General features: G+C 58.3%; 41 protein-coding genes (1 of these 41 running past the window's edge). 10 read left to right on the top strand and 31 right to left on the bottom strand.

Annotation, left to right across the window (positions count from 1 at the left end; genetic code table 11):
* Nucleotides 1-200, top strand: the final stretch of a protein-coding gene (locus VJ464_11360; protein HKQ05723.1) for a PIN domain-containing protein. It extends 310 nt beyond the left edge of the window; only the last 200 of its 510 coding nucleotides appear in the window; the start codon falls outside the window, past its left edge; the stop codon is at nucleotides 198-200.
* A gap of 240 nt (nucleotides 201-440) precedes the next feature.
* On the opposite strand, the gene VJ464_11355 is transcribed toward VJ464_11360, so the two are convergent.
* From VJ464_11355 to VJ464_11335, 5 genes are all read right to left on the bottom strand, one after another.
* Nucleotides 441-6,035 (bottom strand): RHS repeat-associated core domain-containing protein, encoded by a 5,595-nt coding sequence (locus VJ464_11355; GenBank protein ID HKQ05722.1) that lies wholly within the window; start codon nucleotides 6,033-6,035, stop codon nucleotides 441-443.
* A 99-nt stretch (nucleotides 6,036-6,134) separates the two neighbouring features.
* Entirely contained in the window at nucleotides 6,135-7,583 is a 1,449-nt protein-coding gene (locus tag VJ464_11350) for a hypothetical protein (GenBank protein ID HKQ05721.1), read from the bottom strand.
* Nucleotides 7,584-7,598: 15 nt separating this feature from the next.
* On the bottom strand, nucleotides 7,599-9,038 hold the full coding sequence (locus VJ464_11345) for an IPT/TIG domain-containing protein (protein HKQ05720.1): 1,440 nt from the start codon (nucleotides 9,036-9,038) through the stop codon (nucleotides 7,599-7,601).
* A gap of 44 nt (nucleotides 9,039-9,082) precedes the next feature.
* Nucleotides 9,083-9,616: a tetratricopeptide repeat protein gene (locus tag VJ464_11340; GenBank protein ID HKQ05719.1), complete on the bottom strand. Its 534-nt coding sequence runs from the start codon at nucleotides 9,614-9,616 to the stop codon at nucleotides 9,083-9,085.
* The gene (locus tag VJ464_11335) at nucleotides 9,613-11,295 is read right to left on the bottom strand and encodes a multiheme c-type cytochrome (GenBank protein ID HKQ05718.1); all 1,683 of its coding nucleotides are present in this window, start codon (nucleotides 11,293-11,295) and stop codon (nucleotides 9,613-9,615) included. The genes VJ464_11340 and VJ464_11335 overlap by 4 nt, the downstream gene beginning before the upstream one ends.
* Before the next feature lie 416 nt (nucleotides 11,296-11,711).
* On the opposite strand from VJ464_11335, the gene VJ464_11330 reads away from it, so the two are divergent.
* On the top strand, nucleotides 11,712-13,460 hold the full coding sequence (locus VJ464_11330) for a winged helix-turn-helix domain-containing protein (GenBank protein HKQ05717.1): 1,749 nt from the start codon (nucleotides 11,712-11,714) through the stop codon (nucleotides 13,458-13,460).
* Between the two features lie 345 nt (nucleotides 13,461-13,805).
* Here the strand turns inward: VJ464_11330 and VJ464_11325 are convergent, their stop codons facing one another.
* The 4 genes from VJ464_11325 to VJ464_11310 all read right to left on the bottom strand — a co-directional run bounded on the left by VJ464_11325 (nucleotide 13,806) and on the right by VJ464_11310 (nucleotide 19,514).
* Nucleotides 13,806-16,232, bottom strand: a complete 2,427-nt coding sequence (locus VJ464_11325; protein ID HKQ05716.1) for an ABC transporter permease — start codon at nucleotides 16,230-16,232, stop codon at nucleotides 13,806-13,808.
* 480 nt (nucleotides 16,233-16,712) lie between these two features.
* A complete protein-coding gene (locus VJ464_11320; protein ID HKQ05715.1) occupies nucleotides 16,713-17,816 on the bottom strand; it encodes a hypothetical protein in 1,104 nt (367 codons plus the stop codon).
* A complete protein-coding gene (locus VJ464_11315; protein HKQ05714.1) occupies nucleotides 17,813-18,781 on the bottom strand; it encodes a hypothetical protein in 969 nt (322 codons plus the stop codon). The genes VJ464_11320 and VJ464_11315 overlap by 4 nt, the downstream gene beginning before the upstream one ends.
* Nucleotides 18,782-19,295: 514 nt before the next feature.
* The gene (locus VJ464_11310) at nucleotides 19,296-19,514 is read right to left on the bottom strand and encodes a hypothetical protein (GenBank protein ID HKQ05713.1); all 219 of its coding nucleotides are present in this window, start codon (nucleotides 19,512-19,514) and stop codon (nucleotides 19,296-19,298) included.
* 944 nt (nucleotides 19,515-20,458) lie between these two features.
* Here VJ464_11310 and VJ464_11305 point away from each other — a divergent pair.
* Genes VJ464_11305 through VJ464_11295 form a run of 3 tightly spaced genes read left to right on the top strand, consistent with a single transcriptional unit; the run spans nucleotide 20,459 to nucleotide 25,170 of the window.
* The gene (locus VJ464_11305) at nucleotides 20,459-21,667 is read left to right on the top strand and encodes a tyrosine-type recombinase/integrase (GenBank protein HKQ05712.1); all 1,209 of its coding nucleotides are present in this window, start codon (nucleotides 20,459-20,461) and stop codon (nucleotides 21,665-21,667) included.
* Nucleotides 21,660-24,698: a tyrosine-type recombinase/integrase gene (locus VJ464_11300; GenBank protein ID HKQ05711.1), complete on the top strand. Its 3,039-nt coding sequence runs from the start codon at nucleotides 21,660-21,662 to the stop codon at nucleotides 24,696-24,698. The genes VJ464_11305 and VJ464_11300 overlap by 8 nt, the downstream gene beginning before the upstream one ends.
* The gene (locus VJ464_11295; protein ID HKQ05710.1) at nucleotides 24,676-25,170 is read left to right on the top strand and encodes a hypothetical protein; all 495 of its coding nucleotides are present in this window, start codon (nucleotides 24,676-24,678) and stop codon (nucleotides 25,168-25,170) included. The genes VJ464_11300 and VJ464_11295 overlap by 23 nt, the downstream gene beginning before the upstream one ends.
* Nucleotides 25,171-25,520: 350 nt before the next feature.
* On the opposite strand, the gene VJ464_11290 is transcribed toward VJ464_11295, so the two are convergent.
* The 4 genes from VJ464_11290 to VJ464_11275 form a co-directional block, all read right to left on the bottom strand.
* On the bottom strand, nucleotides 25,521-26,507 hold the full coding sequence (locus VJ464_11290) for a tetratricopeptide repeat protein (GenBank protein ID HKQ05709.1): 987 nt from the start codon (nucleotides 26,505-26,507) through the stop codon (nucleotides 25,521-25,523).
* A 237-nt stretch (nucleotides 26,508-26,744) separates the two neighbouring features.
* Nucleotides 26,745-27,098, bottom strand: coding sequence for a tetratricopeptide repeat protein (locus tag VJ464_11285; GenBank protein HKQ05708.1), 354 nt, complete (start codon nucleotides 27,096-27,098; stop codon nucleotides 26,745-26,747).
* Between the two features lie 87 nt (nucleotides 27,099-27,185).
* Entirely contained in the window at nucleotides 27,186-27,527 is a 342-nt protein-coding gene (locus VJ464_11280; GenBank protein HKQ05707.1) for a tetratricopeptide repeat protein, read from the bottom strand.
* A 54-nt stretch (nucleotides 27,528-27,581) separates the two neighbouring features.
* Nucleotides 27,582-29,849, bottom strand: coding sequence for a hypothetical protein (locus tag VJ464_11275; GenBank protein HKQ05706.1), 2,268 nt, complete (start codon nucleotides 29,847-29,849; stop codon nucleotides 27,582-27,584).
* A gap of 1,016 nt (nucleotides 29,850-30,865) precedes the next feature.
* On the opposite strand from VJ464_11275, the gene VJ464_11270 reads away from it, so the two are divergent.
* The 3 genes from VJ464_11270 (at nucleotide 30,866) to VJ464_11260 (ending at nucleotide 34,699) form a co-directional block, all read left to right on the top strand.
* Nucleotides 30,866-31,264 carry a hypothetical protein gene (locus tag VJ464_11270; protein ID HKQ05705.1) on the top strand — a complete coding sequence of 133 codons (399 nt, stop codon included), beginning with the start codon at nucleotides 30,866-30,868 and terminating at the stop codon, nucleotides 31,262-31,264.
* A gap of 55 nt (nucleotides 31,265-31,319) precedes the next feature.
* Entirely contained in the window at nucleotides 31,320-31,481 is a 162-nt protein-coding gene (locus tag VJ464_11265) for a hypothetical protein (GenBank protein HKQ05704.1), read from the top strand.
* A 542-nt stretch (nucleotides 31,482-32,023) separates the two neighbouring features.
* A complete protein-coding gene (locus VJ464_11260) occupies nucleotides 32,024-34,699 on the top strand; it encodes a TIR domain-containing protein (GenBank protein HKQ05703.1) in 2,676 nt (891 codons plus the stop codon).
* A gap of 470 nt (nucleotides 34,700-35,169) precedes the next feature.
* Here the strand turns inward: VJ464_11260 and VJ464_11255 are convergent, their stop codons facing one another.
* A complete protein-coding gene (locus tag VJ464_11255; protein HKQ05702.1) occupies nucleotides 35,170-36,729 on the bottom strand; it encodes a putative porin in 1,560 nt (519 codons plus the stop codon).
* Between the two features lie 220 nt (nucleotides 36,730-36,949).
* A complete protein-coding gene (locus tag VJ464_11250) occupies nucleotides 36,950-37,420 on the bottom strand; it encodes an ArsI/CadI family heavy metal resistance metalloenzyme (protein HKQ05701.1) in 471 nt (156 codons plus the stop codon).
* Nucleotides 37,421-37,547: 127 nt separating this feature from the next.
* Between VJ464_11250 and VJ464_11245 the strand changes: the two genes are divergently transcribed.
* Entirely contained in the window at nucleotides 37,548-37,922 is a 375-nt protein-coding gene (locus VJ464_11245) for a metalloregulator ArsR/SmtB family transcription factor (GenBank protein ID HKQ05700.1), read from the top strand.
* A 50-nt stretch (nucleotides 37,923-37,972) separates the two neighbouring features.
* On the opposite strand, the gene VJ464_11240 is transcribed toward VJ464_11245, so the two are convergent.
* The 15 genes from VJ464_11240 to VJ464_11170 all read right to left on the bottom strand — a co-directional run bounded on the left by VJ464_11240 (nucleotide 37,973) and on the right by VJ464_11170 (nucleotide 55,467).
* Nucleotides 37,973-38,671: a DedA family protein gene (locus VJ464_11240; protein ID HKQ05699.1), complete on the bottom strand. Its 699-nt coding sequence runs from the start codon at nucleotides 38,669-38,671 to the stop codon at nucleotides 37,973-37,975.
* A 5-nt stretch (nucleotides 38,672-38,676) separates the two neighbouring features.
* Complete coding sequence (locus tag VJ464_11235) at nucleotides 38,677-39,849, bottom strand: permease (protein ID HKQ05698.1); 1,173 nt, start codon at nucleotides 39,847-39,849, stop codon at nucleotides 38,677-38,679.
* Between the two features lie 124 nt (nucleotides 39,850-39,973).
* Nucleotides 39,974-42,169, bottom strand: a complete 2,196-nt coding sequence (locus VJ464_11230) for a heavy metal translocating P-type ATPase (GenBank protein ID HKQ05697.1) — start codon at nucleotides 42,167-42,169, stop codon at nucleotides 39,974-39,976.
* 45 nt (nucleotides 42,170-42,214) lie between these two features.
* Complete coding sequence (locus VJ464_11225; protein HKQ05696.1) at nucleotides 42,215-44,398, bottom strand: ABC transporter ATP-binding protein; 2,184 nt, start codon at nucleotides 44,396-44,398, stop codon at nucleotides 42,215-42,217.
* A 375-nt stretch (nucleotides 44,399-44,773) separates the two neighbouring features.
* A complete protein-coding gene (locus VJ464_11220) occupies nucleotides 44,774-44,983 on the bottom strand; it encodes a DUF5132 domain-containing protein (protein HKQ05695.1) in 210 nt (69 codons plus the stop codon).
* A 205-nt stretch (nucleotides 44,984-45,188) separates the two neighbouring features.
* Nucleotides 45,189-46,658, bottom strand: coding sequence for an aldehyde dehydrogenase family protein (locus VJ464_11215; GenBank protein HKQ05694.1), 1,470 nt, complete (start codon nucleotides 46,656-46,658; stop codon nucleotides 45,189-45,191).
* Nucleotides 46,659-46,715: 57 nt separating this feature from the next.
* The gene (aepY, locus tag VJ464_11210; GenBank protein HKQ05693.1) at nucleotides 46,716-47,837 is read right to left on the bottom strand and encodes a phosphonopyruvate decarboxylase; all 1,122 of its coding nucleotides are present in this window, start codon (nucleotides 47,835-47,837) and stop codon (nucleotides 46,716-46,718) included.
* 64 nt (nucleotides 47,838-47,901) lie between these two features.
* A complete protein-coding gene (gpmI, locus tag VJ464_11205) occupies nucleotides 47,902-49,431 on the bottom strand; it encodes a 2,3-bisphosphoglycerate-independent phosphoglycerate mutase (protein ID HKQ05692.1) in 1,530 nt (509 codons plus the stop codon).
* An 11-nt stretch (nucleotides 49,432-49,442) separates the two neighbouring features.
* Nucleotides 49,443-50,732 carry a 3-phosphoshikimate 1-carboxyvinyltransferase gene (gene aroA / locus VJ464_11200; GenBank protein HKQ05691.1) on the bottom strand — a complete coding sequence of 430 codons (1,290 nt, stop codon included), beginning with the start codon at nucleotides 50,730-50,732 and terminating at the stop codon, nucleotides 49,443-49,445.
* Nucleotides 50,733-50,826: 94 nt separating this feature from the next.
* A complete protein-coding gene (locus tag VJ464_11195) occupies nucleotides 50,827-51,942 on the bottom strand; it encodes an inorganic phosphate transporter (protein HKQ05690.1) in 1,116 nt (371 codons plus the stop codon).
* A 222-nt stretch (nucleotides 51,943-52,164) separates the two neighbouring features.
* On the bottom strand, nucleotides 52,165-52,386 hold the full coding sequence (locus VJ464_11190; protein ID HKQ05689.1) for a helix-turn-helix transcriptional regulator: 222 nt from the start codon (nucleotides 52,384-52,386) through the stop codon (nucleotides 52,165-52,167).
* 821 nt (nucleotides 52,387-53,207) lie between these two features.
* Nucleotides 53,208-53,984 (bottom strand): hypothetical protein, encoded by a 777-nt coding sequence (locus VJ464_11185; GenBank protein ID HKQ05688.1) that lies wholly within the window; start codon nucleotides 53,982-53,984, stop codon nucleotides 53,208-53,210.
* A 30-nt stretch (nucleotides 53,985-54,014) separates the two neighbouring features.
* Nucleotides 54,015-54,470, bottom strand: coding sequence for a GNAT family N-acetyltransferase (locus VJ464_11180; GenBank protein ID HKQ05687.1), 456 nt, complete (start codon nucleotides 54,468-54,470; stop codon nucleotides 54,015-54,017).
* An 11-nt stretch (nucleotides 54,471-54,481) separates the two neighbouring features.
* Nucleotides 54,482-54,979, bottom strand: coding sequence for an ArsI/CadI family heavy metal resistance metalloenzyme (locus VJ464_11175; GenBank protein HKQ05686.1), 498 nt, complete (start codon nucleotides 54,977-54,979; stop codon nucleotides 54,482-54,484).
* A 23-nt stretch (nucleotides 54,980-55,002) separates the two neighbouring features.
* Nucleotides 55,003-55,467, bottom strand: coding sequence for an ArsI/CadI family heavy metal resistance metalloenzyme (locus tag VJ464_11170; protein ID HKQ05685.1), 465 nt, complete (start codon nucleotides 55,465-55,467; stop codon nucleotides 55,003-55,005).
* 103 nt (nucleotides 55,468-55,570) lie between these two features.
* Between VJ464_11170 and VJ464_11165 the strand changes: the two genes are divergently transcribed.
* On the top strand, nucleotides 55,571-55,972 hold the full coding sequence (locus tag VJ464_11165; protein HKQ05684.1) for a metalloregulator ArsR/SmtB family transcription factor: 402 nt from the start codon (nucleotides 55,571-55,573) through the stop codon (nucleotides 55,970-55,972).
* Here VJ464_11165 and VJ464_11160 read toward each other — a convergent pair whose 3' ends face one another.
* Nucleotides 55,973-56,281 carry a hypothetical protein gene (locus tag VJ464_11160; GenBank protein ID HKQ05683.1) on the bottom strand — a complete coding sequence of 103 codons (309 nt, stop codon included), beginning with the start codon at nucleotides 56,279-56,281 and terminating at the stop codon, nucleotides 55,973-55,975. It abuts the gene before it with no gap.
* Nucleotides 56,282-57,671 lie beyond the last annotated feature (1,390 nt).

The raw sequence follows: 57,671 nt of genomic DNA, 5'->3' as shown, positions 1-57,671 counted from the left end.
GGCTTGGGCAAGCAGTTAAGGCCAAAGACCGCGACCTGGACGACGCCGTCTACCTGGCTGCCGCAGTGGATGGCAATGCGTTCTTACTTGTTTCGAAGGATTCTGATTTGCGAACCTTGGGCGACGAGTACGAAGGCGTTTTGATTGCCGGCTGGCAGCGGCTTGAAGACGAGCTGCGGGCGCGAGCCATTGAACTTTGATGGTTGAGCCGGTCATAGGATGCCGCCGCTCCGGGTGAGGGCAATCATCGCTTCAGCATCCTGAACGCCTAGTCGTCCCGAACCAAATCAACACTTCTCCCGCCTGCGCCCGCCCCGTCGCCGAGGAAGCGTGTCGTGAACTGCGTCGTGTGTCAGGCAAGCAGTTTGATCCGCAAGCCGTCGAAGCATTCTGTAAGATAGCGGCTGAAGGATTCGCCACGCCGAATAGCCGTATCGAAGTTACATCCTGCCGCCGGCCCTTGCCCGACATGCCTCATATTCTTTAAGACAGATGACGCCGTCGTCAACATCACCTAAAGCATTCAAAATGCAAATATCGTATTCTGCGTCACATATCTTCTTGTCCTCCTCGAACTTATCATAATCGGCTTCGGGCCAGGGGATTTCCTGCTCTCCTGTATCGGTCAGGTCGCAGCGGCGCGAGCAAAGCAGCCCGCCAATCGCCCCGCCGGCGAGTACGCCCAGGCCAGCGCCATACGAGGCGGCGGCAGGCTCGACGATAATGATCAGCGGCCCGCCGACAATCGATACAACGCCGACGACGCCACCCAATGTCCCGCCGATCACGCCGCCAATGACTGACCCAATGATCACGCAGTTGCCGGGGTCTTCCGGGAGCATTGGGCGGGGATAGAGGTTCGCCGCCAGACCATACGGGTCGCGGTAGTAAATCGGGTTGTTCTTGACATAGGCGTAGAGATTCAGCCCCCCCTTGATCCCATACGGGTCCTCTCTCAGGAAGCGGCCTTGCTGCGGGTCATACCACCGCGACCGGAAATAAATCAGCCCGGTTGCCGAATCGTGCTCTCTCCCGACAAAGCCATAACGCGTCGTTGCCTTCGCGTTGCCGACGCCGAAAGGATCATATTGCAGACGCTCGACGACGTTGCCACTCGACGACGAAAGCGCAATCGTGCTGCCCAGGCGGTCTTGATGGTAGTAGAGGGAACCGGTCGCGGCACTCGTCTGTCGTAGCTTCTCATCAACGGTCTGGCCGTTGAGATACGCTACGCGTTTGCCATCGCTGCCCGCGTCGATCACCACATCATCACGGTCATAAAGGAACGAGGTGGTTATCCCTGCGGCGACGCGGGAGGTTCGGCGACCAAGCGCGTCGTACCCATAACTGATGGCCTGGCCATCAGGCAGGGTCACTTTCGTCAAGCGTCCACGCGCATCCCAGGTGTAGCTCGTCGCTCCCTGCGCGTCGCTCCGGCGAATCAACTTGCCTTCGGCATCAAAGCTGAAGGCGGTGCCGCCGGCCTGCGGAATGCGATTCAGCGCATCAGCCTCGGCGACCGTCTTCGCGTCGGCAAGCGGCGGCGACGGTGAGAGCGAGCTGATGGCTGTGATCTCGCTATCGAGGTTGAAACTGTAGCGCAGGTCTTCCAACGGCCCGCCCTGGGCCGGCGTGTGCGTCAGTTGCGTCAGCCGGTTCGCATCATCGTAGACATAGTTCGTGGTTACGCCATTGGGGCGTTGCAGGGTGTTCAGGCGAGAGATGGCGTCATACGTATAGGTGAAAGATTCGGCGGCCTGGCTGATCGTCTGCAAGCGCCCGGCCATATCGTAGCCATAAGAGACGGCGGGGCTGTCTGCCGCAGTCATCGTCGTGCGCTCGCCCGCCGCGTTATAGCTGTAGCTGATCGTTCCGGCGTCGGTCGTTTCGCTGAGCTTGCGATTCGCCTCGTCATATGTCCAACTAATGACCCCCGATTGCGTGTCATCCATGCGAACGACCTTGCCGGCGGCGTCATAGTTAATCGTCAAAACCGCATCAACGTATTCGACTCGCGACACGCGATTGAGTGCATCATAGACGATGTTCGTGCGGCGACCGAGCCGGTCGGTCGTGCTCGTGACATTGCCGACCGCGTCATAAGTTTTGCTCATTAGCCGGCCTGACGTGTCACGCATCCCGGTCTGGCGGTGTAACTCATCATAGGTATACGTCGTCGTGTTGCCGCGTTCGTCAACGATGGCCGTCAGCTTCCGCTGGTTGTCATACTGGTACTGCACAACCGAGCCGTTCGGGTCGCTCATGGTCTCCCGCTGCCCGCGCGCATCGTAGCTGAAGCGGGTCGTGCGTCCCGACGGCGAGACCTCTGCGACCTTTTCATTATTCGCATTGTAAAGCATGCGCCACACACGCCCGAGCGGATCAACCTTCGCTGTTAAGCGGTTCCTCGCGTTGTAGGTCATTGCCCACCTCCGCCCCAACGCGTCCGTAACACTGACCAGATTGCCATTCGCGTCGTAAGCGTAACGGGTGACCGCCCCATTCGGTGTGGTTTTCGTGAGGATGCGGCTCAGCTTATCGTAAGTCATCGCGGTGCGACGACCGAGTGGGTCTATGGTTGCCGTCCGCCTGCCGATGCCATCGTACTCCATCAAGGTCTTATTGCCGAGCGGGTCGGTTAGGGCTGTCATATTGCCCTGCGCGTCGTAATCCATTCTCCAGGTGTGTGACAAGGGATCCGTGCGGCTCGTCATCTGGCCGAACTGGTCGTAGGTGTAAGTGGTCGTCTGCCCTAAGGCATCGGTCATCGACAGGCGGTTGCCCCTGGCGTCGTACGTATAAGTCGTCGTCCGACCGAGCTTGTCCGTCATACGGGTAATCTTGTTGAAGGTCGGCTCGTACTGCATCGTCTCTGTGGCACCGAGGCGGTCGGTGACAGAGGTGACGTTCCCACGCTCGTCAAATTGATTCAGCGCCTCGGCGCATCCGCAGGGGCCTGTGACGGTAAGCGGCAAGCTGGTGGTGACATCGCGATCAATCCGTGTGCTCTGGCCGAGCGCATCCGTAATGCCATTGACATAGCCGCGGGCGTCGAAGCGCAATGTGCGGACGCGGCCCAGGGCGTCTGTGATCGTGACGGCGGCGACAATGGCACCCGCCAGCGTGTAGTCGTAACGCTCGAACCCACCCTCGGCGAACTTCTGCATGACGACTCGACCGCGGTTGTCGTAGGTGATTTGCTTAATCAGGTTGCCTCGCTTATCGGTAATTGACGACAGGCGGCTGAGCAGGTCGTATGTGTAATTCATTTTGCCGCCCGTAGGATCGTCCACCAGCGCCAGCCTGCTGCCCGAATCGTAAGCATAAATCCAGACGCGACCGATGGGGTCAGTGGCGCGCGTGATGCGATTCTGCCCATCATAATCGAGCATGATCGAACGTCCGACGGCGTCTGTGATTTTTATCAGATTTCCGGTCCCGTCGTAGGCGAGCGTAATCGCGTTGCCGTTGCGCTCGGCAACGGTCAGCAACCTGCCGCCGGAATCGAAGCGCAGCAACTGGCCGTTTGCCCGCCGGTATTCAAACGAGTTGTCCGTTAACCGCCGCACCACATCCCCGAGTTGTTCGCTGGTTTCAATCGTGGTGAAGACTAGCGCGCCGTCCACGTCTGTACGCGCGTAGCTGAAGAGGCGGCCAGTAATCTCGTCAGGCATCACCAGACGACCGGTCCCTCCTGCTTGAAAGCTGCCGGTTAGTCGGATGCTGTAATTGTGCCGGGTGCCGCGACCGAACGGGCAGTTATCACATTGTCCTGCCAGATCGCTGGTGTGGACACGGCTGAGCTGCATGACGCCACGCGACCCGGCAACGGAGATATCAATCGCCCGCTCGATCTTCACCCCTGATGACAAATCGACCTTGTTAGCGGTGGAGCTACATGCACAGCGTTCACAGCGACAGGGGTTGCCGCCGGGCGCTGCCGAAGCGCCATGCCAGGAGAAGTCGCGTAGGCCATAAGGCTTGCCCGTCCTCGGGTCGGTCTCCGGCACGATGCTGCGCCCGTCTGTGCTGACGCGCCCATAGCCGTAGACGTACCACTGCACAGTGTCATGGTTAAAGGCGTACAACTCGAGGCGCGTGCCGGGGTCTTTTCCCATCAAGTTCGGATAGACGACAGGCATGGCTACGTCGGCAATCGCGCCGCCCGGCTGGCTGGTGAACACCATTGCCATTGAAACATTCGCCGGCAGCGGCGCGGGCGTGCGATCCGGCGGCAAGGCGGTGAGCGACACTCGCGCTACGGGTGAGCTATCGCGGTTGCGCAGGTTGGCTCCCGCCGGCACGGTCATCTGCGCGCCGGGAACATTCGGGTTGGTTGCCACTGTGTCTTGATTGATCAGCAGCGGCACTTCGTACTGCACCTGAATCGGCGGCAGGTAGAATGTAAAAGGGACGACGTTCGCCTGTCCCGCGACCACATTGGCTGGCTCAGTGATGACCGGGTAGGTGCGATTCGGCGCGCTCGCCGTGCGCCCATCAATCATCAGCGGGCGCGCGCTTCCCGCGGCGATTCCAGACAATAAGAAAGCGCCTGCCGAATCCGTGACGGTTGACTGACCGTCGAGCGAAACGGTGGCTCCCATAATGGGTTCCTTTGCGGATGAAAGCACGCGACCGGCGAGCGTCGTTTGTCCGGAGGCTATGACGTTGAGGGTCGCGGCGGCGGTGCGAATCAACTGGCTCCCATCAACCTTCGCAGCGGCACGAATGGTGAAGGGATAGCTGCCCGTCGCGAGGTTGGCGCTTGTCAGATTCAGCGTCAGTGTCGAGCTTGCGCCGCCGGTGACCTGCGGCGGGTCGAAGGCCGCCGAAACGCCCGCCGGCAAGCCGGTTGCCGACAGGCTGGCCAATTGACTGAAGCCCGACTGCGGGCTGGTGACCGACACCATGTATGTTGCAGAAGTCTGCTGCACAGCGGTGCTCGACGAGGGCGAGGTCGTCAGCGTGAAGTCCTGCGAAGGCGCAATCACGAACGCGGTGGCAGTCGTCACGCGGCCCAACGCATTCGCCACTTCAATCGGCCCATTGACCGTCCCGTTCGGAACGATGGCGCGGACTTCGGTGGCGCTGGAGCTAACAACGAGCGCCGCCAGGCGGGCGTTGTTATTCCCTTGGAAGGTGACGGTGGTGGCCATCAGGCCGGTGCCTGTAAGCACGACGAGCGTGCCCGCCGGTCCTGACTTCGGATTGTAGTCCGTGATGACCGGCGCGGGGGCCGGCACGGCAATCACCGTAAAGGCATTGTTCAGTGTGACCGTTTCAGCGGCACTGCCGTTTGAAGCCGAGGTGACGACGCTGACCGTGTGCGGGCCAGTGGCCGCACTGGCCGAAATCGTAAGCTGCGCCGTGGCGGTCTGCGCATCTGTGACCATCACGGGGCCGAAGGTGTCGACAGCGGCTCCGCCGACTGAAAGGCCGCTGCCGAACGAGGCGCGGGTCAATCCCGCCGCCCAGTGCGTGTTGGTGCCGCGCAGCGTGACGTTGAGCGTTTGGCCCTGGCCGCCCTGCGTCGGCGACAGGCTCGCGAGTGCAGGGAGCCGCCTGGCGCGCGTCGCGGTGATCGCCACGACCAGGCTGGTGCCGGGCTTTCCCATGATCGTCACATCTAGCGTGTTATTTGCGGTCAAGGTGATCGCTTGATCGACCGGCGGCAATTTGTCATCGAGCTGCACGACGACTTTGCCATTGAGACTGACGGTCGCACTCAGGGTGCGATTGGTCTGGTTAGCCGAGCCGCTCTGCACGCGCAGGTTAAAAGGCGCAACGGCGTCGGCGGGCAGCGCGAACTGAAAGCGAGCCGGCTTCGGGTTGCCGTTATCGCGGGTGATGGGTGGTGTTGAAAAGATGGTGATGACCTCCACGGCCTGGGCAAACGGCGTGGTCGCGCTTGACTTCGTGAAAGGCGTTTTAGCCGCAGCCCATGTAGCAAGTAACGTGGCTTGGAAACTGAGCGCCACGGCAAGCAGAGCCGCGATGATTGCGCGAATTGAATGATAGGCCCGGTTAGCTTTCATAGCTTTTCTCACCTTCTCCGGCGTGCGCGCCTGCGCGGCTGCACACGCCGGGTCTTCAACACTCTTGCCGTGGCTTGGTGCGAAACACTTTTCGCACCTTCAGCGGAGCCGACTGGCGACCACCCGCTTGCCGGATTTCGTGATGTAGGTCATCTCCGAACCGCCCGCCGAGGTGGTGGCGATTTCGACTTTGTTGACCGGCTCACCATTTATCGTCGGGGCTTGGGCGATAGCCGTGATGTCAACCGTGGCGGTCGCCGCCAGCGCGCAGACGCCCGTCGGCAGAGTGATGCTCGCCGTCGCCGTCGAAGCGCCGACGGTGCCCGACAGCGGGCTGCTGGTGAAAGTGGTCTGTGGCCCCCTGGCAGGAATGACTGTGACCTGCACGACTGTCCCGAGCGGCACATTCGACGCTTGAATCACCACGTCAAGCGGGTTGGTCTGGGCGGTCGGCACGAGCACGTCCGGCGCGCCTTGCAGCGAGCCGATAGTCGAAGCGGGAGCAGCGATGCCAGCGACTGAGGCAATTTTGATCTGCGGTGCCGTAGGCAGGGTCACAGGGTTGGGGGTCGTCACACTGGCAATCGTGTCAATGTTCGGGTTATAGCTAGTGAAGTCAAACGTCTCCAGGCGCACGTAGCCGGGCGCGCCTGTGCCGCCAAACCACGTCTTATTGCAGCAGTTGGTGCCGCCGCCGCCGCCGCCGCCGGCAAGCAGGTTGCCGGTCCCTGTGAGCATATTGGCGACGAGCCGAATCGCGCCGCCCGCGCCGCCGCCGCCCGCGCCCTGGTCAAACCCAAACGCCCCCGCGCCGCCGCGCGCATCAATAGATCCCGTGATCTTGATAGTGGTTGAGCTGGCGATCATGATCGCGCCGCCACCGCCACCGCCGCCGCCGCCGTGTGCGTTCGCAAAAGTGCCGCCGCCGCCACCGCCTGAACCGCCGACCAGCGGCAGCAGTAAGCTGGACGCATACCTCGACCCACCTTTGCCAACTGCTGTACTGGCATTCTGCACAGCGCCATCGGCACCCGGCTTGGCAAAGCCGCCGCCGCCGCCGCCGCCGACATTCGTGCCGTTCAAGCTGCCGCCGCCGCCGCCCGCGCCCGGCCCATCGCCAGCGATGCCGGCAAAGGTGTCAATGCCATAGCCGCCCGTGCCGCCATTGAAGCCGCCGGGGCCGCCAAAGCCGCCGCTGCCGTTGGCGTTGCCGGGCTTGCCTGCGACGACAACCGTCCCGTCAATCGTCACGTCGCCGCTAGCCAGTATGGTGACCGGCGTGTTCTTCGCGTTGCGCGTGAAGGTGATGGTGATATTGGCCGGGATGTTGATGGTGGTGTAATTGAACACGCCGCTGTCGGGGACGGCGATGGACATGCTCGCGGTCGGTGCGAATGCCCCGTCAGCGCCCGTTGAGCCGCTGTTAAAGGCGTTCGCCGGATTCTGTGAGAATGCCGCCGTCAAGTTGAGTGAAAAAGCACAGGCCAGTGTTACCAGGGTAATCCCTAGCTTCCGCCTGAGGGTTGTCGCTTGGTCGTGTCGTCGCATGGCTTGATTCTCCTTTTAAGGGGTGATGGCAATCGTGTTCTGTGTGACTTTGGAGGTTAGTGAACTGCCGGCGGGAGTCATGACAAATACAAAGCGCGCACCCGGCGTCACGGTCGCGCCGACGGTCAAGGTTGCGGTCAGTGTCTGCCCATCCGCACTAATGTTGAAATTCGACGCTGTGATGCCGCTATCGACAACGCCGTTATCGTCTACGAAGCGGAGCGCCATCGCGCCACTGAGATTGAACCCGTTGAGGGTCAGCGTAAGCGTTGCGCCGCGCGCCAGGGTGACGGGCGAGAGGCCGCTGATGTTCGGCCCGCTCGTCGCGCTCACCAACAGGCTCAAGGTTGCGCCAGGGTCGCCATTGACGACCCCGCGACGTATCGCCAGCAACGTCGCCGACGCCGGCAGCGGCTCGCCAACATCAAAGCCGTGACGGACAGTGATCGGCTTGGCGATGGCATCGGGCAAGCCTTCGATCAAGCCGCGACGCACAGCCAGGAAGGCGTTCGCTGCCGGGACGGGTTCGATCTCTGCGAAGCCGCGGCGCACGGTGATCGCGCCTGAGGCGATGCCGGGGTTACCGACGACCGGCTGCGAGCGCACCGAGAGCACCGCTGTGTTAGTGGCCGTCAGGCCAGGCGACGTACCGTACCTTACGGACGTGGTCGCAAACGCGTAGGGCACATCGTCCCGGACTTGCAGTCGCCGCTCCGCGAATAGCGCCGGCAGCGCCACGCTCGCACAGCCTATCGTGACATCCATTGAGAAGATTCTTCCGGCCTGTATCTGCGCATCCGGAGCTTTATATAGGCCGGTCGCAGAGATCGTACCGATACTGGCATCGCCGCCCGCGATGCCGTTCACACTCCAGGCCACCGCCTGGTCACTGGAAAGCGGCGTGACTGTAGCCGAGAATTGCAGGCGGCCGCTGAAAGCGACAGTGGACGAAAGCGGCAAGACGCGCAGGCCCGGAAGGATGCTGAATGAAGATGCCGCCGTCAATTGCCCGCGCGGCGTGTTGATGATGGCCGGGCCAGTGGTTGCCGCATCGGGCACTTCGGCGATAATCTCTGTGCTTGTAGCCGAGATTACTCTCGCGCCACTGCCGTTAAAGAGCACTGTGTTGTCCGCTAGTCCTGGCCCGAAACCGATGCCGGTGAACGTCACGCGGTCGCCGGCCACGGCCATCGTCGGGGAGAGCGAGAACAAGAGCAGCGCGTCTGTGCCGAGCCGACGGATGGCCGTAGGGTTGCCAGCCTGGTCATAGTCGTAAACTGCCACTTCGCCCGTCGCCGAGACGACTGCGCGCAATCGCCCGTTGGCGTCGTAAATGTAGCGCGTCGTGCCGCCTTGCTGTGCAGCGACCGGCCATTGCTCGAAGGTTGTGACCAGGGCTACGAGCAGCACGGCAAAGAGTCGCGCAAAGGTCTTACATGAATTGCTCGCTGTCATCCGACACCTCCCAAGGCTGTCTAATAATCCGCCGCATTCTCGTTTCAATGGTCAGGCGTGGCGACGCTGCCGGTCAGCAGCAGCCTGGCAGGCGAATCGCCGGTGTGCGCGTGCGACCCGATACGCTCGTCAGCCCACTGCGGCTGGGCGGCGAAAAAACGCCCGGCGATGACGTCGGCCAGCGGGTCATCGCGCCAGCCGAGATACAATGCCTGAGCGCGGTCTGCGTCAGTCTTCCTGCCCTCGCTGGCATAGATCGGCACAAGGAATTGATAGGCCCCGGCGTCGAGTGGGTCTATGGCCAGGACCGCCTCGAAGGCGGCGCGAGCTTCTGATATGCGACCGAGCCGGTAGAGCGTCTGTCCGAGCTGCCGGCTCAACTCTCGATCTCGCGGGTAGGCGATTGCCAGCCGCGCAAACTCGTCGGCAGCCTGCGTCATCTTTCCTTCGGCGCGCAAGAGAAGCGCGGCGTAATAGCAAACACGCGGATCTGTCGGGGCCATCTGCACAGCGCGGTCGATGAGCGTCCTGGCTTTTCGCAGTTGCTCGCGGAGCGGGCCGAAGCGCTCCGTCTTCATCTCGGCGATGGCTTGATTGACCAGTAAGTCGGGGCTTTCGGATTGAGTGCAGCGGCTTGCTGGAAAGCGGCGGCGGCGTCCGCGTAACAGGACTGCTCCAAGAGGCCGATGCCATAATCATTCCACCTTCTCGCCTGCGCCAACGAAGTCGGCGCGGGTTGAGCAAGGCGCGCGTCCCGCGCTTGCATCGCTTGCATGGTTGACTGAACGATGACGACCTCCGCCTGCGTCATAGTCACAACAGGAATCGTCAGTTGCGACCCCGTTCTGCCTAACACGTAGGCTGTATATTCCTTGTTGAAGCGGCGGTAGTTGACGCGCGCGCGCAGCGTCACGGCGCGCGCGGCTTGCTGGTCAGCGGGCAAGCGAAAGCGAAACCGAATGACATCGGAGCGCCCGGCGGCGATGGCATTGTCGTAGGCTTTGACGGCAGCCAGCCAGACCTGGTGACGAGTAATCATCCGTCCCGACTCGTCGAGCAAGATCGTTCGGTAAACATGCGCGCTCTCATCAAGCGTCCCATCGGACAATAGAAAGCCGCTATGAAAGATGGCTTGGCCGGAGGCGTCGAGCGCCTCGAATTCCACCCAGGCTTCGTACAGGTCGCGCAACTCAGGCGGGAATGAATGAGCGGCATTACGGTTGGCGACGACGACTTCGGCGGTCACCGCTTCGCCGGGCGCGAACGTTGCCAGGTTCTCTGCATCCGGCACAAGGGTTTGCAGGCAAGCGCCCCTGGCCTCACCTTTGACCGCGAAGATGTCCACGGCCAGCACGTCCGCCTTGAGAAAGTTCTGGGTCAAGGCGACTTGTTCAACCTGCCCATAAAAGAGTGGCGACGCTGTGTTAGCGCCGAGCCAGCGGTGCGAGGCGATCAAGCCCTGTTTGGCGGAGTTGTCGTTGTGGCTCGTGACCTGCGGCATATGGCAGGCGCGGCAGTCTGCGCGCTGCGCCCGCCTGTAGAATGGCGTCACCGTCTCACGCGACGCCCCGGATTGTTGCCACTCGTCGTAAGCCGAAAAGCCGCGGATGAACTTGTAGCCGTTGAGCGCAGGTGGGGCAGATGACTTATGACAGCTCGCACAGAATTCCGGCTGCTTGAGCAGCGGGCGCATCATCGCACGGCGATGGCCTTCGATGTCTGCAAGTATCTGTTCGTCGGCGACCTCTCCGGGAAGCAGCGTGCCGTCCGGCCTGGCGAGCAGCGCCGGGCGGCGAATCGTGTAGCTGCCTGTGCCGTCAGCCCGCGCCGCAGTAATCGAATGGCAGACCAAACAGGTCACCCCTTCGTCGGTCATGGCTTTTGATGGGCTATGCCCACGGTCGAGTGAACCTGTAAGCAGCGCTACAGGGGCGTGACAAGCTTCACAGTGGCGCGTGAACTCGACGCCGCGCGTGCGCAGCAAAATATCAACGCTTTCCTTGTAAAACGGCTCGCGCCCGGCATTGTGGTGTAACGACTGCGACCAGCCGGCGTGCGTGTCCGTGTGACAGGAAGCGCATCGCGCCGCCGGCAAGAAGTCTGCTTCACGGATGAAGCGACCGTCTTCCGTCTGGGCATTGGATGGGCTGAAGGCGTCCGCCGGAACGGGAGGCACCGAGCGCGCCGCGCCGATGACGGATGCCGCCGCCAAGGTGAGTAACGCGACGAGATGAATTGTTCTAGTCAGCCTTCTCATGCGGAATTCAAGCCTCCGGTCTGAAACGAGGATTCAGGTAAGATCGAGAAAAAAGTCACACTGGAGTCCGGTGGCTGGCGCTAGGCGGTTGCCAGGCGAAGGGAGCGAATCGTTTGGGTTTTGCTGTGCGCCTTCATCGTTCGTTTCCTACCTTTTCATATTGCGGCACTTGAGGGCTTGTAATAGAATGGGCGCATCGTTCGGGCCATGTATCTTATGCTACCCAGTTCTGACCTCGCGGCCTACAATAGTCGAAAGCCGGGTCGGAAATCTTTAAGAATTGGCTAAAGATTTCCTAAATAATTCCTAAAGCGTTCCGGGGTAGTCGAGGCGCAGGGCGCGCGGCGGTTCAGTCACTTGAAACAACGGATGGTTGCAGCCAGGGGCGACCTGACCCCAGCAGTGTGGACGCTTCTATGAACAAACCGAGTAAGCCGTCATACGAGTTCGGGCCGTTTCACCTCGACCCTGATGCCGGGTTGTTGCTGCGCCAGGGCGAGCCGGTGCCGCTGACGCCGAAGGTCTTCGACATCCTGCTGGCGCTGGTCGAAAACAGCGGGCAGGTGATCGAGAAAAACGACCTGATGCAGATGATCTGGCCGGACACCGTTGTCGAGGAGAACAACCTGACGGTGAATATGTCGGCTCTTCGCAAGGCCCTTGGTGATGACATCTCTGAGCACCAGTACATCAAGACAGTGCCGAAGCGTGGCTACCGATTTGTCGCTAACGTCAGGAAACTGCCGGGGCCGAGCAGGCTGCGGCAACCGCTCCACCACGCCAAGCGCCAGGCGAGCACGATAAAATCCCTGGCCATTTTGCCGTTAATCAACGACAGCCGCGACGCGGATATGGAATACCTCAGCGATGGCATCACGGAAAGCATCATCTACAAGCTGTCGCAACTGCCGCGCTTGATCGTCATGGCGCGTAGCACCGTCTTTGGCTATAAAGGCAAGGATGTCGAGCCGCAGAAGGTCCGCAGTGACCTGGGCGTCGATGCCGTGTTAATGGGGCGAGTCAAACAACGGCAAGACCAGTTCGTCGTCGGCATCGAATTGGTCAACGCTGTGGACGGGTCGAATCTCTGGGGCCAGCAGTATAATCGCCAACTGGCTGACATCTTCGTCGTGCAAGAAGAGATTGCCTACCAGGTTTCAGAGCGGCTGCGCACGAAGTTGACCGGCGAAGAGAAGCGGCGACTGGCCAAGCTGCCGACCGAAAATCTCGAAGCCTATCACCTCTACCTGAAGGGGCGGTACTACTGGAACAAGTATACCGAGGAAGGATTCAAGAAGGGGATCGAATACTTCAGTCAGGCAATCGCTGCGGACCCTGGATACGCCCTCGCCTATTCAGGGCTGGCCGACGCTTACTATTCGAGTCTGTACCTGCCGCCCAGAGAGGCCATGACCAGGGCGAAGCAGGCGGCGCTGAAGTCTCTCTCATTAGATGACACGCTCGCCGAGGCTCATGCTTCAGTGGCGTTAGTCACAGCCTTTTATGATTGGGACTGGCAGAGCGCCGAGCAAGAATTCAAGCGCGCCATCGCGCTCAACCCCGGGCTTGCCATACCCCACAAGGAATATGGCTGGTACTTGCTGCCGATGGGCCGTTTCGAGGATTCGCTCAGAGAGTTAAGGCAAGCTCAACAGGTCGACCCGCTGCACCTGCTGATCAATCTCGACCTCGGCCTTCCTTATCACTTCAGCCGCCGTTACGACCTCGCCATCGAGCAGTTCGGTAAGACGATAGACTTGGAGCCGAACTTCTGGCCGGCTCACTTCTTCCTCGGCCAGGCGTATGAGCAGCAGGGCAAAATGGCGGAGGCGATGTCTGCCTACCAAATGGCGACGCGGTTGGATGAAGGGCCATGGCCAAGGGCCGGCCTTGGCCACCTGTATGCGGTCTTGCAGCGGCGCGACGAGGCCCACGCGATCATTGATGAACTAGACGAGATGTCGAAGCAGCATTATGTTTCGCCGTACACGAAGGCGATTGTCTACGCCGGCCTCGGCGACAAAGAGATGGCGTTCAACGCTCTCGACGAAGCATATCGAGAACGCGACCAGTGGCTCGCCTGGATCAAGGTAGACCCACTGGTTGACCCTCTCCGCAACGACCCGAGATTTGAAGGGTTATTGAGGCGCGTGGGCCTGAAGTAGGGTGTTCATATAGTTGACTCACCGGATCGTCGAAAGATGGTAATAAGATGATTTGCGCCATCTTTAAAAACGTGCCTGGGCATTATAGATAAAAGCGAGCCCAGCTCAGATGATCGGTGAGTCAACTATATGAACACCTATTTTGTGCGTACCACGCTCGGTTACAGCTACGGACACGAGTCGCTATTGATGACGTGAAGCGTGTCGGCAGATCAACTAAACGCAACGTCAGCTTCGACAGTTGGTTTACTACTTCTTCGCTTTGGCAATCTCTCAAACGGGGGCGGTGAGATCTGTGCATAAAAGTCTGTCTGAGCATCAGCGTCGCGAAAGCTAAGCTCGGAATTACTCGTAGCGGATTGCAGAAGCAGGGTCCACTTTCATTGCCCGACTCGCAGGCACATAACAGGCAAGCGCCGCAATAGTTACTAATAAAATTGATGTGACAATCATAATCATCGGGTCTGTCGCGCTTACTCCAAATAGCCAACTCGAAAGCACACGGTGTAAAGCAAAAGCTCCAGCCAACCCAATACTGATTCCAATTAAAGTTACCGCCAGCCCTTGCCCCAGCACCAGTTTCAACACGTCCATCGGCCGCGCACCTAGAGCCAGTCTTATCCCGATCTCCTGAGTTCGTTGCGCGACGTTCTGGGCGATGACGCCATAGATGCCAAATGCTGCAATCGACAGAGCCATAATGGCGAAGCTCAATAGCAAGACAAGCACTAATTTGCGCTCACCTATCCATTTATCACGGCGGTCTTCCATGGTAGCAATATCCTGGAGCGGCTGATCCTTATCTAAAGCCAGAATTCGATCCCGGATTATAGGAACCATGTTCATGGCTTCGGAGGATGTGCTCGCAACCAGATACATAGATGGCGCCGGTGACTGTAAGTACGATTGATAAATATGAGGCGTCACGTCGGCGTCCAGCTTTGACTGCCGCACGTCTTGAACGACGCCGACGATGGTCAGGTCTTTCTTGTTGACATAGATGTGGCGGTCAAGAGAACTGCTGTCGGGCCAGAACTGTCGGGCCATACTCTCATTAATGATCGCAACAGGCTGAACTTGTGGCCCATCGAGGTCGGTGAACAGGCGGCCGGCAAGCAGATGGATGTCCATCGTCTGAAAGTATGCAGGGCTGACGATACTGTAAAACGCTTTCGGTAAATCTCCTGCGGCCTTTCCCTCGTCGCCGCTTGTGCCGAAGGGGTATATAAATCCATTGCCATCGAGAGGCAAAGGCATGACGACTGCCGCTGACCGTATCCCTGGAATCGCGCTGATCTCTTCGATGGCTTGAGTAAAAAAGGCCGCCTGCTGGGGAGACTTGGGATACTTTTCCCTCAACAGGCTGACCTTCATCGTCAGCTTGTTCTTAGCATCAAAGCCTAAAGCCGACATCTGAAGCTTGAAGACGCTGCTCAGAATCAGGTTTGCCCCGACCAGGAGCATCAAGGTCAAGCTCACTTCTAAAATGACCAGGAGGTTTCGTAACCCATGTGGCCGAAGCCTCATCTTCATGATTTCGGTTGTCCCCGCGAGAGATTTATTCAAGTTCGGTTTCGATTGGAGCAAGGCTGGGAGCAGGCTGAAGATTACGCCTGTCACGACGGCAAGGGCAAAGTTGAAGCCGAATACCCACGCGTCGATTGTCACGTCATCCTTGCGAGGGAAGTCGTCCGGAACCAAGTTAACGAGCAGGCGAACGCCCCCGATGGCCAGCAAGAACGCTGATATGCCTCCGAGTAAGGAGAGCATCACATTCTCAGTGAGTATCTGCTGGATGATGCGACTCCGCTTGGCGCCGACGGCCAGGCGGATGGCGATTTCCTTCTGGCGTTCGAGCGATTGTGTCATCAAAACGCTCGCCAGATTCGCGCAGCCGACTATCAGCACAAAAGCACATGCAACCGAGAGCATCAAAATCATCGGCCGTATCTGCCCGACAATCTCTTCGCGCAATGGCGACACTCTAGCTTCCATATCGCTGTTTGTGCGTGGAAACTCATTACGCAATTGACCGGCTATGGACTCCATATCAGCTTGAGCTTGCTTGACCGTCACTGCTTCTTTGAGCCGGCCGACCACGCGCAAGGCCCCCGCGCCGTGCTGAGCTAAGGCGTTGGAATCCGGGGTCAACGGCACCCACAGGTTAGTGTTCGCCGAATAGTCAAACTTAAATCCGGGAGGCAAGACTCCTATGATTGTATAACTCTTCCCATTAAGGTTTATCGGGCGGCCAATGACATCACTATCCCCTGCAAAATGGCTCTGCCAGAAGCCATAGCTCAGAATCACAACATTGCCATGTCCGGGCTGACTCTCTTCAGACAGAAACGGGCGGCCCTTTATTGCATCGATTCCGAGCAGGGCGAAGAAGTTCGGCGTGACCGCGCCGCTCAACACTTGATCAGGCAAGTCAGCGCCTGTAAGCCTGAAGCTCGTATATTGCATAGCGGCGAGGTCTTCGAAGACTTCATTGCGGCTCTGCCATTCAGCAAAGTCGCCTGGCGCGATGGAAACACGCTGATCGCCCGTATTCGTTTTCGTCGCCCAGATCATGACCAGACTGCTGGCATCTTTGTACGGCAAGGCGCGGAGAAAGGTAGTCGCTGCGACGCTGAATATAATGCTATTAGCGCCGATCCCGAATGCTAAAATGAGCATCGATGCGACGGCGAAAGCGGGCCTTTTCGCCAAGAGCCGAAAACCATAACGCAAGTCTTGGATCACGTTCTCCATCATCGATTCGTCTTTCATCAGAGAAATAGCTAAGGAAACAATGGACTGTCGTGGCCGCAAGCCGCCAGGCTTCTAGCGGACATGCCTCCTTATCCACGACAGCCCAAATTTTGTTGTTGGCAATTGGCACACTCAGCATCGGCAGATCATCTCATATCCTGCTGCCCCAATTATCGAGTGTCTCCAATTCTCCCAATCTGCGTTGAGTTGATCATCCCAGGCACATCATCATTCTTGAGCGGCGAGACAATCAGCCGAGCCGCCACCGCTACAGTTGATCGTGCACCCGCTAAGGTTTCCGCCATTCGCGCAGCAAGCGCCGCCGGTACAGTGCGCTAAATCGGTGCAGCAGAGACTGGCGTTGACAGACCGTTCGATGGCCGCACCCATTAGCACGACCAAAGATAAAATAAGCGAGCCAATCACTAACCGAACTTTTGCCATTGGCGTTCTCCTTTCATCTTTATGTTTGCTCACACCGCCCACAAGAATGAGGACTTATTTGGCTCTCGACGCGGCAAATTGTACTAAGGTCATAAAGGTGAGGTTGTCGGTCACTATTGTCGAGATTCGATATTGATCCCCGACCGCCTCTGCTTCAAAGCCTCTATAATCGGTGATGCCGGGCATGGCTTCCCCACGGTAGCGGGCCACCTCTTCGCCCCGAAGGTTTAGCTCGACGACCTCGGGCTTGGGAAGATCAAGTAGGATCAAGACTCTGTCATTGAGTAGCTTGAGTCCTGCAATGTATGCGGGCAATCTGTATTTGCTTTCTGCCGGGTGAGTGAAGGCGCTGTCTTGCTCAAGCGGCCTCAGGCGAGAGAATATCGGATGATCGATGATGATTTGGCGCATGAGTTTGCCGCCGGCGCCATAAAATTGGACGAGCGGTCGGTAGTGAAAGGCGGTGACGATAAGGTTGTCGCCGGCGGCAATATAAGCATTGTCATCAAGTCCTCTATGTTCAGCCCGGTTCAGGCGCACGCCAAATTGATCAACCCGTTTACCTTCTTGATCGAGCCTGACCAATAAGGGGTTGGATGGTTTAAAAACCCGGAACACAGGAGCAATGTAGATGGTCCCGTCCGCGCCTATCTCAAAATCGTTTATCTGGTAGTAGGCTCTTAATAACCGTTGAAACAAGCCTTCTTGATCGTATACCTTTATGCCCTCGTTGTCCGAAACATAAATGCTTTTTTTCCACACCCGCATACTAAATGGCCAAACCAGCGGCTTCTCGTTCTCTCTTGGTATGAGAGGAACGACCTGATCCGAGTCCGACGGGACCATCTGGACTGCGTGCCCATTGTTATCGCATATCAACAGCCCTTTCTCACCCGCGCTGGCCACACTGATTGGGGATTTGACGGACGACTCGCCTCCAGTTCGTAATTGAACTCGTCGGATCACGGCCAGCTCACGCGCCGGTGAAAGCGAGATGTCATACTCCCCCTGTTTGATTAATTGCTCTGGATCCTTAGCCACCTCCGGCGCAGGGACGGCGCTATCCGTCCGGCTGGCCCCCGCGTTGAGGGAACATCCGCCAAACAATACCGCGACCATCGTCAAAACAAGAGGCAGCCAATTGATTCTTGATTTCATAAGGCTCCTGCAAATTGTTGCAGCAAGTGTTTCGTGTCGGAGAGTCCGTTAGCAACGGAGACTGAATTTTGCTTATCGATGGCGATGACCGTGCCGTTCACCACCTTTTCGCCATACTTGTCGCAAAGGGCAAGCCAGGCGCGAGACAACTCAGCGTTTGCTACGCCAACCGGCACTCTGAGATTGAGATTTGCTTTAAAGTTATCGACATCCCTTTGGCTGTAGGGATTCGGCAATAAGACCTGAAACCAGACCTGCGGGTAGCGTTTCGCGTAAGAATCGATAAGCTCCAACAGAAATGCTTCTCCGCATCCCGTACACACCGCCGAGAACATGACAAACACGGCTTTACTTGACGAAGCCCTGTCCCTTTTGACCTGTAAATCTGAAAGCTCATTGCGTTCGTTTAGCGAGTTAAGCGTTGCAAGGAACACTGAGGCTGAGTATGCAGGCTCCCCGTCGAGCAGGGAACGCAACTGCCCAGCCGCATCGCCTATATCATATCGCCCTTGAGCCTTTAGTTTGCCTGCCCCATCAAATATAAACCACTTCCCAATGCCTGGCTGGACACCGAAGAGGCTACGCAACGCCTCATAATCTTTCTCTACGATGGTCACATTAGTATCGGGTAAACGGCTCCTCAAAACATTCGCACTATCTGTAATGAGTAGCCAAACCAGTGAAGACTTCGGGCCGTTCGCCAGTGTGTGTATGAACGAGTCCACCTGGAGATTTATCTTGGCATCAATGAATTGAATAAAGAGCGGGGTGCCTTTCAGTTTGTTAGTGCTTATAGTCTGCCCTTGATCATCGTATAAATCCAGGGCGGGCAAGTGCCCGGAATCATAGACAGGAATGATCTGTGATTGCGGATGGGAAGCTCTTTGATGATTTAGCAGCCATCCGATCACAGCGAGGTTGGCTATAATCAATAGAGTGATGATCGCGACATGCTTTGTTTTCATAAAAGCAGCTCCCTTTGAAGTACCACTCGGTTTAAAGAAATAACTGCATGAGCTATTGAATAGACGAATGTCGTATGAAGCTGCCATCTCCGGTTGGAGATGGCTATCCCCTCGTTAAGGCAGAAAAAGTTCAATGTAATGCTAGGTATTTGAGAGATTGAAAGAGGCAGCTACCGTATCTGGCCGAGTTGTCCAAGTCCTCATTCGTCAAGTTGAGGCTGTTCTATGTTTCTGAGCACACCGCGGCCGAGCACAATAGCGCACAGTTGCCATCTTCAAAAACGCAGAACATTGATTCTTTTTGGAATGCGTCCAACTCGTGAAGCTTTAGAATTCTAGATAACTCACAGTAGTAAATAGTAAAACCAAAACTAGGAATATATACTATAAAAAAAAGAATGAGTCAAGCGTTTTATCTAAACCTCACCGCCCCCGTTTGAGAGATTGCCAAGCAGCAGCAGAACAAATAAAAACTTCTGAGAGCTTGACCTGGTAAATCTCGCCCCTCAGGAGGTCATTCATCTGAGTTGGTTGTGCGGTCCATGTAAGCGCCTATTGAGCGGGCAATCTGCTGGAGGCAAGCGACCGAGTACTCGCGTTTGAGAAAATCTTTTATGTCCGTTCCGCCGACGATCTCTATGTCACAGTGTTCGCGCAGCTCTTCGTAGCTTGAGGCGACGTTGCCGTTGAACCCTGACGCGGCGATGAACAGTCCCGAAACGGCCTGCCTCATTATACCAAGTGCCGGGGCCTTGCCAAGCAAAACCATTCCCAGGGCCGGGTAAGGGTGAATGCCGTCGCGGCTGGAGCCTCGAAGTGAATGGCTTGGTGGTTGGGCTTCTCGTAATGCGCTTGGCAACATAGTCACGAATGAACGCGCCATAGAGGGCAGAGAGCACGTTTCCATAACGATTCTCACAGGTTTAGAAACCTCCGGATCGCCTTGGCATAATAAGGAGCAGAAATAGCCTTCGCTACGGCAGCCCATCAAGGAGCTACGCCCGCTGGCGCGGCGCGCTGCGCGTGTCCTTGACGGTTGCCTCGCTACGGCTGAACAGCCTCTAGCCGGTGCTAACGCACCTGGCAGTTTAGGACTGTCGCTCTTGAGGGGGCGAGCGCCAAATGAGGGGGTCTCCACCAATCCAGATCGAAACACGGTCAACCTGTTATCGGATGGGCGTAATCATAAGAGCTCGTTATCAGATGGGTCGGGGCGCAAGCAGTTCCTAGCTAGTGAAAAGCAGCGATCACCGTCGGCTCGTTTTACCGATGCGTCTGATAATCTAATAGGCGTTTTGTTTTGGAAGGGATAGATTATCGGACGTATGTGCTGACAGTACATATATTGAATTTATATAAATAGGTATTTATAAATATTTTTTTGTTTTTGGGGAAATGCACAGAAATCAAATATGAAGATTGAGGCCTATAATTATATTATTTTAGATTGATATGTATGCACTGTCAGTATATACTCGCATACCTGAAAGCCATGTATGATACGACAGTCATCCTTAAAACGAGAGTATAGACTCTTCAAGTCGAGGCCCGGGACTCCCTCGTACCAAGTCATTTGCCCGGACGGCCTACCCGATTTCGACCTCTCGAGCTTCGCCAACAGCCTGGTGACCGACCTGTCAGCTCAGAGACCCGGTAGTCCTTCACCATGGCTGGCGATTGTTCGGACCGCCCGCGGAGGCGCGGAACCTGATACAGCAGTACGTAACGGCCGAAGCGGGCTGTAAGATCACCATAAGGCCCGACACCCTGGGTCACAGGACGCGCTACGTCCGGGTTTCCACCCAAACCGCAATCAGACCGAGGACATTCCTGTCCACCCTCAAGCGGCTCTTCGAATACCTGATACGTCAGGGCCGCTACGCCTACGCCAACCCCATGGTGCACGAAGACTTCCACGGCGCACAGTCTCTCTTCCGCCGGACCGAGATCGAAGCGTTCAAAGCCCTCCATGGTCGCCCGCCAATGCCGGCCGTCTCCGGTGTGGACCCTCCCTTCCGGGAGTTGAGACTCTCGGAGAATTACTTCCGCCTGATCGACGAAGCCTGGGTTCCTAAGGCGATTAACGACCCGGAATTTCCCTCACTGGTCTATGAGACGGGCAAGCGCTTCGGCTGGCGGGCGCGCGAGCTCTGCGTGGCGCGGATACTGTTCGAGTCGGGCGGCCGCATTTCGGAGGTGTGCGGCCTCACCGTCGGCGACTGGTCTTACAGCCAATTCCTGAACGAGTTCACCTCAAAAAACAAAGGGAGCCATGGCTTACGGGTGAAGACGCTGAGGGTCTCGCACCCGACCGTGAAGATGTTGAGGAATTATTTCAATGATGCGGAAGGGGGCCGCTTGGCGGCAGACCTGCGGGGGGTCACCTTTTCGGCGGTAGAGCGCGCCTTCCGCCCGCCCAGAGGAGAAATGTGGGCTGACGTCGAGGGCCTCCCCATCTTCCTCTCAAGGGGAGGGACGGCGCTGACGGCCGAAAATTTCCGGCAGCACTACTGGAAGCCGGCCCTCGGCACCCAGAGTATCGAGGCAGACCCACACCAGGCCCGCCACTGGTTCGTCACCAACGCGGTCAGGAACATCATGGCGACTTGCAGGACAGCCGAAGAGGCCGACTACGAGAAGCGGAAGCTGATCGCTTACATGGCCTGGCGGAGCGGCGAGAAGACGCTCCAGTGCTACGAACATTCTACCAGCAGGGCGGATTTTGCCGCGCGGCTCGACCTGATCCACTCCGAGATGCGCGAGCGCGAGAGGCAGGCGGGCGACGGAGAGGGCGGCCGCCTGTTGATTTCGGCGTCGACGGAGGATGAACTTCCGGCGCCGGTCGATGAGGACTTAGCCTTCATCTTAGGAGAAGACGATGAGTGACCGCGCCAGGGGCCGCCGGCCTCGCCACACCCCACCGCCTCAGAACGCCTGGACCCGGCAACAGCTCAAGCAGCTCAGGCAGCTCACGGCCGAGGGGGGGACGACCGCACAGATCGCCTCCCAGATCGGGAAGTCCGAGCTGGCGGTGAGGCGAAAGCGGAAGGAACTCGGCATAAAGCGGCCGCGCCAGTGGTCGCTGGAGGAGGTCTCCACATTGAAGATGCGGGCCGGGCAACGCCTGCCGGCGCGGCGCATCGCGGCCGAGCTGGGGAAGACCGAATACAACGTCAGGAAAATGTGCGAGAGACTCGGGCTCGCATTTCTGGACGATGAACCGCGGACGGCGCCATGGAGTGCGGAGGATGACGCCCTGCTGAGGCGGCTGCATGCCGAGGGCAAGTCCAGGGGGGAAATGGCCATCGCACTTGACCGGCCGCTCGCCGCAGTGAGCCACCGGGAGGGGGTGCTTGGCCTCGCGCCTTTGAGGCGAGGCACCGCTCAGTGGACGAAAAAGGAGGATACCACACTCAGGAAGAAGGCCGCCGCCGGAGAGCGGGACGGGGTGATTGCGGCCGCGCTCAACCGCAGCCTATACGCCGTCGCGGTTCGCCGGCGCAGGCTGGGCATAAGGCGCCCGCCGGCGTCGAGCCGGCTCGACACCGAGGCGGTCAAACGGGAGGCTGAAGCGCTCTGGTCTCAGGGGATCAAGCCGACGCGGGGTAGTATCGCTGAGCGCCTTAACGTCGAGGTCCGTCATGTGTATCGCGGTTTCTACGAGTGGCGGAGGACATGCGGACGTTCAGCCCTGCAGCTGAAACGCGGCCCGCTGGCGAGCCTCAACATGCGGGAGCTGAGTGGGCGGCTGGCGGGGGCGGTGGCCCGCGCGCCGCTCACATGCCTCGACCCTTCGAACGACGGACGGTGGAAGGAGCCGCCCGAGAACACGGTTCTCTACCTCTCGAACATCCGCAACGCCTCTCTGAGGAATACGCTGGCCCTCTACGCGATGCTAATGAGTGACAGGAGTGCCGAGTCCGTGTATTTGCGGGTGACCCATTTCCACGGCATATGGAACTCCATGCTCGAGGGGCTGGGCATCGACGACGTTGCCGAAGTTGACCCGGACGACGTCATCTTCAGGATCTGGCGCGGCGAGGCGGGGCACGGCCTGAGCGACCGCAAGCGCGCCAGCATCATCTCGATCTGGACGGCGGTTGCCAACGCCCAGCGTGACTACCTCGACAGGCTGAGCCCGGCCCAACAGGAGGCCATCGGGCCTTACTGCATCAGGCAGATCCTGGACCGGCGTAAGCTCAACCGCGAATCCCACTGGGCGACGAACGACCAGGCGCGCCGGCAGGGGGTCAAAGAACTGACCGACCACGTCCATGACTCCTTCCACCGGATCCGCTTCGCCGCCGCGGTGCGGCTGAATGCAATCAAGCGAATGCATGAGGCCACACAATCCGCCATCGCCCAGGTTAATGAGACGGGCACCGCGCTTCCCTTCGGTTATTCGTACGAAGAGACGTTCGTCGACGCGGACGGCCGGGCGACGAGGCAGCGCGTCTTCATGGAGCTGTGGGACTTCCGGGCCTTGTTCGACGAGGCGGTCGAGCAGGGCTATGGGGCGTCGCGCGAAAGGCTGCGGAGATACGACCGCGGGCTGCCGCCCTTTGACCGCACCCTCTATGTCCCGAGGTACCTCCGCACGGAAATGGAGGATGGCTCGCCCGGGAGGGAGTTGTGGCTCCTTGAATTCGTCAAATCCGAGGTGTTAACGGGAACGCGCCCGGGCGGGAGGCACTATCGGAAAAAAGAAGAGTTCAACCGCCGCTGGGGCTACCCTGCGGGGATGAACTGGGGCTCGAAAGCCAATCCGGTCTCCTGGAGCCTTGACAAATGTCGGGAGGTCCGGTTCCTGTCAGGTAAAGGCTACTTGTTCATCAGGGTGGAGGAATTCTATCGCATCTGCCTGTACGCTGCCCTGGCGATCAGGATACAGACGGTCACGGGCGCCCGCCTCGGGGAGGTGCAGCAGGTGGCGGCGACGAGGGAGTGCATCATCCTGCTCAAGAACGTGGGTCCAAAGAGGCGTTCGCGGTACGCCCTCAGGCTGATACCGAAGGGCCACAAAAAGCGATCCACCTACTTCATCGACGACGACACGAAGGACGTCCTCAGGCTCCTGGTTGCGGAACTGCGCCGCGTGTATGGTGTCAAAAAGCTGCCCATCGTCAAGCCACAGTTCTCCAAATTGCTCCTGGACCGATATGTTTTTCAGTCGGGCCACATCGTCCTCCCCCAGGAAACCCTGAACGTCATGATGCGTGTCCTCCTGCATGGCGTCATTATTCATCAGGAAATGGGCAAGGTCGTCGTGCTCAAGTCGCACGCACTTAGGCATGCCTTCGCGACGGAGCTAGCGGCGCTCGGCGTGGGAACAGACGTCATCGCCGCGCTCCTCAACCAGAAGGATCTTAGGGTGACGAAGCATTATAGCCGACCGACGCAGTCCATGGTCAGGGACGCGGCCGAGATGATGTTCGTGGACCAGATCGACGTTGGGCCCGAAGCGTTGCGGGGGAAGGACGAGGTCGAACGCATGGTTAAGGACGCCGAGGGCACCGTCGGGGCTTTGGGCGAGGTGATCGGCGGGGGGTGCGTGATCGGCATCCACTGCCCCATTAAGTTTGCCTGCGTCGGGTGCCCCGGCAACGCACCCGACCCAGAAAAGCGCGGCCAGGTAGTGGCAAAAAAGGAATGGGCGATTCAGCAGAAGGAGTGGGCGCAGGAGCAGAGTCTGAAGGCCGAAGAGAGGCAGATGGAGAACCTCATCGCCAACTGCGAGCTGATGCTGGCCGAGATGACTCTGATACAGATTCAGAGGATGGACGCAAAGCAATCCGCGCCGCCTGATCATGTCGGATCGGGCGGGGAGGGGAAGGACAGTCAGGCCCTTTTCGAGCTGGCGGGGGAGGCCCCATCGGCGCTGTCGGTGACCAATCATGCCGAAAAAACAGACAGGTGAAACGACCGGGGAAAGGCCCGCGTGGCTCGCCCCGGTCTGGGAGGCAAAGAAGGCCGAGACGCTCACCCGCGTCACCAGGGCCATCCGAGAGATTGAGCGCGAGGGCGGGCGGGTGAGTCTGCGTGAAATCGCTAAGAAGGCCTCATTCATTGACGGGCGGCCATTGTCTGCAACGACCATCCAACATAACGAAGCCGCCTACGAAGAATACCTTCGTCACCGGCGCGGCCTGCCGCCACCCCGGCGGCGGAGCACAGCCCTTGCCGAGGTCCTGAGCCAGGTTCCCGATAAACAACGTAGAAAGATGCGCGCGCGCATCAGCTACCTGAGAAGGATGAGGAAGGACGACTTAATCGCGAAGGTTATATTGTTGGGAGCGCTCGTCGAGATCCGCGACGAGGAGGCGGCGCGGTTAAGGGACGAGATCCTCAGGCTCATGCGGGATGACCTGGAAAGAACCCGCAGTAGTTAGGCGACTGCCTGTCCAATGGACTATCCATCGCGCCCTATTATCGCTTTGAAAGGGGCGGTCGGAAAACAGAGGAGGCCGTACCGTTCATTGCGCAAAGCCGAAACGATAGTGTCAAAGCGCTGACTTGGATCAGGGGCGCCAGTCAGATGCAGCCGGGTGCGGTAGCCCCGGCTAAAGGCTGTTCAGCCGTAGCGAGGCAACCGTCAAGGACGCGCGCAGCACGCCGGCTGGCCGGGCGTAGCTCCTTGACGGGCTGCCGTAGCGAAGGCTAGGCCGTAAGACTTGCGTTCCAGGCAAATCACGGCTTGCTGTTCCACTCCGTCAGGACAACTACAACTCATCAGGCCCTCTCAGTCCCGCTTCATTCGGCCATCCAGCCTCACCAGCATGCCCCACAAAGCGTCGGCAAGGGTTACGTTCAGTTCCCTAAGATTACCCTGCCGGCTTTGGGCTTCCTCAATGTCACCTGACGCAAGGTGGGTCATACCCAGCACGTAGTTCGTCACCGCGGAGGTCGGTGCCAGGGCGTCCGCCCTCTTTAAGGCTTGCAGCGCGTCGTCGAACCGCCCGAGCATGAAATACGCAGCGCCCAATTCAGCGTGAGCGCTCGCGTCTTCAGGGTTAAGCCTGGTGGCCTGGATGAAAGCATCCTTCGCCTCCGCCTTCCGCCCTAACCCGGCGTAGGCGGTCCCGAGCCTTTTATACACACGCGCGTTTTCGGGCTCAAGCCGTAGAGCCTCTAAACAGGCCCGCGCCGCCCCCTCGTAGTCCGGCAACTCGGATAAAGCACATGCCAGCCCCAGGTGCGCATTCACCGATTTCGCATCCAGCTCAACAGCCCGGCGCAACCAGTAAACCGCCGCCCTGGAATCGCCTCTTTTGTGGTAGATCCCACCCATCTGCCCGCATGCGCTCGCGACGTCAGGCCTGAAAAGGATCGCCCGCTGGTAGTGCTCAAGCGCCTCGGCCTCACGACCCATTCCTTGCGCTATGCTCCCCATCGCCAGGTATGACAGGCCATGCTCGGGGTTAAGGCGGACGGCTTCTGTCAGAAGGGCTAGCGCCTCTGCCAATTCACCCAGGCCGGTATGTGCGACGGCGAGTAGGTAGTAATACTCTGCGTCGTTCGGGTTGATGCGGACTGCCTCCTCCAGCATCTGCCTTGCCTTAATATAGTCTGCCAACCCGATGTAAGCGCCACCCATTGCGTAATGAATCGACGCATTCTCCGGATCATGACAGAGGGACTGGCTTAATACCTCCAGAGCTTCACGGTATCTAGATTGATCGCAGAGCCATATCGCATGCTCAAGAGAATGCTCCATTATCTGCTCCATTATCCCGCCGGGCGCACCTGCCCTTACGAGGCGGCCTCATACCCCGAAAGTGTCTCGGCTTTTCAGATAGAAGGTGGGATGAGTTCGTAGTCGATAGATGCCCAAAGGGCTATCGTCAAATCCGAGAGATTACAGGAAGTGTTTCCCATCTGCAGGAGTAACTCAGCCCCACCAGCTATCGGCTTGCCGCGTACCCGGAGGCCAGCACCGCTGAACCTAACAAGCCTACAGGCTCACTCAGCCGCCAGGGGTGGGAGGCGGCCTTTGCCTGTCGAGTTTCGCGTACCAGTCTGGGGCCACCTGGGACAGTGTAAAGCGGACTCTTCGCATCGATTCTTCATCGCCCACTGCCTGGTAGGCCAGCGCCAGGTGGAAGTAGGTCACGCCCTGATCCGGCCTCAAGTCGCAGGCCACCCGCAGCGCCTTCACCGCCTGGGGATAGTCCGCCTGCGCAAAGAAGACCAAGCCCAGATCCAAGTAGGCCTGGGCGTTGTCCAGGTCCTGTTCGACCACGTGCCTGAGCAGCACCAGGGCGGCGTTCAAGCAGCCCTGGTCTTTCAGCTCTCTGGCGGTCTCTAGCAGGTCATCCATTTGCTCGTCCCTCTCTGCCCCGGGTGACAGATTTACCTCACTGCGGAATCTCGCTCCGCATTCGTTGAGATCGCGCTGCGCTATGGATCACTGCCGGGCCGTGTCATCGGCAAGCTTCTTGGCTAGGTCGGGCTCGATTATGATCAGCATCCCGCAAATACTCGCGACCGCCGCTTCATCCCCCAGGGCGTGATGCGCCAGCCCCAGGTGGTAGTGGATGATACCGCTGCCGGGCCTGAGCCCTGCCGCCACCTTCAATGCCTTGAGCGCTTGCGTATAATCCTGTCGCTCGAAGTGGACGAGCCCCAACTCCAGGTATGCCTCCGCATCCTCCAGATTGAGGTCAATAGCCTGCTTCAGTGTGGCAATGGCTTCGTCGAGTAGTCCCTGCTCCTTGAGGCGCTTGGCTTCTTCTATCAAGTTATCCACTCGGTTATCTCCGCCTTCCGTTTTGAGGTGTACTGCCCTTCCTTTTAGGCCCGGTCAGTCTACGGGCACCGGCACGAGGGAGCTCCCTTGCCGCCGAACACTAACAACGGTGAGGGCACACGGCGAGCCCGACAGCCTTAGCGCGCGCACCTCGCCATCGGGAAAGAATTGGTCGAGCCCCTTGCCGTCAATGGTCCCCCGCGTCTTCAACTTGCGGCCGCCGCCCTTGATCTTCGGCGCACGAGAGAAGCCTTGAAAGGCGGCGCCAGCGGCGTCCGTCGATATTTCGACGACAACTCCATCTGGGAACACCTCTCCGGCTGCTGAAGTCAGGGATAAGCTGCCATCCTCTATGGACGAATGGCTCAAATCGACTGCCGGCCCCGCCTGCCCGATGGCAAAGCTGCCCTCCGTCATGGCCACGACTCGCTCACCGCTGTTCGTTGTGGCGACGACTTCAATCCTTGCGTTGGTCGCACAGACGCTCGGTGCCGTCCAGGAATAGCTTGTTTGACTTGCCGGTAACCCTGTCGCAATGCTACTGGAGAAACTCACCCCGCCGTCGGTCGAAAGCAGCACGTCAAAGCCCCGCAGTTGCTCGACCGAGGTGGCGATCCAGGAGATGACCGCCGACTTGCCCCCGATCAATCGCTCGCCTGCGGCGGGACTGACCACCCGCACCGTCGGCGGAGTCGGATCGTCGCCGCCTCCAGGAGGTCTGGTCGTCCCCAACCAGATCAACACCTGACCGGCCTGCGCCCGACCCGCGGCTTCGACGAACGGCGCCGCCACGATCACGTCGCCTGCCCCATCACCGTTGATGTCACCAGCAGCGACCGCGAATCCGAACCCGCTGCTCGCCGGCAACCGCACGCTGAACAGATCGACTTCTTCCGGCACCGGCGGCGGGTTGAACGGCGAGCGCGGCCGGGTCGTCGCACTGCCCAGCGTGCGCCCGCCAAACAGCACCGCCACGCTGCCCCTGCCGGGGATATGGCGAGAAGGGTCACTCTCTCCTCCGGGGCTGCCGATGATTACGTCGGCAGTCGTATCGGCATTGCCCGCGACGTTATAGCTGCCCAACACTAAGCCGAAGCCGGTCCAGCCTCCGCCCAGTTCCACATAGGTGGTGAGCGGAACGCTTGCGGCCAGATCGATCCGTTGCGGAGAGAGACTGCGCGAGCCGGCGAAGATGTAGACGGCACCGGCATGCGCATCCATGTTGTAGATGATACCGGTGCTTGAATCCTTCCATGCGCCGGCGGCCTCGGGCGCGGCGATCGCCAGGTCGGCGATCCCGTCCCCGGTGAGATCACCTGATGCAATACTCTGCCCGAGGTGGTGGTTGGCGTCGGCGCCGTAGAACGACAGCAGCCCGCCAGAGCTATCCGCGCTAATGTGACCGCCGACAGTGACCGGACTGAGCAAGCCGAACACAGCACCGGCGGCACTCGCCGGCACGATGGCGGGGCCACCCGGATCAGCACGAAAGGGACGGTCGGCGCCGGGCGCGCCGGCGAACAGATCGCCGACACCATCGCCGTTGAAGTCGCCGATGGCGACGGCAGCTCCCAGCCGCTGTCTCACCGAGCCGGTGATGGTGAAATCAGCTGCCCTGCCAATGTCGAGATCGCGAATAGACTTTCCGAATTCAGCGCGTCCGATGAGGAGGTAGGCCGAGCCACTGCTGTCGGGGCTGCTGCCCGGAGCGCCGATGAGTAGGTCGGCAATCGGAGCTGCGGACACTTGCCCGCCGGCATCCCCGGCGGCGATGGCCGCGCCAAAGCGCTCACCGGCGCCATGGATCACCAAGTCAGCAGACTGCTGCTGCAGATCAATGACAGAATTGCCGCCGAAGCTTCGTGCGCCAAGCAACACGTAGACAGCCCCTGCGGCCTGGCTGCTTGAGGAGTTCACTTGCGGTGCGCCGACGATGAGATCAGTGACGCCATCGCCATTCACATCGGCGGCAGTAAGGGCAAAGCCAAAGCGGTCACCATCAGTAACACCAAGGATGGTGAGGTCGGCACCTCCTGGCCGGGCTGTGGCCGTATCAATCGCCGCGGAGAAATCTCTCCTGCCAAGGATGACGTAGACGGCACCGGCTTTGCGAATCGTTGATCCGACGATGAGTTCGGCATCGGGAGCTGAGATGGCGAGGTCTTGAATGCCGTCGGCGTTGAAATCGCCGACTGCGAGGGTTTGCGAATGATTAGCGTCCGATAGATTATCAGCCTGTCCGGAGCCGCCTAGGCGGCTGCGTGGTGATGGCCCGGCGATGATCACATCGGCCCAAGGAGGTGAGGGGACAATGTCAGCCAAACTCACCTGCTCAAGCTTGAGGGGATGATCCTTGTCTAGAACAGGCTGGAATATGAACAAACAGATCAGCAACGCTATAAGCCATCATTTAATCTGACTGTCGCGTCTACATTCGCCCGAAGACTTCGGCTTGATTGGATACATTTGTTGATCTCCTCATCTCGGATAAGCCCCACCTCTCTGCGACCCGAATCCCCTAAGAGTTCGAGTTAGATGAAGAACTCTGAGTTCCAGCCTCAAAAATCAAAGGTGACCGAGACTATTATTTTTGCTATGTTTTTACCCGACTCTATGATCAAGGCGGCAATTCGTCCTGTTTGATGGCCGCCGCCGGGAACAACAGAGCCTGCGGCTTCCCGGCGAAACCATACCGGGGCGATATAATAGGGATATTCATCCCTATTAGCAAGTTGAATCCTGCACGACAGAGTCCATCAGGGGGTCAATCCTGATGGGCAAGTCTTCACGCTCAAAACCGCGACGCTTAGCCGAAAAACTTCTACAGATACGTAAAGCTTTGACACTGTCTCAGGATGATATGGTTAGAAGTCTGGGACTCATCGGGGAGATTGATCGAAATTACGTTTCCAAATTCGAGCGTGGGACACACGAACCTAATTTGCTAATCCTGCTGCAGTATGCAAGACTCGCCGGAATTTGTGTCGATGTCCTTATCGACGATCAGCAAAATTTGCCCGCTCGTCTGCCGGCCACTCCTGCTCACCGACGGGGCGCTAAACGACTATGATCTCCTGAAAGTAACGTGAGTCTCCCGCACTTAAAGAGTTATTTCTTGGCGTTAATATCTCTACTCACCCTAACGTTCAGCAGGTTACAAGCCCGTATAGAGACAAAAGCTTCACCGCAGGTCTGGAGCCATGGGGAATCAACTATATAAACGGCTTAACAATTAACTCCAACTGACATCAAGAGATGGAGTGCAAAATAACCTCGTTTATGTTTCACTACCAGTGAACGATAAAGCCTCACCCGGAGAGAAGGAGTATAGGCAAACGATGCGAGCCATAAGAGTTGATGACTACTGGGAGCGTGAAGAGTGCGCCGCTCGCCTGCCGCTACCGCCGGGAGATCAGGAGCAAGACATTTTCTTCCTCTGGCATCACTCCCGTGAATGCTACGGTAAGAATCACCAGGAGGTCGACATTCGCTTCCAGGATCCGGGCGAGCGCGACTATGTTCACTGCAAAGCGTTTTATTACGTGCCGCGCATCGTTTTAACCGTAAGCGCCACAGCGCCCGTTCAGACCGACGCAGGGACAGAGATCGGTGAAGTGTTAGACAGCAGGAAAGAAGGGAGTGACCACCACATTGTCGCCGGCCTGCAAGCCTGGTACTACCGGGCGGAAAGAATCTTGATGCGTTGGGAAGTAGACCTTTTTCATCCGTACCGATAGCCCGTCACAAGATTTTTTGCTCGGAGCACCGTGGCAGCGCTTCGAACAGGAATTGATGAAGCGATTTCCCGGTGCCGAGCGGATCATTACGCCCGGCTGGGAGCCGGCATACGATGGCGAGCTGTGGCGAAACTTTCTCACAGGCCAGGGATACGCACCTCATAAAGAGAGCACGTTTGTGAAGTTCCTCGTGGCATCGGACCGCGCCTTGAGCTAAACCCGCCTGAGAGCGAGTTCAGTGGTTCCATGCGAAAACGGTTGAGCATCGCTGAGTCCCCACGCGATGCTCTCAATCCTGAAAAAACAGCCGCCTGAAACGCATTTGCTAAGACGAGCCATAGCAATGCGCCCGGAACGCCAAGCTGAATCGGTGGTCACAATAGGGTACAATCTGAGAAGCGCCGGCCGGCTGTTGGAACTTTCTGGCTATTTCTCATTCCATGGCGGGTCGTCTTCAGTACCTCTTCGAGGAAACCGTTGACACGTCTCGTTCCCGGATGAGGAGGCGGCATTCAAACAGCTGTACCTGGCCTTGAAGGGCCTCAGCGGATTACCAACCTCATCGGCTACAGACATACCGATTTCAACCCCTGGGGCAGATGATGAGTGGACGGAATCAACCCCCTCCCGGTCAGCAGCAAGCGTTTCATGGTGCGCGACGTGGGTACGGCCTCCTTTCATGGGCAGGAGGCGCCCTTGCTATCAGGCATCAAGCGCTTGCCACCCTCAAGTCTGCGGCTAATGAAGGAGGAAGATTCAATGCAGACCAAGTTACCTGACAAGAGCCTCTCTTATAACGCTTTTATCAGCTACTCCCGTTACAACATTGACTTCGCACGCGCGCTAGAAAAAGCATTGAACAATTTCAAGGTCCCTAAGGGCCTGGCCTCCGCTAGCCGGACGTCAATGCGGTTACGAGTTTTCCGGGATGAGAGTGATTTTTCCGGGGCTGACTACTATAAAGCGGTTAATCATCACCTTACCGCATCCGCGAAACTGATCGTTCTCTGCTCACCGGAAGCCCGCCAGAGCCCCTACGTAAACGACGAGATACGCCGCTTCCGGAGCACCCGCGGCGCTGAAGGCATCATCCCCGTCCTGGTGGCTGGTATTCCGAACAATGAGGCAAAGCCGGGCCTGGAGTCCCAGCTGGCCTTCCCGGAGGCACTATGTGAGGCACTGGAGATGCCGCTCGCCGCCAGCTACCTGGGCTTTGACGTCAAGCGGGACAGGCTCGACAAAGGGATCTTCTATAGTTCCTGGTACCTCCTGCTGGCCAATATACTGGACGTCAACCGCGCAGACATTGAGCAGCGCATAAGAAAGCGACGAGTCCGTGTCCTCGCCATTACGGTAAGCGTAGTTAGCCTGGTCATCGCCCTGCTGACCGTCGCGCTGGTGGTCGCGCTGATCTCACGCAAACAAGCCATCACGCAGCGGCAGATTGCCCAAGAAAATGAGGCCCGCTCTCGCCGGCTGTATTACGACACGACCATCAGCCTCGCCGGTAAAGAGTTTGAGGGAGAAAACCCCACCAGGGGGTATGAACTACTGGATACCTTCCTGCCGAAGGCCGACACCGACGATTGGCGGCCCGAACGAGGTTTTGATTGGTATTACTTATGGCGGCTCCATCATCAGGAAGACGCGACCTTGCGAGGTCACGCCGGGGCGGTGAATGCGGTCGCCTTTTCCCCTGATGGCAGGCTCCTGGCTACGGGCGGAGAAGACGACCTGGTGAGAGTCTGGGACGTGGCCCGCAGACAGGAGGTCACAACCTTGAAGGGGCATACGGACCACATCAGCTCCCTGAGGTTCTCGCCTGATGGCAAAGGACTCGCCAGCGGTGGCTGGGACGGAACAATTAAGCTCTGGCAGGTGCAGGACTGGCAGGCGGTGGGATCAATCAACGCCCACAATGATGCGGTGTGCGCCATCGCCTTTTCGCCGGACGGGAAGCAGCTTGTCAGCGGGGGAGGCGACAAGCTGGTCAAAGTGTGGGACGTGAAGAGCGGACGGGATGTTGGGCAGTTTAGTGGGCACCAGGATACGGTCTGGTCGGTCGCCTACTCTCCGGACGGAAGACACATCGCCAGCGGAAGCTGGGATAAAACGGTGAAAGTGTGGGACGTAGGGCGGAGACGGCTTGACTTCACCTACGCCGGTCATCAGGACGCCATCAGTACGGTCGCCTTCTCTCCGGACGGAAGGTGGGTCGCCAGTGGTAGTTGGGATGAGACGATACAGTTATGGGGCGTCGATAACCAGCAACGCCTGGTCACGTTCAAAGGGCATCACGACCACATCAACGCTCTGGCCTACTCACCAGACGGGGGACGGCTGGTCAGCGGCGGTAATGACCGGACTGTCAAAGTCTGGGACATTAAATCTAAGCAAGAACTGGTGACACTGGTGGGGCACAGGGGATTTGTTCGCTCGCTCGCCTTTTCGCCTGACGGCAAATCAATGGCCAGTGGGGGCGACGACGCGGCGGTTAAGCTCTGGCACATTGACGAAGACCGCAAGAAGGTCGTTCTGGATGGGCATACAGGCGGCATTCTTTCCGTAGAGTTTTTCCCCGACAAAGAATGGCTGGTCAGCGGCGGAGAGGATGAGGCGGTCAGGGTCTGGGATTTAACGGTTGGCCGGGAGGTCGGCATATTGAGAGGCCACCAATTCCATGTGACCGCATTGGCTTGCTCCCCTGACGGGAAGAGTGTTGTCAGTGGCAGCTTGGATGGCACTATAAGACTGTGGGACATAAGTAAAATGCAGGAGGTGATGACTTTGGGCGATCATCTAGGGGCAGTGAATGCAGTGCATTACTCTCCTGACGGCACCCAGGTGGCGAGCGGGGGTGCCGACAAAATGATCAGGCTGTGGGACGTAAATAAGGGGGAGGAAGTAGCTAGCCTCAAGGGGCATCGGGAGAGCGTGGAGGCGGTAAAATACTCCCCGGATGGTAAGTATCTGGCATCGGGGAGCATCGACGGGACGGTGAAGCTATGGGAGGTGAGCACGCGGCAGGAAGTGGCAACCCTGACGGGACATCAGAGCGCGGTCAACGCAGTAGCTTTTTCTCCTGACGGTCGAACCCTGGCGAGCGGCAGCAGTGACAAAACCATTAAGCTGTGGGATGTGGCGACCCACCAGGAAAGAGCAACCTTGAGAGGACATGCGGGGTTTGTGGTTACCGTTGCATTCTCAGCGGATGGGAAGAGACTGGCAAGTGGCAGTTGGGACAAGACGATCAGGCTGTGGGATGTCAATACCGGCCTGGAGATCAGGACTCTCAAAGAGAATCAGAATGTCAGCAATGCCGTGGTATTCTCGCCAAGGAGGAACCTCATGGCCAGTGGCGGCAGGGACAAGGTGGTGATGTTGTGGCGAGGCGCGAGTGATGCTGAGGCCCAAGAGCAGAGGGATGTCAATTGATGCGACAGCCCAAAATAACATCTGGAAGAAGGCTTCTTCGCTCAGCCCATCGCTTGCCTGTCTGAACTTCTCAAAGTCGCCCGGACTTCGCTCATACGCCGAGGCGATGACGGCGACATTTATCCCGGCGTCGGTCGGGCAGGCAGATTGGCCGGGCTGATCTACATCCTGGCCCATCCCAGCCGAGAGGCGGCGAAGAGAACTGGGAGGAACTCGGCAACGACTCGGAGTGGAAGCGGGTATGGGAGGAGTCGGAGGCGAACGGAAAGATCGTCACAAAGATTGAATCAGTCTTTGTGAATGCGACGGGTTACTCGCCAGCATCCTAGAACCAGATGAGTTAGAGCAGAGCGTGAAGCCGCTTTGAAGGTGCTCATCCTGTTTGTTCTTTGCGGGCCCCGCTTTCGAAAGCGCCTCGGCACTAAGTCAAAGCGGAGGGAACTCCAATAGGCTGGAGGGCTCTTATAGCCTTAGAACTTATAGATCACGTCGAACTGCATGCGGTTCAGGTAACGGGCGAACGGCGAGGTCGTCACCACCCTGTTGACGCGCTGCGAGAAGAGCCCCGTCCACTGTACCGTCACCCCGTTGGCGATCTGATAAGCGACCGTCGACATGTGCGCGCGACTGTTCGACGCCAGGATGTCGCTGAAGTTGAACGGCACCAGCACGGCATCCTGCTCGATGCGCGTGAAGGTGTAGCCGAACAGCCAGTCGCCCTTCTCCTTCGTCTGCCCGACCTGCGCGCCGACCCAGTAGCCGTCCTTCTCGTCGCGCACGCGGTCGGTCGCGTTGTGGACAAAATCAACAAGGAAGGTCATGGGGAACCGGCCGCTCGCCGCCCACGTGAAGTTGCCGAGCACGTCTACTAGGTTGAAGCCCGCCAGGAACCCTACCGGCTGGCCTGCCGCGTTGCGGACGAGGCGGTTGGTGGTGCCGAGTGCGCCGTTCTGATTGCCGGTCATGCCAGAGCCGTTGAAGAGGCCGCCGTTGACCTGCGTCGCCAGCGCGCCCAGCGCCGGGACGATCTGGTCGGCGTGGTTCCAGTCGTAATAGCCGACGTTGAAGTTGGCCGAGAACTTCGGCGCGAACTGCCAGTCGGTCTGCGCCTGCCCGCCGTAGAGCACGCCATCCTTGCCACCCGACACTTCATTAAACGGCAACTGGAAAGCGACGAACTTCACCTGTCTGAGCGGCGTCTTCGTTTTGAAGTACACGGCCTCGGACGCGCCCTCGACGCTGATGTCGTCGTCCCAAACCATCTGCGTGCGGCGGAAGGTCGGCTCGAACTTGCCGGCGACCAACTGCACGCCGACGCGGTCTCCCTTCGAGTCATAACGGATGAAAGCGCGTTCGAGCGCGAATGGCTTGCGCTCGTAGAAGTCCGTGAGCGTCTGGTTGCTGCTGATGGGGTCTGTGAAGATGCCTGAGGCAAGCCGCACCCCCCAATCGAAGCGCGAGTTGATCGTGCCGTCGAGCGCCAGCCGCGCGCGCACGCGCAGGCGGTTGCGGTCGGGCGCTTCGGCGAGCGCGTCGAAGCCCTGGTTGCGGAAGGTCTCGGCGCGGAAGCGCAGGTCGCCGCTGAAGCGAAGGCTGCCGAAACGCTTGTAGAGTTCGTCAATGCGCTTCTGCGCTTCGGGGGGCGCGGCCTCGTTCTTGCCAGACGCCGGCGTCTGGCTCGCATCTGTGGGTACGGAGGCGCTGACCGGCGTCGCCACTGCTTCGGTCGGACTGGTCAGGGGTGCGGCCTTCTGCTTTTCGATCTGCTCGCGCAAGGCCTGGATCTCGCATTGCTGCCGCTCGATCACTTCTTCCATCTTCTTCAGCCGGTCCTCAACGCTGACCGCGGCTGGTTTTGATTCCTCTTCCTTGTCGGCGGAATGGCGGGACGCTCTGGTATCGGTGTTCGAACCACCCACGTTCTTGGCAATCTCTTTCGTGTGTTGCTCGGCATTGGCCCTCAGACTGATCGAAAGAGTCATAAAGAGCACAAGACCGTAAGCAACCATCCTGGCTATCTGTTTATTCATGAGAATCTCCTACGGCCCCGAATGCGCAGACAGGCTGTCTCTACGCGAAGACCTCTCCGTCTGACATCGCGTCGACGATTTACACCTTCCTCGGAATGGGATCGCTGTCGAATCGCCTGGGCAGGAGGCCAACTGCGGGCATCCTGATCTGGTGCCACGGTTGAGCGTTGGCCTGAAACAAACTCTATTTAACACGTTCTCACTTACTACCCTGAGATCATCACGAATTGAGCTTAACAGGCGCTACACAGCATGAATGTTGGTTGACAGACGTCGGGGTTCCAGTCTCCGGCAGGTTGTCTTCCAGCACGACAAACACCTCCCACTCATTGCCATCGGGGTCTGTCACCCATGCCTTGTCTTGTATGGCGTAGCAGCAATTTGTCTGCATCTCATCTCGCGTGATGAGACCTTCTCTTACCCAACCCTCCCGCACCGCCAGCACATCGTCTGTGGAGGCGACTTGAATGCCCAGGTGTGACAGCGCCCCCCGCTCACTGAATGACACTTGATTGAGGGTCAGATTCAAAGGCGGGTTCTGCACGTCGAATTTGGCGTAGCCGGCGCGGACTTTGCAAGGCTCGGTGCCTAGCATCTTGCGATAGAATTCTATGCTTTGTTGTACGTCCCTCACGTTAAGCGCCAAATGCGCTTTGAGAGCCTTCACTCTTTCGTTTACATCGACAGCCATATCTCTATTCCCTTTCATGACATCCCTACGTCGAAAAATCGAGCAACCATCTTAAAAACATATCCGCTTTAGCGAATATGTTTGATATAATACTTCTATGGCTAATAGGGCTAGTAAAAATGCTGATATGGCGACGTTGTTTCGGGCACTGGCCGATCGCACGCGCCTGCGCCTGCTTAACCTCATGGGCGATGGCGATATGTGTGTTTGCTTCTTCGTCGAAATATTGGGCATCAGCCAGCCCAACGTATCCCGGCACCTGGCATACTTGCGACAGGCTGGCGTCGTGGTCGCACGGCGCGAGGGCAAATGGATACATTACCGCGTTAAGACCCCCTCTGACCCGCATGCCGCGAAACTGCTCGCCGATGTGGGGGCCTGGTTCGCCGAGGATAAAGAGATGAAGCGCGACCGCAAGCGGCTCGTCAATATTTGTTGTGCCCCGCAGTTGCCGATCCCGTTGCGGGGGGCACCGCGCCCGGCCAGCCTGTCCTTAGCGTAGCGATACGGTTGGACGGCTCGAACCAGGGCGCGAAGGCGTTGTGCCGATAACTATTCAGTCTTCGACGCAGAGTAGGCGGCGCGACGCTTTTGCTTTAAATAAAACCCTAATAAAAGCGCGATGGCGACGGCGATCAGAACGCTCATGGCCTTGCTGTAGGTCACAAGGTAGCCTGCAACGACTCGCCAGTTCTCACCGAATACCATTCCGAGATAAAGCAGCAGCGTATTCCACAAGGCGGCACTAATTGTACTCATCCCGGCTGTAAGAAGCGGGGCCGTCCGCGACATTCCGGCAAAGTAAGGGATGACGGCGCGCGTCCCGGCAAGAAACCGGTTGATCAGGATGACGCCGGGGCCGAATCGTTTGAACCACCCTTCAACCTTGAGGATCGCGGCCTTTGGCAGGAAGCGGCCAAGTCGCCCGTGTAGTATTCGCATTTCGAAAGACCGCCCCAGGTAGTACGCCGTCATGAAGCCTAATGTGCTGCCTATTGTGGCCAACAGTAAGGATGGAAAGAACCCGACCGTGCCGAGCCCGATCAGGGTGCCGCCGAAAACCAACAGCATATCGCCGGGCGATGGAGGGAAAATATTTTCAATGTATTGAACCAGGAACATCATGCCTAGAACACCGAGCGGCGGCAGCCTCTGGAATAGTGAGACTATGTGCTCAATGAATTCCATGTGTTTGACCAGTTTGGGGCGTTGGTACGGCGATGAAAGGTTGGCCGGGAGGTTGATCTCCACAAGGCTCAAAACAGAAAGTTGAAAAGGTATCCGACTAACAGAATGCCCAGCGTGAATACGCATACAAACGTGGCGATCAATCGGAATTTAAGGACCTTGCGTAAGAGGATCAGCTCCGGCAAAGAAAGCCCGATGACCGACATCATGAAAGAAAGAGCGGGCCCCAGGGCTGCGCCCTTTCCCAACAGCGCCTGAACCACGGGAAGAATACCGGCCGCGTTTGAATACATGGGAATGCCGATGAGCACGGCGAGCGGCACAGACCACCAGGCTTTCTTCCCCAATATAGATGCCACAATGTTTTCGGGTATATAACCATTGATGATAGCGCCGATCGCGATCCCGATCAGGATGTAAGGCCACAACTTCCCAACCATGTCACGCGCCGAGTTCAGCCCCATTTGAATGCGCTCCGCCCAGTCCACTTTCGGTTCAGAGACGTCTCCCGTCCTGATCGAAGCAGTGTATGCCCACTCCTGCACGTAGGCCTCCATTCGCAGACGGCCTATAATCCATCCCGCGAGAATGGCGACGAGCATTCCCGTGCCCATATAAAGCGCGGCCACACGCCACCCGAAGAGACCTAGAAGCAGGACTAAAGCAACTTCGTTGACCAGCGGCGCCGAAATCAAGAATGAAAACGTCACGCCGAGCGGAACACCGCTGGTCACAAGGCCGATAAAGAGCGGTACGGCCGAACAAGAACAAAAAGGCGTGAAGGCTCCCAACCCTGAGGCCAAAATATTCCCGAGGATTTCGCGGTTCCCGGCAAGCATGCTTCTCAGTCGCCCCGCGGTCATCAAGGCACGGACCCCTCCGACGCGGGCCCCCATAAAGGAGCGAGCTACCCCCACCCCGAAACTCACCAGCGTAAGCAGCATGAGAACTTTGGGCGCGTCAAAGAGAAAGAATTCGACGGCTAGGCCGGGTCGTGAATCATGCGGCAAGCCGAAAACGGTGTAGGCGACCCAGGCTGACCATGGGCGTAAAAGGAAGTAAATCAGAAACCAGATTGCAATGCCTGCGAGTACTATAAGGAGACCCCTTCGACCCTTCGGCCTCTTCCTCTGCAAGGTGACCAGGCCGCTTGGATAGTGCGTCTCCGGGTTGCAGCAGGATTTCAGCGGTTTGACATTGATAGGAGTGCTTGGCGTCCCTGTCGTTTCCACTTCATTCATAATCAACCGTTCGCAAGACGTTCCTGCGCACAACTAATAGTTTCATCTGCCCATCTGTCAGTCGCACCAGGTTGAGAGATTGAGTTCGGAATCCGTCTGGGTGATCAGGGTGGGCCGGGCCGTGCTAGCCTTGGAGGCTGCCTTGAGGCGAGGTCTCCTTGACCTCGTCAATCGCTTTGTAATAAGGCATCAGTCCGTTCAGGACAGCAACCAGATTCAGCCCGTTATTCAATAACAGGGACGTGCCTATGCCAAACAAACCTGCCAGGGCTCCCGCCATGAGGACGGTGTTGGGAACCAGGGTGATGATGAAGCTGCGCCGAACGTTCTTCCGCAAGTCTTCGGAGATCTGGAAGAGCACGTCAAATTTGCTTAAAGTCCCATCCATAAAAACGACGTCTGCTACATCGGTGGCGATGTCGGCCGCTCCCCGCAGCGAGATCGAACAATCCGCGCGCGACAAAGCAAGCGAATCGTTGATGCCGTCGCCCACCATCGCCACCTTTAGCCCTTGCCGTTGGAGTTCCGCAACGTGCCTCGCCTTGTCTTCCGGCAAGACGCCGGCCATATAATTTGGTATCCCTAACCTGTAGGCAAGCGCCTGCGTGGCGGCTTCGTTGTCGCCCGATATGAGATATATTTTTTCTATGCCTCGCTTCTCGCGCAGCGTCTGAATCATCTCGTATGCTTCAGGCCGCTCGCTGGCCTCCAACTCTATTGAGCCTACAATCTGACCATCCACAGCCACGCAGATGGCTGTTTTGCCGCTGCGATAGACTTCTTCCATGTGGCTTGATAGTTCTGCGGGAATCGGGACCTCTTCCCTTTGCATATACCTGAGGCTGCCGATTTTGACGGTGGCTCCGTTTACTCGCACTTCAACGCCAAAACCGACGCGGTAGCTCGCCTGGTCTACGGCAGGCAAACCAAGGTCCCATTCTGCAGCCTTCCGTAGAATAGCCCTCGCAATAGGGTGAGAGAATCTCTGCTCCGCGCAGGCGGCGTAGGCGAGTATGTCCGCCTCGGTGTGGCCGGGGTCGTAGGAGTTGATCCTACCCACTCTGGGCGTTTCCTGGGTCAACGTGCCGGTCTTATCAAAGATGACAGCGTCGATGTTATTCAGGGATTCCAATATCCCGCCATGTTTAATGATGATCCCATTCCGAGCGGCTAAAGCAATGGATGCCAACATCGCCAGCGGCGCCGCCACCCTGATGCCCGTGCCATAGTCCGCGTTGATAATAGCAATCATGGCGTTAGGCCCCACGACCATCTGCCCGACGGCCCCGATGCCGAGCGTGGGAATGACCATTCGGTCGGCGAACCGCTCGCTCATCAGTTGTATCCGCCCTTTGTGTTCAACCGACTGATGTAAGATCTTCAATATCTTTGCCGCGTTGGTGTGTTCGCCGGTCCTGTTCACCCGGATAACCAGACGCCCGGCGAGGGCAACCGTCATTTCAAATACCTCGTCGCCGGCAGCCTTCTCGACCGCGGAGTACTCCCCCGTGAGCAGGTGCTGATCGACTATCCCCTCGCCGTCTATGACCACGCCATCGGCAGGGATCTGCTCGCCCGCTCTGACGACCACCAAGTCCCCATTCACCAGCGCGCTTATCTCCGTCTCCACCTCTTGCCCGTCAATCAGGCGCCAGGTGTGGCGCTGTTGTTTCCCGAACACGTCGGCGAGAATCTTGCCCGAAAGTTGCGAGGTCGATTCGAGCAATGCGTTCGCCAGGTCGAGGAGCCACACCATGACGGCGGCTGCAAAATATCTTTTGTAGGAGAAGAGCAGCGCGATAACGATGGCGTCCAGAATATCTACTTTGACCTTCCTGGAAATGAAAATTGCGCCGAGGGCGCTCAGTAAGATACGCGACGAGGTCAGGGCGGTCGCCGGAATGGCAATGACCGCCAGGCCGGGGTAGACAAGCGCCGCCCCCGCGAGCATCAAACTGATGCTCGAAAGCGCCAACTGTCGCCTCGACCTCAGGGCCGGCGAGCTTGACGCCCTGGATGGGTCCGAGATCGCTTCGCTCTCGGCGGCTTGAATCATCGCCGTGAGGATGCGCAGCAACTCATCGCGGTCTAAGTATCGAGTGTCGTATTTCACCAGGATCTTTGCGGTGAAAATGCTGACGGAATAGCCGAGAACCCCCTCCAGATTGAGCGTCTTGAGCTCGAGCCTCTCGGCGACCGCCCGATTCTTGCTGAGCAGTGGGTGATAAACCCGAATGCGGCCCGGTATATCACTTAGAATGCGCCACTGCGAGCGGAGGCCGCTCAGTCCATTTTGGCTGGTTACCTTATCATCTCCCAATTGCTTGATCTCCCCGATTGCTTGCTGAGAAATAGCGAAGTTCGTCTATGGCTGGGAGTCGGCCCCGCCAGTCTGGACCCGCCAAAGCGCCGCATAAAAGCCATCCTCACTCAACAAGTCCTCGTGGCCACCGGCCTGAACAATCTGGCCGCCCTCCCCTAAAACATAGATGCAGTGTGCATGGCGCACGGTGGAGAGCCGATGGGCAATGATGATCATCGTCCGGTTGACCGAAATGCGCTGGAGCGAGCGTTGGATGGCGGCTTCCGTTTCATTGTCAACCGACGAGGTCGCCTCGTCGAGAATGAGTATCGGAGGGCTCTTGAGAATCGCCCGGGCGATGCAAAGCCGTTGCCGCTGGCCGCCCGAAAGTTTCACGCCGCGCTCTCCGATGAGCGTATCGTACTTCTGCGGCAGCTCCTCAATGAACTGATGTGCTTCGGCCAGGCGCGCCGCTTCGACGATCTCGTAAGGCTCTGCGTCGAAGCTCCCGTAGGCGATATTCTCGCGGACCGTTCCGTCGAATAAGAATACGTCCTGGCTCACCAGACCTATAGCGGCCCGCAGGTCGCCCACCCGAATGCTGCGGATATCAAGGCCATCGATCAGGATTCGCCCCGAATCAACCTCGTAAAAACGCAGTAGCAATTTGGCAAGGGTCGTTTTGCCCGCGCCGGTCGAGCCGACGATGGCGGTGGTCTTTCCGGCGGGCAGGTAAAGGGAAAAATCTCTCAGGACCTCGACTTCTCCGCCGTAAGTAAAACTGACCGATTGAAAGGTGATCTCCCCCTGGACCTCCGTCACCGGCAGAGGCTGACCGCTGCCGTTTGCGCCCGACGGCAGCTCGAGCAGGTCGAACACCTTGTCAACTGCCGACATGGATCGGTGATAGAGGTTGACCGTCTCTCCGAAGAAGCCGAACGGGAATAGAAATCGGGGGATGAGAAACAGCAGCAGGGCGTAGGTTCCCGCCGACAGGCCGCCGGAGATCACTAGCGATCCGCCGGCGATGAGGACGGCGGTGTACCCGGTCAAGACCGGGAAGCGAATCAAAGGGCCGAAGAGCGAGTAAATGGTATTAGCCTTCCGGTTGCTCTCGACGTAATCCTGACTCAATCGCCGGATCCGCTCGGTCTCGTACGCCTCGGCGGTAAAGCTCTTGATCGTCGGGAGTCCGCTGATGTTGTTCACGAGTTGGCCGTTGAGTAACGTGCTGCGTTCAACCGCCTCCGCGTAAACCGGCCCGATGCGTTTTTGGTAGTAGAAAGTGGCCCAAAGCAGAATCGGTATGGGAAGCAGGGCGATCCAGCCGACGCTCGGCGCTATGAATAAGAAGATGAAGGTGATGGCGAGTACGTTGGTCCCCATTTCGAGGATTGAGTTCACGCCGTCGTTCAGGAACAGCTCCAGCTGATTGATGTTGTCGTTCAACATGGCCGCGAGCATCCCCGTGCTTTCATCGTCGAGGCGGGACATCTCAAGCGTTTGGAGGTGTGTGTAGGCGTCGAGGCGTAGCTCATGCTGTACCGCCTGGGCGAGGTTTCGCCAAAGCAGCTTGTAGCTGAACTCGAGAATCGATTCGAGCGAGAAGGCCACTACCGCAAAGCCTCCGATGAACCAGACCTGCGATTGCAGGCTGGATAGGCCGAGGGCAAAGAGCAGAGGGCTGCCCCCCTGAGCCGCCGCATCCAAAGCAAGCCCGATGATGATGGGCGGGGAAAGGTCGACGACCTTCTTCAGGACTGACGCGCCGATTGCAAGGTATACCTGAAGCCTGTGCGGCTGAAGGTAACGCCAGAGGCGAATCGCGGGATAGTTACGCGCGGCGTTGGCCCATGAACTGAAGGCAGGGACGAGCGCGCCGCCCCGCGGCCATAATTTGAGACCGACGACCCCCACAGTCAGAACGGCAGCCCCAATCAAGACGGGCGCGGACGTGAGCGAAATCCCCGGCAGCAGGCTCGATAACAGGAAGCTGCCGCCTGCGACAGCTAAAAACTTTATGAGCTTGGATAGTTTTGTCCCCGCCCGCCTGGTTCTATCCTTCGGGCCCGTGGACGACTTCAGACCCGATAGTGCGAAATCCAACACCTCGCGGACCAGTCGCTCTATCTGAGTCGAGCTGATGCCGATGTCGTAACGGACCAAAAGCCGACCAGTAACGGGGTTGGCTTTGGCAAGAGTGATCTCCGGCCGCTGCCTGAGCAACTCTTCAGTGAGTGAGCCCAATCGAGGCCGCCCGACTAGAGTGTCTATCTCCCAGCGTCCCCTTCCTGGTATTGCAGATCTTAGCTGTATGCCATTGTTGACAGATGCATCCATTCTATTCCACCGCCCGTCAGTGTTCGTTCAGAAGTTCATCGGTCTGAAGGCAAGGAAGCCGATGTCGAGGCAAACTTCTACTCTGCCGACCAAGACCATAGAGGCTGACTATTTCTCTGCCTCTATGGTTTGGGGGCAGTGAGCTGAGCCCGCCTTACCGCGCCACGGCTCGTCGCCATCAAATGATCGTTGTGGGGTGCCGGTCGCCGGTGAAAAAGGAGACCATCCTCTTTCACCGGCAGTCGGCTTTGAGATCACAACGGAGGTCTCTCGTAACGAGACTCAGTTAATTTTGGCGGGATGGGATGGCTTCGGATGCGCCTCGGCTGCGGCCTCAGCCGCGAGGTCCTCGATACTCTCGCGCGCTTCGGCTGCGGCTTTGACCGCCGTGTCGGCGACGATGATCCCGTACTTAATTACTTCCCGCAGAATCGGCTTGAGAAATGGTGCTATCACGATGCCACCAATGAAAGCCAGAGTTGTTTGCAGCATGTTCAATTTCCTCCAGTTAATCAGATTTTACGTTCTCGGATTCGGGTTTCTGCCGAACCCGACCAGCGCATGCGGGCGATGGCGCGAAGCGACTTCGGCTCATGCCGCGATGCGTATCATTCAAGCGAGCCACGTGTAGTGCCTGGGAAATGTCTCGAAATCTATGGGCTGGATTCGCAAAGAGGCGAGGCCGTCCCAGTCGTCGCTAGCCGGCGTGATTGATGTAGACGACTTTAGACTCTGTATAAAAGCTCATCACCTCGTCGCCGATTTCACGGCCTCCGAAGCCGCTTTCCTTGATGCCGCCGAACGGCACATGCGAATACCCTCCGACCCCGGGCCGGTTGACATGAAGGGTACCTGCCTGAACGGCGTCGCAAGATCGGAAGATACGCGAGACATCGCGCGTGAAGATTGACGCCGCCAGCCCGTAGCGCGTGGAGTTGGCAACGTTGATCGCCTCCTCGAAATCGCGAACGCGGATCACGGATAAGACCGGCCCGAAAACCTCTTCGCGGGCGACTTCCATTTGTCGCGTCGCTTCCAACACGGTGGGCTGAAAGAATAAGCCCTGCCCATAACCCATACCCGTTAAGACATTGCCGCCCGTGCAGACCTTCGCGCCTTCTGCCTGGCCCACGCCGATGTAATGGGTGACCCGCTTGATGGCACGCCCGTCGACCAGCGGGCCCATTTCGACTCCCGGTTCACTGCCGGCACCGATGCGAATAGAAGCTGCGCGCTTATGAATACGCTCCAGGAAATCGTCGTAAACTTCCTGAGCCACGATTGCCCGACTGGTCGCGCTGCACCGCTGCCCGGAGGAGCCGAACGCGGCCATCATCACTCCGTCAACCGCTTGATCGAGGTCTGCGTCTTCAAGAACTAGCTGCGGGTTCTTGCCACCCAGTTCGAGTTGCAGCTTGGCAAGTCGTTCAGAGGCGGCGCGCGCAATCCGTTTTCCCACGCCGGTCGAGCCGGTGAAGGAGATGCCCTGTACCAGTTCGTTGGAAACCAGTTCGCTGCCAGGCTCGCTGTCGCCATGGATTAGATTCACGACGCCGGCGGGCAGCCCGACCTCTTCAAGCCCCCGGACTAACGCGGTCGCCGTCAGCGGGGTCAGCGGCGACGGCTTGAGTACGGCGGTGTTTCCGGCGATGAGCGCCGGCGCAAGCTTCCAGACGGGAATGGCGACCGGAAAGTTCCATGGGCTGATGAGGCCGACTACACCCAGAGGCTGTGCGTTCGAAAAACAGAAGACGTTTTGCTCTTCGGCGGCAAATACCTTGCCGCCGAGCCGGCGTCCCATGCCGGCAGTAAACTCTAGGATGTCTATTGAGCGGTTAACTTCGCCCAGTGATTCCGCGAGGATCTTTCCCTCTTCGCGCGTGAGCAGTTCGGCAATCTGCTGCCTCCGCCCATCTATCCACGTGAGCCAGTCAAAGAGCAGCCGTCCTCGGCGCGACGGACTGCACTTGCCCCATTGCTCAGCAGCCCGGGCCGCAGCCTGCGCGGCGCGCACGGCGTCCTGGCGTGTAGAGTCGGGGGCGCGTGCGACCAACACTGACTGGTCAGCCGGGTCGTATCGCTCAACCCATTTGACGGACCCGGACGGCTCCCACTTGCCCGCGATGAAATTAAAGACGGTTTGACCTATCTCAGGAATCCCACTCATACGAATCGATCATTTTCTCTGTGGCCGAACCCTATGGATTTGAACCGGGACATTGCTTTACTGCTGCGCGCTGTCTAACAGGAACTCGCGAAAAGTTCGGGCAGACTGGTCTGGTGCGTGCTTGGTCGTGATGCGCGGCATGTCGGCGCTCTCTTCCCGGTTGACCTTCACCAGGATGAAGGTTGGCCCGGTTACGCGTAGAGCCTCCCCAACTGCCGACCTTAACTCATCCGCGGTTTCACACCGATAGGTCTGGCGATAGCTACATGCCTTAGCGACGAGATCAAGGGCTGTTGTCACCGACGTGGTTGCCTGGTTGCCGGTAGAGCCATGCGCTTCATTATCCAGCACAATGTCTACTAGATTTGGCGGGGCGTAGTAACCAACGGTCGAGAAGGAGCCCATGTGCATCAGCGCGGCACCATCGCCATCCAGAACGACAACGCGACGTTCCGGGCGATTTAACGCGACACCCAGGGCGATGGCTCGCGCGTACCCCATTGACCCTTGCATATAAAAATTGCCCTGACGGTCCTGGGTGGCGAAAAGCTCGCGCGATATTTTGCCGGTGGTCGAGATGACGGCCTCGCCTCCTGAAAGGAGGCCGGCAATGATTCGAATGGCTTCGTGCCGGGACATACTGTATTGGCGTTCCTGTTCAGGCTCAGTCCGGCTTGCCTTGATACTCCCTTTCGGCACCATGATGACGACGCTGTTCTCATGCCGAGTGACGATCTCATCGGCCTTATCTAACAGCGACGTGAAGCCTGCAAGGTCCCCCGGCATATCAAATCGACGGACGCCGAAGGTCTTCAGAATGTCTCGGACGCCTGCTCCCATGTAAACATGCTGCGGTTCATCGCCAACGCCGTCAGGGTAGGCGCGGGCGCTGACGAACAACAGGGAGGGAATATGGTACGGCAGAGAGAGAGAGGAGAGCGGGTTGATCAGGTTTCCGACCCCAGAGTTTTGGAGCAGGACCACCGATTTACACCTGGACAACCATGCCCCCGCCGCAATCGCTAGGGCCGCCCCCTCATTGGCCGCCATCACATATTTCAAGTGGGGAGAGCGTAGCACCTCGTTGATCGCATGCTTGAAGACGGAACATGGCACAACCGTGTAGAAAGAGTAGCCCCGCTCTAGCAAAGAGTCGCAAAAATCCGTTGCGGTAATCATCAGCTAATCACCTTGGATATACTCCCAAGCTGGGAGACAAAATGGCTCACCGGAGAATGACCCTTCACACCAAACTCTCTCCGGTCATGGCGGTGGGCTTCGGAATGTCTAAAAGTTTAAGGAGCGTCGGGGCGACATCAGCGAAACTTGCGCCTAAACGTAAGGCTCTGTTTTGAGAAGGATGCACCAGCACGAACGGCACAGGGTTGGTCGTGTGACCGACGTGCGGCACTCCCATCGCTTCATTGAACATGACTTCGGCATTCCCATGATCGCCACACAAGGCAGTCCAGTAGCCATATTCATTAGCGGCCTTGATGATCTCGCCCATGCAGGAGTCGACCGTTCGCACCGCCCGCTTGGCGGCTTCCATATCTCCCGTATGGCCTACGGTGTCCGCGTTGACCAGGTTCGCCACGATCAGGTCCTGTTCCTGGCGGGCCAGCGCATTTTTCACCTCGCGGACGATCCCGGCGGCGCTCATTTCCGGCGTACGCCTGTAGTCCGAGTTCTTAGGCCCGGGCACGTGGATGCTCTGCTCAAACTGATGGTCGCGATGTTCCCGCCCGTTGAAGAAGAAAGTCACGTGCGGATATTTTTCGGTTTCCGACACCCGGAGGTTGCGGTTACCGTACTGGTCTAAAACGTCGCCCAGTGTATCCCTGACCTCGAGATGCTCGAACAGGGATGGTAGTGCCGGACTCATGTGGTAATCGGTCATCGTCAGCACGGTAACCGGTGAGTGATAGAACCGTGGAAATTCCGAAAACGGCTCGTCCACGAATGCCCTCAGGATCTGGTGCATACGGTCGCCTCGGAAGTTCACCGAGAACAGCAGGTCTCCATCTTTAACGACCCCAACCGGCTGGCCCGAACCGTCGACAAGGGCGAATGGCGGGATAAGGTCATCGGCGACGGCCTCCTGGTAAGCGGTCTTTATGGCCTCTTCAGCCGTTCTTACCGGCTTCCCGACTCCGAGCGTCATCATCTCGAAGGCGGCTTGTGTTTTCTGCCAGTTCCCATTCTTGTCCATCGCGTAGTTCCGGCCAACAACACTCGCGACCTGGCCCGCTCCTACGGAAAGAAGCATGTCCTGTATGTCAGCAATAAACCTGATCGCCGCGCCGCTCGGGGCGTCACGTCCGTCAGTGAACAGGTGGAGGTATATGCCGGTCAGGCCCATTCTGGAAGCGGCTTCGACGATGGGGCGGAAGTGGTCCAAGTGTGAATGGATGTTGCCATCGGAAGCCAAACCCATGATGTGGACTCTGCCATCACGCTCTTTCGTTTCGTGAAGAGCCTTCGTAAGTAAAGGATGCCGCTGGAGTTCTCCCGCCTCCATAGCCATCTGGACACGGGTGCTCTCGTAATCGATTGTCCGCCCGGCGCCTAGAGTCAGATGGCCCACTTCGGAATTGCCAGGGGTATCTGGCGGCAGCCCGACCGCACGCCCAGACGCATGAAGCAATGTCCAGGGGTATTCCTTGACCAGGCGGTCAAGGGTCGGTGTCCCGGCCTGGCGGATTGCGTTGTGTTCTACTTTCGTAGAATACCCCCACCCATCTAGCACGATGAATAATCCACGTGATCTCATTGGCGCCTCCGTCACCTTAGTGTGTCCAGTACCGACCAGAACGTGGGGAAGGATTTAGCCGTGCAGCCCGGGTCCTCGATGATAACGCCCCGAGTACGCAGCCCGGCGATGGCGAAGCACATCGCGATGCGGTGGTCATTGTACGTCTCGACGGTCGCGCCATGTGGCTGGCCGCCGTAGACGGTCAGGGTGTCTTGAGTGGATTCGGCTCGGATGCCGAGCTTGCGCAACTCAGTTTCCAGGGCTGCTATCCGGTCACACTCTTTAATTCGTAAGTTCGCGATGTTGGTGATGTGGGTGCGGCCCTCTGCGTAGGCCGCCACGACCGCGAGGGTCGGGACAAGGTCCGGCATCCAGTTCATGTCCACATCAACACCGGACAGGTGTCCCCCCTCGACGGCGAAGTAGTCGTCTCCGCGCTCGATCTGACAGCCCATACGCTCTAGTACGTCGACGAATTTGGCGTCGCCCTGAAGCGACCCCGAGTTGATTCCCGGAATGCGAACCTTGCCGCCGAGGATGGCGGCGGCGGCGAGGAAGTAGGACATGTTCGATGCGTCGGGTTCGATCCGATAGCTGCGGGCCTGATACCGCTGCCCATGCCTCACCCTGAAAGAGCGATAGCCATCCCGCTCGACCGTGACCCCGAACTCTTTCATGATGCCCAGCGTCATATCGACATAGGGCTTCGAGCAGAGGTCATCTGTGATTTCGAGCTCAACGTCCTGTTCGGCGTATGGTGCGTTAAGAAGGATGCTGGACGTGAACTGGCTGCTGACGCTGCCCCTGATTTTGGCCTTACCGCCCCCCAGCGAAGGGCCCTCGATTCTGACGGGCGGGCAGCCGGTGCCGCGCACCACGTCTGCCTTGACGCCCAATTGCAACAGAGCGTCTACCAGGTCTTGACAGGGCCGTTCCTGCATCCGTTGATTACCCGTGACCTCGCTCGTGCCGTTGGCGAGGCTGGCGAAGCTAATCAGGAAACGGATTGGCGTGCCGGCGTTCCCTACAAAGACCGGCTCTTTTGCAGCCATCATTTGACCCGGCCCGCGCTCGACCGTCATGCGTTCACTGTCCCGGTCGATAGCAACGCGCGCCCGGCCAAACTGCTGCACACCGCCGGCGATCAACTCCGTGTCTTCGCAAATCAAGGCGTGCTCCAGTACGGTCCTACCTTCGGCCAGCGCCGCGATCAAAACGGCCCGGTTGGTATAGCTCTTCGAGCCTGGGACAGCGACGCTATGATTGAGTGGCGAGTTAAGCGGTTGAATTTCGATTTTCTTCTGGACGGACGAAGTCATTGTTACACCTCAATGGAAACGGTTCCGGGAACCTGCTGGTTAGTGTGTTTCGTGTGTAGCGCTCAGGCAATGGGGGAGCGGCCTCCTTGTAGGGTCAGACCAATGCGCGCACGACGATAAAAGTGATCACGGCAAGCAGGGCACTGCACGGGAGCGTGACAATCCAGGCCAGGAGGAAGCCGCGCACGGTTTCCCATGACACAGCCTTCACCCCACCCTGCCGCAGGCCGACCCCGACGATTGAGCCATTCGTCACATGGGTCGTTGATACTGGCAGCCCGAATCTTGCGGCGATGCCGACGAGCAAACTTGATGTCAGGTTCGCCGCCAGGCCTTCCTCGTCGGCAATCTTGGTGATCTTCTCGGCCATGGTTTTAGTGACTCGGGTGCCATTGAGGTAACTCCCAAGGCACATCGCCAGGGTTAGAAGCCCAAAGAGAAGGGGCCTTGAAATCTCGGACTGGGGAGCCATCGTGAAAAACAGGATGGGTACGGCGGCCAGCTTGGGCGTATCGTTTAAAGCCCGCGAGAAAGCGATCAAGCCGCTTGAGAGCCAGTGCATACGGTCCGCATTGACCTTTGCCACTCTCGGGTAGTAGACGCAGAAGCACTCGTCAGCCGTCTCGCCGATTGCAAAGACTCCTCCCTGAGCGGTCGCCATCGCGGCCATCTCCGCCCGGTTGTTCCCGCGATAGACGACGCAGAGTGCTACCTCACGGGTGGAGTTGAATACCTTCTTAACGGCAGGCGTGATTAAGAACGCCAGCACCAGGCCAATCAAGGGACTGAACAACAATGGGATGAGCACCTTGTCGGTCATTTTTGCCCAGGCAACGCTGTCGCCCCCGTATGCAAAAGTGGCGACGCCGCAAATAGCCCCCACCAGAGCATGGGTTGTCGAGACAGGAAGGCCGAACCGCGCGGCTGCAATTACCCACACGGTCGTGCCCACGGCAATACTCAATGGGAAAAGCGGATCGAGGGCAACGCCTGGCTGAACCCAGAGGCTGAAGGTTTTCAGCATCTCGGTCGCAAAATATAAGGAAGCAATGCCGCCAATCCCCGTCCAGGCAGTGCCCCAAAGAATCCCTTTCCGGTAACTCGTCGTCTGAGAGCCAACCAGCGTCGCGATAGATTTCGAGACGTCGTTGGCGCCATTGGCAAAGCAGAGGGCAAGGGTCATAAAAAAGATCATCACTGTTAAGACCAACGGGTTTTACCTCCTTCCTTTAACTTTTAACTTTTCCGTCGCACACCCTAGAAGAGCATTGAGGGCAAAACGTATGACGTAGGAGCCAGCGCGATCTATTGTCGGATTCAGGGCCGACGTGACTCGACTGCCTTAAAGACACCTCTCCCCGAACTGGTTAAACCCCGCAGGGAAGCTGCGCCGCAGCAGTGAAGATGTCGGGTCAAATCCGCGCCCTAGTTTCTACAGCAGTTTCTTCTCATCACAGGCTAAGAATTCAGACAACCGGGAGAAGCCAAGCGCCAGGGCGATCCTGTCGAGAACGTCGATCGAGACCATCGTTTTGTAGTTCTCAATGTGGTTCAGGTGCTCGTACGAGATTCCGGACCTGTAAGCCAATTCCTCTTGAGTCATCGGCTGCTCCGGGCGCTTCCGGTGAGCACGGATCAGATCGCCAATGGCCATACGAAGCAGTAGAGAGCGATCATCAGGGATCTGAAAGTAAACACTTTTGCTCGACTTCGCTCTTGGTCTCATGAGGGGGGTACAGTATTCTCCAGGGCTTGTTGACCCAATTTTACATATTGATCGCTGAGTCAGCGATTAGAGTGCCGAAAATGAAGAATACCTATCTCCCCAAGTCGTCTAACACAGAGGCGCTTTAAGAGGTGCTTCAGCGAGCAGGACAATGGCCTGTGGCTGCGCCCTACAAGTGTTCGACCCCGACCGGCAGACCAGATCGTTCGTGCTCTGGTTCATCGGCAGCTTACCGCCTGCGCCAGGTAACACCCGCCTTTATAAGCTCCTCGATAATTCTGTCTCCGCTATTAGGATCCGTATTTTCTATAAGCAAAATTAAAAAAAAGATTCTGCTTTCAAAATATACTGAGTATTGTATATAACTAACTACAACTTGAGTATGAACTATGCTTCATGTCTTAGATCCACTGTTTCTGCGGGTTGATTAATGCTTTTTCGGGAGTGTTGATTTAACGGCAGGCGATAATAGGCACAGGAGGGTCTGACATCGAGTGAGTTTACGTCTGAGGCAGCGTGAAGTCGGCGATGGTAAGAATTGGCGACCGACACGATGAACGACTTCCCGCCGATGTGAAAGCGGGTGGAGCGTAGAGGTAATCCGTATGCGGGCATTGTGGATGGTGAGCGGCATCCCCCAAGGGTGAAAGGGATGTGCCAATGCTCCTGGTAACACTCAAGAGCGTGTCGAGCACAAGGCGAAATCCTTTGACGCTTGGTATCTAAGTTAGATACCAAGCGTCAAAGCATCAGGAGCTTTTTTGAGGATGCTCATGTTTCTTCTTCTTTTCAAGCTCCTCTTTGGAGAGAGGCTTCGTCTTGAAATCAAATCGCAGCAACTCCGCCGGCTTGCCGCCGGTGTTGGCGACCAGCTCGCGCCGGTTGGCCGCCACCCATCTCGCCTGCCCCAGGCCGAGCCTGACCTGCGCCGCACTGCCTTTGCCATCACCCCATTTGAACTGCGCCGGCGACAGGGCGATGAGAAGCGCCGGTTCGTTTGCGCCGGCGGCCACCTCGATACGCTTACCCGGCGCGCAGACCAGCCGCGTGATCCTCACCTGGTCGTTCTCGAATTGCACCTTCTGAAAGTTCTCGCCCGCCGGGTACGCTTCGCGGTAGTAGCGCCCCTTCAAACTCTTTTCGCCGAGCGGCTCGGTCTTGAACTCGACTCTAAGAAAATCACTAGGCAGGTCGGACTGGTTCTCCACCTCGTGGTGCTCTTGAATGCCGCGGTAGACCCGGAAGCTGCCCGCCTTGGTCGCCGGTCGGGTGACCGCCCCATAGTCCTTATCAATGTGGTTGAAGACGACCGGCCCGCCGTCGTTCAGGTAGACGTAGGCCGAGGCCGTCAGCGTGTGCTCGTGCGCCGGCAGCTTCTCGTGCGGCGCGTAGTGGACGCGAACCACCCGCACGTACTCGTTCTCGAATTCCAGCTTGTAAGCGTTCGGCAGCGTCTTGAGCGGGTCTTGCGGGAATGCCGCGACCGCCAACAGGCAGACGGATAATACAACGCGAATTATGCGCATCTCAGTGCCTCCGGTTAATGTAGTTGAAGGTTATTGCTTGTTCGGGTCTTGAGTCCGGTAGACCATGCAAACGGCAGACGAACAGCGCGGTAATTTCCACTCCGGCGATTCCGCCAGCCTCTCGTCGTACACCGTGCGCGGGACTTCGTCGAATCCGAACCGCCGAGCAAAGAAGTCACGCGCCGTTGCCGTCAACAGCACCACCTCATCGAGGCCGGACTTCGCGGTATCCTGAAGCAGCGCCGCAGTGAGCTTCGAGCCTAGTCCGCTGTGCTGGCAATCGGGCGCGACCGCAACCGAGCGCAGCAGGCCCAGCCGAGGGTAACGCTCTAAGCCCGCGCACCCGACAAGCCGATTGCCCTCGCGGGCCACGAGAAAGCCGCCCAGATGCTCCGCGACGCCTTCCTGCGGCAGTTCTACCGTGACGAGCAAATCTAAGATTTCGGGCAGGTCGGCGCGCGACGCCTTTGAGATCGTGATGCTCATGGTATCTTTGCTCAAGCCAGCGGGGGCGTCTCCGCTACGGTCGGGCAGCAGGCGGCCGCCGGGCAAGCTGGCTCTGCCGACTGCACCGAGCTATCCACGTTGCTGTACATCAGATTGTCCTGGTGGACGACGAAGACTTCCCAGTTGTTGCCGTCCGGGTCTTGCACCCATGACTTGTCTTGCAGCGCGTAACCGCAGACGGTTTGCATCTCCTCGCGGGTGGTGAGGCCGGCGGCCTGCCAGCGGTCGCGCATCGCCAGCACGTCTGCGGTCGAGGCGACCTGAATGCCGAGGTGGTAGAGCGCCCCCTTGTCGGTGAACGGTCGCCCGTTCAGCGTCAGATTCAGGGGCGGGTTCTGCAGGTTAAACTTGCCATAGCCGGGGCGGACTTTGCTCGGCTCGACCCCGAACAGCTTGCGGTAGAAGGCGATGCTTTGCTCCACGTCGCGGACGTTGATGGCGATGTGCGCCTGCAAGGTGTTAATCGGTTGGGCGTCGTGTGTACTCATGGCGTTCCTCTATGCTCTACGCTTTAGCGGCCCAGCGCAACCGTTGGCGCGCAGCAGGTGCTCGTTTCGCATGAAGCGCCGACCTTCTCCGGCAGGCCGTCTTCCAGCACGACGAAGACCTCCCACTCGTTACCGTCCGGGTCGTGTACCCATGCCTTATCCTGCACTGCATAACAGCAGTCGGTCTGCATCTCGTCTCTGGTCAGCAAGTCAGCCGCTGCCCAGTTCTCACGCACCTTGAACACGTCGTCGGTCGAGGATACCTGGATGCCGAGGTGCGACAGCGCCCCGCGCTCGTTGAAGGGCGCCTGATTGAGAGTCAGATTGAGCGGCGGGTTCTGCACGTCGAACTTGGCGTAGCCCGTCCGCACCTTGCTCGGCTCAATACCGAGCATCTTCTTGTAGAATTCAATGCTCTGTGTAACGTCCTTCACATTCAGGGCGAGATGCGCTTTCAGCGCCTGCACCCCGTTTAGTTGATCTGTCATGGTCGTTCTCCCTTCATATTTGCTCAAACGTATATATGCGGATCATAGTTCCGCTCTTCATATATGTCAAGGCATATTTATCAGATCGTGCTAAAATAGCCTTATGACGAGAGCAATCGAGCCGTTCGACATGGAGTTGTTCTTCCGGGCGCTGGCCGACCGGACGCGCCTCAGGCTCATTAACCTGATGGGTGCCGGCGAGGTGTGCGTGTGCTTTCTGGTCGAGATCCTCGGCACCAGCCAACCGAAGATTTCACGCCACCTAGCGTACTTGAAGCGAGCGGAGATCGTGGACGCGCGCCGCGACGGGAGGTGGATGCATTACCGCCTTGTCACCCCGCCCGACGCGAACGCGGCAGAAGTCTTGCGCGGTGTGCGGACTTGGCTGGAAGCCGACAAGCAGATGCAGCAGGACATCAAACGCCTGCGCTCCGTCTGCTGCGCGCCGGTCCTGCCGGTGCAGCTCCAGGGCGCGCCTAGGCCGGTCGGCCTCGCGGCCGTTTGATCACTGCGCCTTGCCGATCTCGCGCGTCATCTGTTCGAGCTTGAGCCGGTAGAGCTTCTCGATCGGCAGCGAACAGAACAGCTCGATGCGGCGCTGGAGCAGGAACGCGGCCTGCTTGAATGCGGCGAAGATCTCTTTGTCGGTGCCCTTGCCTGCCGCCGGGTCAGGGACGCCCCAGTGGGCAACGATGGGCTGGCCGGGCCACACCGGGCACGACTCGCGGGCGTTGTCGCACACTGTGATGACGAAATTGAAAACCGTGTCCTCGAACTCTTCCCAGGACTTGCTGCGCGCGCCGCCCGTGTCCATACTGAAGGCGTAGTCTCCCTTCTTGCATTATTCTGAAAGTCCCCGCCTCGTCTGCCCGATGTGGATCGCCGCACAAGTCTGCAATCCATCAGCGCCTGACGCCGGCTGCCTTGACAATGACTCAACCCGGCGTTTTTGCTATGCTTCGTTGCGAATAAGAAAGAGGGGGCTTCAGATAACCTCACCTGAAGCCCGCCGGCGAGTCCGTAAAACTGAGACTCCCGGCAGAAACGCGGTGGGATCCCATATTTGACGTATTTACGTCGCAAGGCAAGGAGTTTTTCAATCTGCCTATCCCGTCAGGAGGGCTATCCTGATGGGAAGGGTCTCACGCCCGAAGCCGAAGCGGCTGGCGGCGAAGCTGCTCCAGATCCGGAATTCTTTAGGGCTGTCGCAGAATGAGATGCTCCGCAGCCTGGACCTTGCCGACGGGCTTTTCCGCAGCGCTGTCTCAGGGTACGAGCTCGGCACACGCGAGCCCCCACTACCAGTCCTCTTGAAGTATGTCCAACTGGCCGGAGTATGCTTGGATGTAATCGTTAGTGATGAGCTAGACGTACCGGAGAAGCTGCCGTCGTCTCCAAAACACATGGGGGTATGAGCTAGTGCCCGAGGTTCGGCCTCTTACTCCGTTCTCGAATAGCAACCATTCCAAATTGAATCTGCAAATTCACTGTGACGCTGCTCGCGGTATAGGTGACTTCGAGCGTCAGGATGGGATATGATTTCAGAACATCGGCCTGCCATTCGAGTTATTTGCGTATCCCCGACTAGTGGCGGGCCGACTTCTTTCTCATTACACGTTCTCTGATGACGACTTCAATCCGGTATTTGCTGCCGGCGCCTTTACTATTGAAATATTTTGTAGAAATTATTGTTGGACCGCTTGACCTTCCTGAAGGCGTTCATTGTGTGCTACACGAAAGTGAACAGCTGCACGTTCGCTGTCTAACAATCGCACCCATCGGAGGCCGCGCGGTCAGGATTGTCGCGCGGCACGATGCTTGGCTTACTTTGCTTTATCCTTCGCCTCCTGGCGCTGACGTTCCTTCGCTTCTTCCTGACGTTGCCTGACCTCACCGCCCCGTGGTCAAGAATGAGCGCCTGCGGCCTGAACAGAGTAAGCTGATGGAGTAAGTTTGTGCGACTTTCCAACATTTTTCTGCTGCTTCCTGGCAATCGCTTAAACGGGGGCGGTGAGTTCTACAGGGTCTATTCATTCTCTAAAAGAAAGAGGCGTTCCTCTGTAGACTGATTTTACGCAGGGGGTCGAAAGAGGCATAGAATGTTGGTGTTATGGTCAACATCAACCCCTCACTAACCCCTGCACTGGAAGCCTACTTGATCGCGCTGATTTATCGCAACACGCGCTCCAGTTGTTTGTCATTGG

Source organism: Blastocatellia bacterium (genome assembly GCA_035275065.1).
Taxonomy (GTDB): Bacteria; Acidobacteriota; Blastocatellia; order UBA7656; family UBA7656; genus DATENM01.
Note: the sequence above shows the minus strand (reverse complement) of the source record. Positions and strands in the feature narration are given on the sequence as shown.

What these genes read in the sequence shown, in the direction of transcription:
- VJ464_11285 (HKQ05708.1), bottom strand. Translation starts at nt 27,098, where the DNA reads ATGGATGACCTGCTAGAGACCGCCAGAGAGCTGAAAGACCAGGGCTGC.
- VJ464_11250 (HKQ05701.1), bottom strand. Translation starts at nt 37,420, where the DNA reads ATGGCTGTCGATGTAAACGAAAGAGTGAAGGCTCTCAAAGCGCATTTG.
- VJ464_11335 (HKQ05718.1), bottom strand. Translation starts at nt 11,295, where the DNA reads ATGAGAAGGCTGACTAGAACAATTCATCTCGTCGCGTTACTCACCTTG.
- VJ464_11340 (HKQ05719.1), bottom strand. Translation starts at nt 9,616, where the DNA reads ATGAAGACGGAGCGCTTCGGCCCGCTCCGCGAGCAACTGCGAAAAGCC.
- VJ464_11345 (HKQ05720.1), bottom strand. Translation starts at nt 9,038, where the DNA reads ATGACAGCGAGCAATTCATGTAAGACCTTTGCGCGACTCTTTGCCGTG.
- VJ464_11330 (HKQ05717.1), top strand. Translation starts at nt 11,712, where the DNA reads ATGAACAAACCGAGTAAGCCGTCATACGAGTTCGGGCCGTTTCACCTC.
- VJ464_11295 (HKQ05710.1), top strand. Translation starts at nt 24,676, where the DNA reads ATGCCGAAAAAACAGACAGGTGAAACGACCGGGGAAAGGCCCGCGTGG.
- aepY (HKQ05693.1), bottom strand. Translation starts at nt 47,837, where the DNA reads ATGATTACCGCAACGGATTTTTGCGACTCTTTGCTAGAGCGGGGCTAC.
- VJ464_11320 (HKQ05715.1), bottom strand. Translation starts at nt 17,816, where the DNA reads ATGAAATCAAGAATCAATTGGCTGCCTCTTGTTTTGACGATGGTCGCG.
- VJ464_11245 (HKQ05700.1), top strand. Translation starts at nt 37,548, where the DNA reads ATGGCGACGTTGTTTCGGGCACTGGCCGATCGCACGCGCCTGCGCCTG.
- VJ464_11180 (HKQ05687.1), bottom strand. Translation starts at nt 54,470, where the DNA reads ATGAGCATCACGATCTCAAAGGCGTCGCGCGCCGACCTGCCCGAAATC.
- VJ464_11255 (HKQ05702.1), bottom strand. Translation starts at nt 36,729, where the DNA reads ATGAATAAACAGATAGCCAGGATGGTTGCTTACGGTCTTGTGCTCTTT.
- gpmI (HKQ05692.1), bottom strand. Translation starts at nt 49,431, where the DNA reads ATGAGATCACGTGGATTATTCATCGTGCTAGATGGGTGGGGGTATTCT.
- VJ464_11160 (HKQ05683.1), bottom strand. Translation starts at nt 56,281, where the DNA reads ATGGACACGGGCGGCGCGCGCAGCAAGTCCTGGGAAGAGTTCGAGGAC.
- VJ464_11355 (HKQ05722.1), bottom strand. Translation starts at nt 6,035, where the DNA reads ATGAAAGCTAACCGGGCCTATCATTCAATTCGCGCAATCATCGCGGCT.
- VJ464_11270 (HKQ05705.1), top strand. Translation starts at nt 30,866, where the DNA reads ATGCGAGCCATAAGAGTTGATGACTACTGGGAGCGTGAAGAGTGCGCC.
- VJ464_11215 (HKQ05694.1), bottom strand. Translation starts at nt 46,658, where the DNA reads ATGAGTGGGATTCCTGAGATAGGTCAAACCGTCTTTAATTTCATCGCG.
- VJ464_11170 (HKQ05685.1), bottom strand. Translation starts at nt 55,467, where the DNA reads ATGACAGATCAACTAAACGGGGTGCAGGCGCTGAAAGCGCATCTCGCC.
- VJ464_11165 (HKQ05684.1), top strand. Translation starts at nt 55,571, where the DNA reads ATGACGAGAGCAATCGAGCCGTTCGACATGGAGTTGTTCTTCCGGGCG.
- VJ464_11220 (HKQ05695.1), bottom strand. Translation starts at nt 44,983, where the DNA reads ATGCTGCAAACAACTCTGGCTTTCATTGGTGGCATCGTGATAGCACCA.
- aroA (HKQ05691.1), bottom strand. Translation starts at nt 50,732, where the DNA reads ATGACTTCGTCCGTCCAGAAGAAAATCGAAATTCAACCGCTTAACTCG.
- VJ464_11235 (HKQ05698.1), bottom strand. Translation starts at nt 39,849, where the DNA reads ATGAATGAAGTGGAAACGACAGGGACGCCAAGCACTCCTATCAATGTC.
- VJ464_11315 (HKQ05714.1), bottom strand. Translation starts at nt 18,781, where the DNA reads ATGAAAACAAAGCATGTCGCGATCATCACTCTATTGATTATAGCCAAC.
- VJ464_11175 (HKQ05686.1), bottom strand. Translation starts at nt 54,979, where the DNA reads ATGAGTACACACGACGCCCAACCGATTAACACCTTGCAGGCGCACATC.
- VJ464_11185 (HKQ05688.1), bottom strand. Translation starts at nt 53,984, where the DNA reads ATGCGCATAATTCGCGTTGTATTATCCGTCTGCCTGTTGGCGGTCGCG.
- VJ464_11325 (HKQ05716.1), bottom strand. Translation starts at nt 16,232, where the DNA reads ATGAAAGACGAATCGATGATGGAGAACGTGATCCAAGACTTGCGTTAT.
- VJ464_11290 (HKQ05709.1), bottom strand. Translation starts at nt 26,507, where the DNA reads ATGGAGCAGATAATGGAGCATTCTCTTGAGCATGCGATATGGCTCTGC.
- VJ464_11350 (HKQ05721.1), bottom strand. Translation starts at nt 7,583, where the DNA reads ATGCGACGACACGACCAAGCGACAACCCTCAGGCGGAAGCTAGGGATT.
- VJ464_11265 (HKQ05704.1), top strand. Translation starts at nt 31,320, where the DNA reads ATGAAGCGATTTCCCGGTGCCGAGCGGATCATTACGCCCGGCTGGGAG.
- VJ464_11260 (HKQ05703.1), top strand. Translation starts at nt 32,024, where the DNA reads ATGCAGACCAAGTTACCTGACAAGAGCCTCTCTTATAACGCTTTTATC.
- VJ464_11310 (HKQ05713.1), bottom strand. Translation starts at nt 19,514, where the DNA reads ATGAGGCAGGCCGTTTCGGGACTGTTCATCGCCGCGTCAGGGTTCAAC.
- VJ464_11190 (HKQ05689.1), bottom strand. Translation starts at nt 52,386, where the DNA reads ATGGCCATTGGCGATCTGATCCGTGCTCACCGGAAGCGCCCGGAGCAG.
- VJ464_11300 (HKQ05711.1), top strand. Translation starts at nt 21,660, where the DNA reads ATGAGTGACCGCGCCAGGGGCCGCCGGCCTCGCCACACCCCACCGCCT.